Source organism: Nostoc sp. (assembly GCF_036917135.1).
GTDB lineage: Bacteria > Cyanobacteriota > Cyanobacteriia > Cyanobacteriales > Nostocaceae > Nostoc.
The window spans coordinates 1-41,227 of the sequence record NZ_JBALEA010000007.1 but is presented as its reverse complement, the minus strand read 5'-3'; the positions used below and the strand labels follow the sequence as shown (position 1 = coordinate 41,227).

Below are 41,227 nucleotides of genomic sequence, written 5' to 3'. Positions count from 1 at the left end.
TGCTAAATGCGGACTTATCATCGTTGCTTATTAGACTTGTATACATTTACGTATTATTTCGCAGTCTTGTTCAGAAATCAAATAGGAGTCCTATAGTCCCCAATACTTGACTAATTAAATACTTTATCTGAGTACACCCGTAGGGGCACGGCAATGCCGTGCCCTTACACCTCGTGATGTAACCTTGTACTGCATCTGAATGGGAACCGCTATATATAGTAACCAACAAACAGCATGACGTAATTTTTAGTTTGAAGCGTAACATGGGCTTGTTTTTTCTCTGTTCTCAACAAGCCCAGTTTTTTGCTGTGAGCAATTGATTTAGGACTCCTATTATAATGCTGGTAATGAGTAGGGCATAAATAAAAATGTCATCAAAAACTTTCGATATTGCTGACTTATCGGATAATTTAGCTGATTTATTGTCAGATATCCAAAATCATGTTGAAGTGACGCTAACTCGGCAGGGTGTCCCTTGGGCAAGGGTTTTGCCTTTGTCTCAACCCCAAGAACAGCCTGTAGTTCCCAAAGCGGGTTTAAATCGTGGCTCTATGGTAATGAGTGATGATTTTGATGAGCCTTTACCAGATTCTTTTTGGGGTTTATGAAGGTTTTATTAGATACTCATATTTTTATTTGGTGGGACAGTGAGCCTGAGAAGTTATCACCAAATATTTTAAGTTTGCTAGAACGAACGGACACAAAACTATATGTCAGTGTTGTTAGTTTGTGGGAAATACAAATTAAGAGTCAGCTAGGGAAGCTCACCCTTAGTCAATCGTTAGAAGACATCTACGACAGCCAAAGTAAAAATGGGATCTCTTTTTTGTCAGTAATCCCTGCCCATGTTCTAAATTTAAATACTTTACCTCTACATCATAAAGATCCCTTTGACCGAATGCTAATTTCTCAAGCTTTAGTAGAAGGTTTAACGCTAATTTCTATAGACCAGATATTTAAACTTTATGATGTGCCATTATTTTCTAGTGATTTCGGAATCAGACAATAAATATATTGTCTTGAGAAGTAAAGTTATCCGTTGTGCGTCCAAACGAGAAGCGCTATATAATCTGTTAGGTTGTTAGGTGCGATGTATGAGATTAAAATAATGTGTAGGTTGGGTTGAGGAACGAAACCCAACATTTTGCGAGGTTTGTTGGGTTTTGTCTGTATAGCCGCGACTTTTAGTCGCCAGGGCTTTTAAAACATCCTCTGAGAGCTAAAGACCAGACTGAAGTATCAACAATGAATTTCATCCACTGCGGCGCTGTTGCTTGTAATCATAATCATCTTCGTATTCAATCGTGCCAAATAGCTCCAGAATTTTCAGTTGCTTTCGACGTTGCACATACTCTCGCAATGCCTCTTCAACAACGGCATCCTTAGTTGGATGACCACCAAGTTGGAGAGCCTCTTTAATTAAGTTTTCGTCAATTTCTAGATTAGTAGCCATGTACAGATTCTTCTAATTACGAATTACCTCTTTCACTCCACAAGAGATTTAAGAGCATTTATTAATTGCTGTTTCGTAAAAGGCTTAGTTAAATAAACATTTGCACCTTGTCGCATTCCCCAAATCCGGTCAATCGGCTGATTTTTAGAACTACAAATAATAATTGGTACTTTTTGAGTCGCTGGATTTCTTTTCAATTGGCGACAAAATTCAAAGCCGCTAATTTCTGGCATTACCACATCAGTAATAATTGCATCTGGCTGGTGATTTATTGCCTTACTCATGCCATCTTTGGCATCATAAGCTTTAATTACCGTGTGTCCACTGTCTTTTAAAAAACAATTGATTAACTCCAACTGAGAAGGAGCATCTTCGACAACTAAAACTGTAGCCATATTGATTCATCCTCACAAGCTCAAAGTCGTTATATTTTACAGTTAATTTAAGCCAAATGCATGAAAACTATTTTCAGTAATTCGGCGCGGGTAAACGGCTTCGTCAGATATCCAGACGCGCCGACTAATTTCGCTTTTACTTTGTCTACAATTGCTTTACTCCCAGTGACAAAGATGATGGGAGTCTTCTGAAATATGGAATTATTTCGTATAATCCGACACAACTCATAACCATCAATTCCTAGCATATTTAAATCCAACAAAATTAAGTCGGGTTTGTGCCTTATAATTGACAAAACAGCTTTTAGTGGATCGTTGATAGTCACGACAGAAAAATTTTCATTTTCTAAGAAATAGCTAATTTCTTTAAGAATTGTGGGACTATCATCTACAGAAACAATTTTGTGGACTTTTTGTACCGTTACAGTAGCAGCCGTTACGCTTTGGGAAGCAGAGTTTATGTTATTTAATATTGTTGGTTCTTGAAAGTTCTCTTTTGGAAGAGTATAAATCTGTGGTAATCGCTGAACAGGTGCTATATTCTCTTCAGAAATGTTCGGGCTTGAGTTGACGGTGGTATTTAATTCTTTTTTGGTGTCAATTAACTCTGGAATTAATTTTGAGAAAAGCGATTGCTCTTCAAAAATCTTTGGTAATTTATCATAAGGTGGATCAGGCTCATGCAAGATAATCCCCCCCTTAAGAATGTAAGGGTATAAATTGCTAGCCAGTTGGATTTCATCTTGATTCAAAATTGCAGCCAGATGACACAGACTGAAACCTCTCATCCAGTTCGTTAAATCTGGCTGGAGGTTTGGTAAGTATTGGTTATCAAATTTACTGTCAATCAACAGATATGGACGTTGATATGGAGAAGAAATTTGGGGAACAAAATCCTGCCAATTTCGTAATCTTACTTGGCAATGTTCTAAAATTTTTTCTACATTTAGATTGCAAAATTTTGGCATTTCATCAAGTGGTTCTGTTAATTCATAACTACCTTCTTTGATCAGCAAAAATGATTCAATCACCTCTTTAACTAATTCTTTAACCAGCACTGCTGCTTGTGTAGAATGTAGATGTTGTTGACTAACAAGCCAGGATATAGCCTGATACTCAGGAGGGTAGCTTCTCGAATTGCTGTCATCTTCGATTAGCCGACTCTGTGAGTCAGGTTCAAACATCAGCCTTACTTGAACCCGAACCTCACTGGTAAGCAGTGGAATTTGGTAGCTGAGGCGACGCAAATGCCGTTCTAGTCGATCAAAAGGTTCCACTGAATGGGTAGCATAGGTTATTTTGCCATGTTCTAGGTACATCGACCAAGAAACTGAGTTGCTCAATGCTTGTAAACAAGTACTGTCAGAGCAATTGGATAACTGTCTTAACAAACTTAGAGGACGTAGTTTGGTGAATGCACCTGAGTTATTCATATTTTTTAAGTTTTTTACGGAATCAACAACCGAACATTAGTAGATTTAAAATATCAGCTATGAAGGTATTTTCTTCTTTGTAATTTTTCTCTGGGCAAAAATTATTTCTTTTAAGATATGTGTATATATATATTAAAAGTTGTAAGTTTTATAACTCATTCGTTATACTTTAGCGCGTTCTACTTAATTTATCTCAAAAAATTAAGTAGGTGGGTATGAATAAAGGTAAATATTTATCATAGCTAGACTATCAGTAGATGTTGTTTACTTGTGGATTTTACTCGCTACTGCCAACTCTTGACTGAAGACCTTAATCATGACGTATATTTATGTCCACTCACTTCCAAAGGCAAGTTTGATTAAAAGTTCGCACCGCTACAGTGGTATACTTCCAGAGCTAATGATCTTAATTATGGTTAATTACTTTTATATAAAGGAACGATTCTTCTACATAAAATCTTTAAGAACTTATCTAGGAAAGGTTACGTATTTATTGTACTGTAGTTTTAAGGGATATAAATTTTTGGTAGATACATTACAACAGGTAATACTGGGTTTTGATAAACTCTTTTTTGCTAAACTAAACTGTACTCAAGTTCTTCTTAAATATATAGAGAACTTCATGAAAATAATTTGTTTAATAAAGATTAGAGCATCTACCACTAGATACTATATTCTGTAATCGGCGAGATTACGGGAATTATATACTGTGAGCAAAGGGAAATAAGGTTTTGGACTTTAACATAACACAAAAAGTTATGCACGATACATTAAGACTTGATGAAGTAGTAGAATTTGCTGAGAACCCAGAACCACGTTGTCCTTGTGTACTTTTACTAGACACATCTGGCTCGATGCAAGGTGATCCGATTGAGGCTTTAAATCAAGGTTTACTAAGCTTGAAGGATGAATTAGTCAAAAATCCATTAGCGGCAAGACGGGTGGAAGTGGCGATCGTGACTTTTGATAGTAATATCAATGTAGTACAAGATTTTGTGACTGCCGATCAATTCAATCCGCCGATTTTGACAGCACAGGGCTTGACTACGATGGGCGCAGGAATTCATAAAGCTCTGGACATAATTCAAGATCGGAAATCTCAGTATCGGGCGAATGGGATTGCTTACTATCGTCCTTGGGTATTTATGATTACCGATGGAGAACCGCAAGGCGAATTAGAAAATATTGTCGAGCAAGCAGCCCAGCGCCTACAGGGAGATGAAGCGAATAAACGCGTTGCATTTTTTACAGTCGGTGTAGAAAATGCGAATATGACGCGTTTAAATCAAATAACTGTGCGTACTCCCTTGAAGCTCAAAGGATTAAACTTCATTGAGATGTTTGTCTGGTTGTCAACTAGTATGTCAGCTGTTTCTCATTCGCAGATGGACGAACAGGTAGCATTACCGCCCATTGGTTGGGGGACTGTTTAATTAAAAATCGCAGCTTGATGTTTACACAGCTAGCTGCTGTAAAAAATCTATGAACATATCAAAACAGATTGCTCAATGGCGGATTGTGGCTGCGTCTGTATGTGGTACAAGTCACTTAAAAAATAAGCAGTTATGTCAGGATGCTCATCACTGGCAGATATTGTCAGATAATGTTTTAGTGGCTGCCGCAGCAGATGGCGCGGGTTCTGCAAGTCTTGGTAAAGTGGGAGCGATGATTGCTGTGGAGACAGCAATAGAAAACATTTCAACCATTGGCATAACTCGAAAAACTTTGAGTGATGATGCATTAGTGCGATCGCTCTTAAATGATGCCATACTAGCCGCCAAAAAAGCTGTGGAGGCTGAGGCGGCTACTTGTGACAAACAGCCTCAAGATTTAGCAACGACCTTAATTGTGATGGTGGCCACACCAGAAGTTGTGGCTGTTGTACAGATAGGTGATGGTTTGGCAGTGGCAAAAGATAGCACGGGCAACCTCCTTGCACTGACTATGCCTGATAGCGGCGAATACATCAACGAAACCACTTTTTTAACTTCGCCTACTGCCTTAGATACAGCGCAGATGAGATTATGGCGTACAGACATAGTAAATGTTGGTATTATTACCGACGGACTACAAATGCTCGCCTTGAATATGGTTGTTGGCGAACCTCACAAACCCTTCTTTTTTCCACTGTTTGAATTTGTCGCCAATACCGAAGATAAAACCGAAGCAAAGGAGCAGTTGGTAAAATTTTTACGCTCAGAGCGGATTACGCAACGCACTGATGATGACTTAACACTCATTATAGCCGCATTCAACAACTCGTAAGCAATAAATCTACAGGTTTCACATCTCAAATAACTCCCGTTAGCGGTAATTTCATTATGCAGGTACTACGTTGTTTCCCTAGAAAAGAAATCCTTAGCCTCAATGTCAGTTTGGGGCGTGGCGGTGAAGCTTGCGTTTATGCAGTGCCATCCGATAGCAACTTGGTGGCGAAGATTTACCACAAGCCAACCACTGCCCATGCTGATAAACTCCAGGCGATGCTAGCCAACCCGCCAGAAAACCCTACGGCTAGTTTGGGGCATATCTCTATTGCTTGGCCAGAGGATTTATTACGGGCGGCAGATGGTAAAAATAGCGTCCTGGGCTTTTTGATGCCACGTATTCAGGGGATGCGTCCAATCATCGACTTTTACAACCCCAGAACCCGTCGCCAACACTGCCCCCTATTCAACTATCAGTACCTGCTCCGCACGGCTCGTAACCTGGCGGCGGCTTTTGCCGCTTTGCATACTAGTGGATATTGTATTGGTGATGTGAACGAGTCAAATATCCTCGTCAGTGATACCGCACTGGTGACTTTAATAGACACAGACTCTTTCCAAGTACCCAGCCCAAACAACAATATCGTTTATCGCTGCCTAGTAGGTAAACCAGAGTTTACTCCCCCAGAACTACAGAATAAAACTTTTGCCCAGCACGATCGCGAAATCTCTCACGATTTATTTGGGTTAGCGGTGCTAATATTTCAACTCTTAATGGAAGGCACCCACCCATTTTCGGGGATTTTTCAAGGCTCTATTGAGCCACCACCTTACGAAGCACGCATTGTATCCGGTCATTTCACTTACAGCCAAAAGCGTTACGTACCTTACTTACCGACACCCATTGCACCCCCTTGGGAAATTCTCCATCCCAGCTTACAGGAACTATTTATCCGTTGTTTTGAAGAGGGTCACAACAACCCACGGCTGCGCCCCAATGCCCAAACTTGGCTCTCAGCAATAGCTGAAGCCGAAGATTCTCTGATTACCTGTACCACAAATCCCCAGCATCGCTACAACAACCATATACGTAGCTGTCCGTGGTGTGAACGTACCGTGCGATTAGGTGGACGCGACCCCTTTCCATCACATCGGGCTATTGAAGCTAGAGAACATCTACAACCACGAATCAAATCGAGAAAGCACTACACCCAGACACCGCGTTTTCCACAGCGAGCCATGTCGCAGCAGCTAGCTAATTATTGGCAGCCACTAATGACTCCCAGTGGTTCATATTATAAACCTTCCAAGAAGTCAAAATTGTACCCGATTCTTTTTTGCTTGTTGGGTTTTGGTTTATTGGGATATGCAGACGTAATGATTAAATTTACTCAGCCGTTAGTTTCCCAAAACGCTTACACCCAACAAACATTCAAGTCTCCTCGGACAAATGACAAAATCAGCTTCGCTGATTCCTATCAGCAAGGCTATACTGCTTACAAAGATCGAGACTATGACAAAGCAATCGTCAACTTCACCCAAGCAATTGAACAAGAACCCACACAAGCCAGAGCGATTGTAAATCGTGGCAATGCCCGCTATAACCTAAAAGACTACGAAGGAGCAGTTACAGATTATAGCCAAGCTCTGAAAATCCAGCCCAATCAAATCAAAGCTCTTGTGAATCGGGGTAATGCCCGCTATATGCTTGCTGAATATAGCAACGATCCTGATCACGAATATAACCTAGCGATCGCTGACTATAATCGTGCTATCGGTCTGGATAAGAATGAAGTTGAAGCTTATATCAGACGGGGGATTGTCCGCACCCAAATGGCTAAATATAGTGGTGAATCTCAACAAGCTTACAAAAGTGCGATCGCAGATTTTAGTCACGCCATAAAACTTAATATATCCCAAGCAGAAGCTTACTTTCAGAGGGGTATTGTCTATTATCAAATTGCTCAATATAGCAGCAATTATGAGCAGGAATATAATCTAGCGATCGCTGACTTTAACCAAGCATTAACCCTAAGTCCCAGACTAGCAAAAGCATATCTTAAACGAGGCATGGTTCGCTATGAACTGGCGCAATATGGCGGTAGTGAATCTAACAAAAACCAGACGAAATCTGTCGAAGATATACAGTCATCTATCAAAATCTTTCTTGAGCAAGGTGACATGGATAATTATCAGCAAGCACTCAGTAACTTATGCGTAGTCGTAGAAAACAAATGTGACCCTTTATTCCAAGGCCCAATTAATGGAGAAAAAACTAACTAAAAAAATAATACTTACGCAAAACTATACGCGCTCTGGGGCAATTCATCAATTTCCCATAACTGAAAATAAGTATTGTTTGCGTAATATCATGTCCGCTTGATTACTTATTAAACCCGAAGAACCCCACCCCGCCAAAGCTACGCTTTGTCTCCCCTCCGAAGAGCGGGGAAGGGTGCAATGAGTGTGGGAATCATAACTATTTATACGGACATGATATAAGTCATGAACAAGTAAATTTTGTTATTACCATAAGATTGGTTTTGATTGAAAAAATCAAGCCTGACTAGGATTAGCGGTCGCTAACCCTAGTTATTTTATTGTTGATATTTTTATTTAATTAGGTAATTTATTTTGCTGTTTATAGATATTCATAGAGCTTTTATATAGAAAAGATTTTAATTTATATTTCCTTTATAATTTTGCCGGAAATTACAGTTAGATTATTGACTGAGAAAAGAAAAACAGAAATCAATTTTTCTCTACCTAAGTGCATCCTCTTTATATCGATAAAGCTAAACAGTTTTGGATTTTAGATTTCCTTTCTTCTCTACGAGACGCTAGGCGTTCCGAAGGAAAGGCGCTAGCCTCTCCCTTTGCGAGAAGACTGCGCTGCTTCACCAAAATCTAAAATTGGCACGCTCAAATAATCATATCCCTACAAATCTCCGAGGTAATTGCATGAAAGCGGTGATTTTGGCTGGAGGTCTTGGTACACGCCTCAGTGAAGAAACTAGTATCAGACCAAAGCCGATGGTTGAAATTGGTGGTAAGCCAATTCTTTGGCACATAATGAAAACTTACTCTGCCCACGGCATTAATGACTTCATCATTTGTTGTGGTTACAAAGGTTACATAATTAAAGAGTATTTTGCTAACTACTTCTTACACATGTCAGATGTAACCTTTGATATGCGATTCAACCAGATGAACGTGCATTCTGGATATGCTGAACCCTGGCGTGTCACCTTAGTAAATACGGGTGATAATACAATGACAGGCGGACGCTTAAAGCGAATCAGCGAACATCTTGGTAATGAGACTTTTTGCTTTACTTATGGTGATGGTGTCAGTAATATTAATATTACAGAGCTAGTTAAGTTTCATAAACAACAAAATAGCTTAGGAACACTCACAGCCGTTCAGCCAGCCGGACGTTTTGGTGCCATTTCTTTAGGATATGAGCAAACTAAAATCACCAGCTTTCGGGAAAAACCCGAAGGTGATGGAGCTTGGATTAATGGCGGTTATTTTGTCTTAGAACCACAAGTAATCAACTTAATTGCTGATGACTCTACGGTGTGGGAGCAAGAGCCATTAGAAAAGCTAGCTGATATGGAACAACTATCTGCTTTCAAACATGATGGATTTTGGCAACCAATGGATACTTTACGCGATAAAAACTATCTCGAAGGGCTGTGGAAAAATAATCAAGCTCCTTGGCAGGTGTGGTAAGGGGACTGGGGACTGGGAAGATTTGAATGAAGATTCACATCCAAACCAAATCTTACTGATATTTTCTTACCCAGTACCCAATCCCAAATAACTTTATAGATTTACTGTAAATTGAAGTGCGATAATACTAATGTATGATTTTGCGATTATAGGTGGGGGAATAGTTGGACTCTCTACAGCATTGGCTTTAGGAAAACGCTATCCTAATGCGCGGATTTTAGTACTCGAAAAAGAGAGTCAATGGGCATTTCACCAAACGGGCAATAATAGCGGGGTGATTCATTCTGGTATTTATTACAAGCCAGGGAGTTTCAAAGCTAAATTTTGTCGTGATGGTTCTCGCTCAATGGTAGAATTTTGCCAAGAGCATGGAATTGACCATGAAGTTTGTGGTAAAGTAATTGTTGCAACTGAAGAGCAAGAGCTACCACGCTTAGAAAATCTCTACAAACGCGGCTTAGACAATGGCATAGAAGTCAAGAGAATCAGCCCCGAAGAAGTCAAGGAAATTGAGCCTCACGTAAAATGTGTAGGTGGGCTTCGGGTATTCTCAACTGGTATTGTTAATTACAAACAAGTTTGTTTAAAATATGCCCAGCTAATTCAACAGCAGGGTGGGGATTTACACCTCAATACCAAAGTTCTGAAAATCTCCCCAAGTGGTAAAAATCAGGTACTGCAAACAAACAAGGGTAACTTTGAAACCCGCTTTGTAATTAATTGTACTGGATTGCATAGCGATCGCACCGCCAAACTAGGTCAAGTTGAACCCCAAGCCAAAATTGTCCCATTCCGGGGAGAATACTACGAACTGACCCCAGAAAAACGCTATCTGGTCAAAACCCTAATCTACCCAGTACCCAATCCAGATTTCCCCTTCCTGGGTGTCCACTTTACCCGGATGATTGATGGTAGCGTCCATGCAGGGCCAAACGCCGTTTTATCACTCAAACGCGAAGGTTACAAAAAAACTGACTTTGACCTACGGGATTTTCTCGAAGTCGTCACCTATCCTGGTTTCTGGAAATTAGCAGCCAAACACGCCCCTGAAGGTATCCAAGAAATCATTCGTTCCTTTAGTAAAGCAGCCTTCACCAGAAGTTTGCAAAAACTAATTCCCGAAATTCAAGCAGAAGACTTAGTTCCCACCCATGCAGGAGTTCGCGCTCAAGCCTTAATGAACGATGGCAAGCTTGTAGACGACTTTTTGATTGTTTCCGGTCAAAACTCCATTCATGTTTGCAATGCTCCTTCTCCGGCTGCCACATCTTCTCTAGAAATCGGCAAAGCGCTTGTGGCGCAAATTCCCCAACTTTCGCACCTAGATACTGTAGTAACTGCATAGATATCATAGTTATTACTTCCGGGCTGCTGAATAAAAGGATGAATCTTGTATAGTGGGCATCTTTTCCAGCCTGGAAATACAAGGGACGGGTAAGATACCCATCTCACAAGAAAAAAGTGTAGTGCATCAATTAAGAACCGCTATAGAGTGCTGCTACCTAATGGGTAATATCATGTCCGCCAAATTACCCATAATAAAAGAACCCCACCCCCAACCCCTCCCCGCAGGCGGGGAGGGGAGACAAAGCACAGCTTTGGCGGGGTGGGGTTCTCCGGGTTTAATAAGTAATCAAGCGGACATAATATAAGTCGGCAAACTATGTCAGGACTGTTAGCCGAGTTATATATAGCGCTTCTGGGTTGAGTCCAATGACCTAACCCCCAACTCCTTCCCTACTAGCGTTGGGAAGCAAGATTCAAAGCCTCTCTCCTCTTAGGAGAGAGGTTTGGAGAGAGGTTATTTGCTTGCATACAAACGAAAAATATAGCGGTTCTCTCTTGGATGCAACACCCAGTAGGGCGCACAGATGTTCGCCCCTAATTTAACTCATCAATACAAAGGCATTAACCACAATGAAAATATTAGTAACTGGAACAGAAGGCTATCTTGGTTCATTATTACCGCCTCTGTTAATCGAACGGGGACATGAAGTTATTGGTCTAGATACTGGTTTCTATAAAGTTGGTTGGCTGTACAACCCTAGTGGAGTAACACCCAAAACCCTCAACAAAGATATTCGCAACATCACCCCTGATGATTTGGAAGGTATCGAAGCAATAGTTCACATGGCGGAACTCTCCAACGACCCCGCCGGACAATTGGCACCAAATATTACCTACGAAATTAATCATGTAGGTTCAGTTCGTCTAGCTAGTCTAGCTAAGGCTATGGGTGTACGTCGCTTCGTATATATGTCTTCGTGCAGCGTCTATGGTGTTGCTACCGCAGGCGATGTCACAGAACAATCCCCAATTAACCCCCAAACAGCCTATGCAGAGTGCAAAACTCTCGTAGAAAGAGATGTCAGACCACTGGCTGACGATGACTTCTCTCCCACCTTTATGCGGAATGCTACAGCCTTTGGTGCTTCTCCTCGAATGCGCTTTGATATTGTTTTAAACAACTTAGCAGGGTTGGCATGGACTAGCAAACAAATCAAAATGACCAGTGATGGTACACCTTGGCGGCCATTAGTCCACGCATTGGATATTTGCAAAGCCATAGTCTGCACTTTAGAAGCACCGCGAGACATTGTACATAACCAAATCTTTAATGTGGGAGATACAGCAAACAACTATCGCGTTAGAGAAATCGCGGAAATTATTGCTGACATTTTCCCAGATTGTAAATTGTCCTTTGGTGACAATGGCGGAGATAACCGCAGCTATCGGGTCTCCTTCGAGAAAATCAACACAATTCTACCCGGATTTAAGTGTGATTGGAATGCCCGACTTGGCGCCCAGCAGCTATTTGATTTATTCAGTCAAATACACATGGCTGAAGATACCTTCTTATTTAGAGGATTTACCCGCTTAAAGCAGCTAGAGTATCTGATTCGTACCGAGCAAATTGACAAAGATTTCTTCTGGAATAAAAAATAGCTAGAGTTGGCTATTAGTGTGTAAATAGATAATTTAATTATCGGATTTGTTGGTAGTTTTAACTTTAGTAATAAGGTGCAACCTGCTAATATATTAAATCAAAAATTACACACTAATAACCTCAAAAGTTCCGAAGAAAATAATATTTGATTCTGACTTATTTCATCCATCAAATTATTTGCAATCAGTGAGTTGAAATTTATGGCGATCGCAAAATGTCGTTTCAGTGGTCAACCTCTGCATCAAACCTTTATTGATCTAGGAATGTCACCTTTAGCTAATGCTTATCTTCGGGCGGAACAGCTAAACAATGCCGAAAAATTTTATCCTCTCCACGCTTATGTTTCTGAAGACACTCTCCTAGTTCAATTAGAACAGTTTGAAACTCCAGATCACATTTTTAGTGACTATGCTTACTTTTCTTCCTACTCGGTAAGTTGGCTAAAACACGCTAAAGCTTACACCGATATGATGGTAGAAAAGTTTAACTTTAATCATCATAATCAAGTTATTGAAATTGCCAGTAATGACGGCTACTTACTGCAATATTTTTTAGAAAAAGGAATCCCAGTTTTAGGAATAGAACCAGCTGCAAATATCGCCAAGGTAGCCGAAGACAGAGGTATTCCTAGTATCAACAAGTTTTTTGGAGTTCAAACTGCTAAAGAACTCGTGATACAAGGAAAACTGGCTGACCTTTTGATAGGTAATAATGTTTTAGCTCATGTACCGGATCTAAATGATTTCATCGCTGGGATGAAACTCATCCTCAAACCCAATGGCATTTTGACGATGGAGTTTCCTCACATTTTACAACTCATTCAAGAAAATCAGTTTGATACGATTTATCATGAGCATTTTTCTTACTTTTCATTCCTGACTATCGAAAAAATTTTTGCAGCGCATAAATTGCAACTTTTTGACGTAGAGGAATTATCAACTCATGGCGGCTCACTCAGAATTTATGCCAAACACGATCATGCTGATCATCCTAGCACCAGCGAACGAGTTAGCTATTTAAAAGCAAAAGAAATTGCTGCTGGACTGCATCAGATAGAGACTTATATTACATTTGGAGAAAAAGCCAAAGAAACAAAGCACAAGCTATTAAATTTTCTCTTGACGGCTAAAGCAGAAGGTAAATCAATTGCTGGTTATGGCGCACCAGCCAAAGGCAATACATTGCTCAATTACTGTGGAATTGGGAAAGATTTTATCGATTACACAGTAGATTGTAATCCCTACAAGCAGGGCTTATTCTTACCTGGAACTCATATTCCCATTTTTGAACCAGATAAAATCCGCGAAACCAAACCAGATTATATCCTAATTTTACCTTGGAATCTCAAGGAAGAAATTATGGAACAAATGGCATTTATTGGTCAATGGGGTGGACAGTTTGTAGTGCCAATTCCTGAAGTAAAAATTTATCCTTGTTCTGTTCCTGATCGGCTTCTAATAGCGTCGTAAGTACTAAATAGGAGCAAAAAACGCCTCTAATTACTAATAACTATTTGAATGATAGACAATATTTAAAGAGTAATTAAATGGCGGATTAACTTCAGCTAAAGTGTACGATTTGTTGGCAATAACTACTCATATACCAATTTAATTACTCTTTCTTGCCATGCATAAATTACTGACCATTGCTATACCGACTTATAATCGTGCTGAGTTACTTGATAAACAGTTAGCATGGCTAGCTCAAGCTATAAAAGGTTTTGAAGATGATTGTGAAATTTTAGTTTCTGATAATTGTTCTACAGACAATACTCAGGAGGTGATCCAAAAATGGCAAATAACACTTAGCAATATTATATTCAAGTCAAATAGAAATTCTCAGAATTTAGGCGTTGTCAAGAATATCATGTATTGCCTAAATTCTACAACGACAAAATATGTTTGGACAATTGGTGATGATGATCCAATTCAAGATAGAGCCATTGCTTATGTGATTAGCAAACTCAAGAATCATGAAGATTTATCATTAATGTTCCTCAATTTTTCCGGTCGAAACCAAATTACTGGTGAACCAGTTCATCCACCAACAATAGTTGGTAATCGCTGGTTTGATATTGATAGTGAAGATGGTGATGGTGATGGTAAAGCTATATTTGAGCATTGTTTCTCCAAAAGTGTCGGTGCAGTCATTTTTCTCACTGCTACAATCTACCGCACTGATTTAGTAAAACGCGCTCTAAAAAGTTGGCGAGATGCTGAGAACAACTGGATATCTTTAGCATATTTAGCCGGATATTGTGCTGCTAATGGGAGTGTAATCGTCACTAAAGAGACTTATTTGGAATGTGTTGTTGGTGTGAGTTATTGGCAGAAAGAGCCAAAATCTGCACTATTAATGCAATACAAACACATACCCGAAGTGATTTTGAAATTGGAGCAGAGTGGATATTCTAAGCAGTTTTGTAGGCGGATGCTTTTGCAGAACGGTAAAGAAGTCAACTTAAAAGTTTTCTTAGGTGCTTTAAGAAGATGGCCAATGTCCGCCATCAAGACAGTAGTTCCATTTTTGGCTTTAGTCAGTTTGTGTGCTTTTGATGTGATGCTTTCTAAAGAACTCAGGTTAGCAGAATCAAGGGAAATCTCTACTCACGAAATACAGAGCTATAAGCCCTAACTTACTAAATTACTGATAAATATACATTACAAATAGAGGGGATGTACGAAATGTTTGATGCAATTAAACGCAAAATATATACACTGTCTTCTGACTTTGAATATTACCTAGCTCTTTGGAAGCATAGCAGAAATCTGCCAGCATTGGAAGGACGCGATCGCAAGATCCTCAATGCTCTCAAAAAAAATGGTGTTTACGTCACAACACTGGCAGATTTAGGGTTAAACTCTAGCTCCGAACTACTCAAAGCTGCACACCATCAATTGTCTCAGATGGAAAATCCCAACAACGACCATCTAGATGAGAAATTGCCACAAATTTCCACAGTTACAGGTTTACCAGAATTTTATGCCTGGGGAATGGAAAAAAGACTTCTTAATATCATCGAAAATTATATTGGTCTTCCCATTGCTTTCCACGGTGTACATTTACGCAAAGATTTCAATAATAAACATCAGTTTGGGACGCTGCTATGGCATAGCGATGCCGAAGATCGCCGCATTATCAAAATCTTCATTTACTTGAATGATGTAGAAGAAAAAACTGGGCCTTTTGAATACATTCCCCGATCTTTAACTCCTTTATTTAGTTGGAATTATATTCAGCTTTTCTACAAACTTTGGAAGTCCGGCTATATGGGTATCGATGATGAACAAGTAAAATCAGTCATCCCCAAATCAGCTTGGAAATCCTGCCCAGGCCCAGCAGGTACAGTCATTATTGTAGATACAAAAAATGCTCTGCATCACGGTACAGTCCGCACAAAAGACCGGTCAGCGCTATTCTTTTGTTACACCGCTAACCCTCCCGAAAGACCAGACCTCTGCACCCAATATTGGGATGATACTTATCCCAGAGTAGAGTTACGTTCTGCATCAGATGCAATTAAAGCTTCGACTTAAAAACGCGCCGAAAGAATATCTAATTTAATTAACCGCAGAGGCGCAGAGAACACAGAGGAAGAGAAAGAAAGGAGTTACACCCGATGAAATTTCTAGATTCATGACACAAAATATCTCTCAAACTCTCGTCTCTCTGCGCCTCTGCGGTTCGTTTAATTTATTTACTCAACATTCATCTTAAAGCAATCAAATGATTTTCACTGAAACCGCACTCAAAGACGCATTCATTATTGATTTAGAAGAAAAGCCCGACCACCGTGGTTTTTTTGCTCGGTCTTTCTGCGCTCAAGAATTTGAAGCACACGGATTAAAGCCAACAGTTGCTCAATGTAACCTGTCTTTTAACTACAAAAAAGGCACTATCCGGGGAATGCACTATCAAGTTCTCCCAGCCGCAGAAACAAAATTAATTCGCTGTACTAAAGGCGCTATCTATGACGTAATTATTGATATGCGTCCTGAATCTCCTAGCTTTCTATCACATATTGGTGTAGAACTAACCCCAGAAAATCGCCGTGCTTTGTATGTTCCAGAAATGTTTGCTCACGGTTATCAAGCACTCACAGATGAGACTGAAGTTGTGTATCAAGTAGGTGAATTTTACACGCCAGGGTATGAGAGAGGTTTACGCTATGACGACCCATTCTTTAACATTGAGTGGCCTCTAGATATGACTGAAATATCTGAAAAAGATTTAAATTGGCCTTTGTTGAGAATGATGACTGTTGGCGGTACAGCTTCCAGATAAATATAGGTTCTTTATCTGCGCGATGCCAGTTAGGACAACGCGGAGGCAGCGCGGTCTTCTCTCAAAGGGAGAGGCTAGCGCCTTTCCTTCGGAAGGCTACGCGAACAGAGAAGGGGGTTTCCCCATGAGTGAATGCCGTAGGAACCCGCGCAACATACTGGCTCCTCTACGTGACGCAAAAATAATTAATTTAGGTAGAAGTAAATGTCAAATAATATTCTATCTCGTGTCGGCAATATTATCTCTTTCGTCTCTCAAAAAGTCCAAGCTCGCATCAATTATGCTAAGACCTTACAGGTTGTTTCCCTAAAGCCTAAACAGCCTTCCAAAGGAAATGTACTTCTTTCTTATCGAATTGAACCATTCCTTATAAAACCAGGTCAGCCTATCCCCAATGATCAGAGTTGGAACTGGGAATGTCTACTAATCGCCCAAACTTTTTTAGACCTGGGCTATAACGTTGATGTCATCCAATTTCATAATGATAAATTCGTTCCTCAAAAAGACTACGCATTTTTCATTGATATTCGTCATCGTCTAGAAGCGCTTGCACCAAAACTAAATAAAGATTGCATCAAGATTTTCCACGTTGACATTGCTAATATGATTTTTCGCAATGCAGCTGAATGCAATAGACTTCTAGAACTTCAGCAACGCCGAGGAATTACCTTACGTCCACAGCGATTTGAAACGCCTAACTTAGGAATTGAATATGCCGATTACGCTACGGTATTGGGCAACAATTTCACAGTTGATACATTCAAATATGCGAACAAACCAATGTATCGCATTCCCATTTCTTCGTCATTCGTTTATCCCTCTCCTGACGAAAAAGACTTTGAAGCGGTAAGAAAGAATTTTCTCTGGTTTGGTGGTAGTGCTTTAGTTCTCAAAGGATTAGACTTAGTTTTAGATGCCTTTGCCCAAATGCCGGAATACCATTTAACAGTTTGTGGACCGATAAGTAACGACAAAGAATTTGAGCAAGCTTTCTATAAAGAACTATACGAAACACCAAACATCCACACCTATGGTTGGATTGATGTTAGCAGCCCTGAGTTTTTAAAGGTTACAAATAATTGTTTGGGACTTGTTTATCCTTCCGTTTCTGAGGGACAGGCGGGAGCAGTAATAACTAGCTTACAAGCTGGACTCATCCCGATTTTAAGTTACGAATCTGGTGTAGATGTTCACGATTTTGGTGTGATTTTCGATAATCTTTCCCTTGAAGAAATTAAGGCGAAAGTTATAAGTATTTCCAATTTGCCTGTTGAAGACCTAAAACTGATGTCTCTTAAGGCATGGGAATATGCAAGAGCAAATCATACCAAAGAAAAGTTTGCTCAAGCCTACAGAAATGCTGTGGAGCAAATTATCGAAAATCACAGCCAGAAAAAACAGACTGCTGCTATAGCATCTAGCAAACAGCTAGTTAGTAATTAGCCTTGGCGATTAGAAATCGCGGCTACACAAACTCTCGTCCACCTCCGTGGACTAATACAAAATTAAGGGTTCTTAACCCACGTTCGCGTAGCATTCCGCAAGAAAAGGTTGGTAAAGTCTCATGTAGACGATCCAGCAATTCCCCATGAAAATGTACTTAAAATTTAGCTGTAACAAATTATTAAGTACAAAAATATCGAGAATTTGTATCCAAATAAACAGTTCCAAAAAGGAGTTTAGTTCATGATTATTATCGATCGCGCCTTACAAGCCCGTGCAGCAGCAGGAAATCCTATTAAGGTGGGAATGATTGGTGCTGGTTTCATGGGTCGAGGAATTGCCAACCAAATTGTCAATTCAGTGCCAGGAATGGAGTTAGTTGCTATCTCCAATCGTCAGATTGATGCAGCTAAACAAGCTTATTCGGAAGCAGGAATTGAAGATATTCAAGTTGTTGCAACTGTCAGCGAATTAGAAGATGCGATCGCTAACGGTAAATATGCAGTCACAGAAGACGCTAAGTTACTGTGTCGAGCTGAAGGCATCGATGCTTTAATCGAAGTCACAGGTGCAGTGGAATTTGGCGCTCACATCGTTATGGAAGCGATCGCCCATTGCAAGCATGTGATCATGATGAATGCTGAACTCGACGGCACCATTGGACCCATCCTGAAAGTGTATGCCGACAAAGCAGGCGTCATTCTCAGCGCTTGTGATGGCGATCAGCCAGGGGTACAAATGAACCTTTACCGCTTTGTCAAAAGCATTGGTTTAACTCCCTTATTATGCGGTAACATTAAAGGACTTCAAGATCCCTATCGCAATCCCACCACCCAGGAAGGATTTGCTAAACGTTGGGGTCAAAAGCCCCACATGGTGGCTAGCTTCGCCGACGGAACCAAAATTTCCTTCGAGCAAGCGATCGTTGCCAATGCCACAGGCATGAAAGTCGCCAAACGGGGAATGCTAGGATATGACTTCAACGGTTCTGTCGATGAAATGACCCAGTTATATGATGTTGAACAACTCAAAAAACTAGGCGGCATTGTCGATTATGTAGTTGGAGCCAAACCCGGCCCAGGCGTATATGTATTTGCTACACACGACGACCCCAAGCAACGCCACTATCTCAACTTATACAAATTAGGCGAAGGCCCTCTTTACAGCTTCTATACTCCTTATCACCTCTGTCATTTTGAAGTTCCCTTGTCCGTAGCGCGTGCTGTCCTATTCGGTGACGCCGTTATGTCTCCACTAGCAGGCCCGCTAGTAGATGTTGTCACCACCGCCAAAATCGACCTGAAAGCAGGAGAAACCTTAGACGGCATAGGCTACTACATGACCTACGGACAATGTGAAAATTCCGATATCGTCCAACAGCAAAATCTTCTACCAATGGGTTTAGCAGAAGGGTGTCGCCTCAAACGAGATATTTCTAAAGATCAAGTCCTCACTTATGAGGATGTAGAACTACCTGAAGGCAGACTTTGCGACCAACTCCGAACTGAGCAAAACACCTATTTCGCTCCAGAAAAAATCTTAGTAGCAGTTGGATAATATCGGTTCCAAAGTAGAGCCAAGGCGAATAGAATAATGCCTCCGGCACGCCAGGGGCGAACGCGGCTACACAAGCAAAGTCCGCCTGTGCGGACTAAGGCAAAATTTAGGGTTTGAAACCCACGGAGGTGGGTTTTGCCTGTGTAGACGCGGTTTCTAACCGCCGATTTAACTACATATTTGTCGCAAGAATTTCGTTAAGAGGATAGGAAGCTATACTGCGGGACACTAAAGTTGTTGATAGTAACTTGCTGGGGAGCGTTGAAACAAACCTGATCGAAACTTTAGGTCAAATTCATGAAAATTGCTCTAGTCCATGATTATTTAACCCAGCGAGGTGGGGCAGAGCGTGTGTTTGAACTGCTTTGTAGACGCTATCCCGAAGCAGATATTTTCACATCTTTGTACGATCCCCAAAAAACTATTGACTTAGGCGATCGCATAGTCAACACAACCTTTTTACAAAAGATTCCTGGTGCAGCAAAATATTTCAGGTCGATGGCTCCTCTATATTTTCCTGCCTTTCGAGCCTTAGATTTACAAGACTACGATTTAATTATTAGCAGTAGCACCAGCTTTGCTAAAGCAGTGCGAAAAAACCCTAATGCTCACCACATTTGTTTTTGCCATAATGTCACCCGTTTCTTATGGGATACAGCAACTTATTTAAGAGAGTACGGAGACTACAGATATTTTGCTCCTTTAATTGAACAAGTATTCCAAGTAATGAGAAAGGTAGACCTGAAATATGCACAGGAACCTGACCTTTACATTGCTAATTCGAGTGTTGTTGCCCGCCGAATTGAAACTATTTATGGCAAAAAGGCAATGATGGTTAACTATCCAATTGATACTAGTAAATTTCTTTTTTCAGATATAAAAGATGAATATTATCTTGCCTCCGCTCGGATGATCAGTTATAAGCGACTTGATATAATAGTCGAAGCTTTTAACTGGCTAGGGTGGCGGTTATTAATATCAGGTGACGGGCCTGAACTTGCACGCTTAAAATCCAAAGCATTACAAAATATTGAGTTCTTGGGACACGTAAGTGATAGAACCCGCAAAGACTTGTTTTCCAAAGCCAAGTCTATTATTGTCGCAGCCTTAGAAGACTACGGTTTAGTTCCAGTAGAGGCTAATGCTAGTGGTACACCAGTCATCGCTTATGGAGCAGGTGGAGTATTAGATACTCAAATACCAGGTGAAACAGGAGTCTTTTTCAAAAGGCAAACACCGGAATCATTACAAGTTGCATTACTAGAAGCCAATGGCATTTCTTGGGATTACGATCGCATCCGTAATCATGCAGTAGCAAACTTTTCAGAGAATGCCTTCTTTGGTAAGGTTGAGCAAATCATTAATCAGGCTTGTGGCGTGAATCAATTATTCATTTGATTTGTTAATCTCTTCTCAACATAAGATTACCTATTTATTTTCTCTCTCCTTCTTGGTAGTTAGTAAAAAAATAGGTATTCTTCGGATAATCTCTTAGCGTAAATCTCGTTGGCATAGCCTTTCGTAGAAAAGACAAGGATAATAAAAGTGGTTCAAGCTAGTCTAAATCCTCATATAACTCCAACTGCTGAAAGTGAACTAGGGTATGGACAATTGTTTGCCGTATTCATACGGAGATTCCCTTGGTTTTTAGCAGTATTAATTACTTCTATAGCTCTTGCAGGCGTAGTAACTTTTAAGACGAAACCTACTTATAAAAGTTCAATGCAACTGCTAGTAGAACCTAACTATCAAGGTAAGACAGAAGGTGCTGGGGTAGACAACCAGTTTACAGACTCTAATGTAGTTATAGATACTGCAACCCAGCTTAACTTGATGCAAAGTTCGGGACTCATCCAAAAAGCAGTTGAAAAACTTCAGTCTGACTATCCAGATATAAGTACATCTGAAATTAAAGCTTCTTTGGTCTTAACTCAATTAAGAAGCAAAGAAGATAATGTCGCTACTAAAATCTTTCAAGTTGAATACACTGCCGGAGATCCAGAAAAGACCCAAAAAGTTCTCGGTGCAATTCGACAAGTTTATGTGGAATATAACAAAGAACAGCAGAATTCGCGTTTACAAAAAGGTCTGCAAATTATCAGGGAACAGTTAAGTAAAGCCAGTGAAGAAGTAAACGCGGCTGAGACAAATTTACAAAGGTTTCGTAGAAATCAGAACTTAATTGATCCAGAGTCACAGGCGAAAGCGATTGAGACAGGTTTGAATACTATTGCCCAAGAACGACAGACAACTCGTTCTCAATATGAGGAAGCTTTGGCACGCCAAAAGTCTTTGGAAGAACAACTTAACCGTTCTCCCCAAAATGCTCTAGTTGCTTCTCGTCTGAGTCAATCTACTCGCTATCAAGGCTTACTAAACGAAATCCAAAAAAGCGAACTAGCACTAGCACAGGAACGCTTACGCTTTACAGATGAAACTCCCGGTGTGCAAAAACTCAAAGAACAGCTTCAGAGCCAGAAGGAGTTATTGCAACAAGAGGTAGGAAGAACTTTAGGCGGACAATCTCCTGGGGGATTCACTTCTGGAGATTCTCTTCTCGAACGAGGACAGCTTGGGCAAATTGATCTTAGTCTTGCTGGTCAGCTAGTAGAAACGCAGACAAATATAGTTGCTTTAACTGCTCGCGATCAAACTTTGGCTCAGAAAGAAAACGAACTGCGTCTTGAAATTAAACGCTTCCCGCCTCTGTTAGCTTATTACAATCGGATGCTACCGCAGTTGCAATTTAGTCGTGAAAGATTAGAGCAGCTTTTAAGAGCAGAGCAACAATTGCGGCAAGAACTTTCCAAGGGTGGATTTAATTGGGAAGTGGTAGAAGATCCCCAAAAAGGCGCACAATTAGGCCCCAATCTTCAACAGAACTTGCTGTTAGGTGGAGTGGTTGGGTTTATGTTAGGAGGTATTGCTGCCTTTATTCGGGAATCGGCTGATGATGCAGTTCATACCACTGCGGAATTAGAGAAGCAAATGGCTATACCGTTGTTGGGAACAACCCCCAAATTACCGCCAGCCAAACCCAAAGAATCAATGATCAAATTGCCTTTTGGCAAGCCAGAAGTTCTTGCTCCCTGGACAATTCAGGTATTACAATCTCCACCGCGTTGGGAATCGCTGGATCTGATTTACAAAAACATTGAACTTTTAAATACTGTTACAAGCTTGAAATCTTTGATGATTACTTCGGCTTTAGCCGATGAGGGTAAATCAGCTTTGGCTTTGGGTTTGGCAATGAGTGCAGCCCGTTTACACAAAAAGGTGTTGCTAATTGATGCCAACTTACGCGATCCTAGTCTGCACGAACAACTGAATCTTCCTAATGAACAGGGGCTTTCAACTCTACTGGCGAGTGATGCAACTCTACCCAACCAAATTAGTCTTCAATACTCAGGTTCCGCCTACATTGACATTTTGACTGCTGGCCCCAAACCTGCTGACCCAGCGAATCTGTTGAGTTCGCCTCGGATGATGCAATTAATGGCAGCATTTGAGGAAAACTATGATTTGATACTGATAGATGCTCCCCCAGTTCTCGGCTTGGTGGATGCCATGCTTACTGCATCATCTTGTCGTAGCGTGGTCATGGTGGCAAGCATTGGTATTGTCACGCGAAGTCAATTGACTCAAGCGACAGCGATGTTAAGTAAGTTAAATCTGATTGGGGTTGTAGCTAATGGGGTATCAAACTCTAGTAGCAATTACGTACCTTATATCAAACAACAGCAATTAGCTTTGCGTCAAGGTGTGGAAAAATAACTAATACGGCAAGATGAAAGATCCCCCACTTCTTAGAGAAGTCGGGGATCTTTTTGGTTTCTAGCCCCTAGGTGGAAATGCTGTTTATTGCGGCTCTGCCGCGAGTCAGGGAGGCGGCAGCCCCAATGAGGCGCATTCCCAGTCGGAGACTGGGAACGAGGTAACGAGGTAATGAACAGAATTTAATTTTGTTGCGATCAGGATAAATTCAGTATATTTATGCTATCTTCATGGGTTATCAGAGAAATCACTGGCTCTTTAAAGAGTAAATAAAGAATTTATTTGAGCGATCGCTATTTCTACATAGTCTTATATTCTAGAGATTACAGCAGCTTCAAAAAGGCTAAAAGACAAGAGTAGACTGGTTTTGTTAAATCTACCGAATTATGAACACTCAGCGTAATTAAACGTAGATATAGATTCATGGGTAATTTCCCTCTACATTTCTCTACTGTCAGTAGTTCCCGGAAAATCATGATTTACCCATGAATGTTAATAGTAAAGTTGCTCGTAATTAAGTGTAGGGTTTATGACCCCCCAACTCCACAGGTAGCTTTGTTTCAAACTGGGGTTTAGACTACATCTGACGAATTACGAATATTTCCAACTTTTTGGACTTACAACAAGATTTGGATTTGGGTCTTTGGCATTGATAGCCTTTGATAACTCTTCAGCAATTCACTCCTGTATAATCCCAAAGACGTATGACAACTTCAATAATTCCAACTCTAGAGAATTTATCTGATGTAACCCAGCAACACCAAGGTAATCGCTCTGGGTACTGCACACTGTATTGGCGACGGGGTAAGCTGTTGGTGAAGCCGCGTGGACGAGTTAAACAACCATATCTGCCTTCATTAGATAGTAAGCGATCGCTAGTAGAATGCTTGCAACATTCTCCTGTAAGTTTGGTAAGCATAGATGCAAAACTGGGTGAAACTTTGGTCAGGTTTTGGGCAGATGCGTGTGAAGAAGCTCAAAAACCAATATTCCTAAGCATATCTGCTGGCAATAAACTATCTAACCAACCCTGGAGACAATTACAAAGACTAATTGATTGGATTGCTGCTTGCGTGTTACTGCTATTAGTAAGTCCGCTCATGTTGGGATTGATTGTATTAATGCAGGTTTACTCGCCAGGATCACTTTTTTGTCGTGAGTGGCGGGTTGGAGAACGGGGTAAACTCTTTCAGGCGATGAGGTTTTGCACAACTACAAAGCACAACATCACACCGCTAGGGCGTTGGATGTGTAAATACGGTCTTGACAACTTGCCCCAGTTATTAAATATCCTCCGGGGTGATATGAGTTTAACCGGATCTTGTTGTTGGACTTTGGAAGATGCAATACAGCTAAATAAACTACCAGAAATTACAGCTTCGTGGGAAGTAGAGGCACAGTCTCACCTGTTACATCTGGATAGCCAAATACTGTAATTTATCTGTGCGGTAACTGATAAGTTCATCTACCGCACTTGGGGTAAAGCAAAAAGCGGTCTATCTACCTTGCCAAACTATTATTATAAAATCCATGCATTTCAAACTTCCTCAACCACTCGGTAATTTTCTCAAAGCTACCAGCTTTTGGCAGGAAAACTATTTGATATTACAAGAATTTAAGCACTTTCGCAAAATTGCAATTTTAGCTCTAATCTTTTCGGTTCTAGCAGCAACTTTTGAAGGTGTGAGTATTGGTTTCTTACTTTCATTTTTGCAAAGCTTAACCACTCCCAATGCTCAACCTGTCCATACAGGAATAGAATGGTTTGATATTTGGATTTTGGGAGCTAAGACATCGGCAATTAATCGTCTATACCGCATATCTTTGCTGATTTTATTGAGTACTTGGTTACGTGTTGCCTTCAATTATTTTTCACAAGTCTATATTGAACTATCTCAACTTAATCTTGGCGATCGTTTACGCAAGCAAATTTTTGAGCAATTACAATCTTTATCACTAAGTTACTTTTCTAAAACTCGTTCTGGTGAGCTAATTAACACAATTACTACAGAAATCGAAAGGATCAGACAGGGTTTTAGTGGCGCAGCCTTTTTATTTACTAGAGGACTAACAACTGTTGTCTACTTAATATCAATGTTTTTGATATCATGGCAACTAACAGTAATTTCAGCATTATTATTTACACTTTTAGGTGTAGGATTATCCAATCTAAATGCCAGGGTGAGAGAATCAAGTTTTGGTCTGACAACTGCTAATGCTAATTTTACCTCAACAGCCGTAGAATTTATTAATGGCATTCGCACTGTTCACTCCTGCGGTACTCAAGAATTTGAGCGCCAGCGTTACTACAAAGCTAGCGACAAGATAGTAAGTAGTACAACTAAAGTTGTCTTCACTTGGACACTTGTCAAACCAATTGCTGAAGGAGTAGCTACAACAGTGTTGGTGGGAATGATTATTTTAGCATTCACTACCCTGGTTACTAATGGAACCCTACAAGTTGCTTCTTTACTAACATTTTTCTTTGTGCTATTTCGCTTTATTCCATTCGTTCAAGATATTAACGGAACTAGAGCTTTCTTGAGTACTTTACATGGTTCAGCAGACAATATTAAAAACCTCTTAAAAAGTGACGACAAAAATTATTTCCAGAATGGGAAGCTTAAGTTTAAGGGTTTAGAAAGGTCAATAAACTTAGTATCTGTAGATTTCGGCTACGACGATAAAAATCTAGTGCTACATAATATTACCTTAACCATTGAAAAGGGAAAAATGACAGCATTAGTAGGGGCATCGGGTGCTGGTAAAACAACTGTTGCTGATTTAATTCCCCGATTTTATAATGCTACAGATGGAAATCTTTACATTGATGAAATTGATGTGCGGCAGTTTGAAATTAACTCTCTACGTCGCAAAATAGCTGTCGTCAGTCAAGATACTTTTATCTTTAATACTAATGTTTGGCAGAATATTGCTTACGGCACTCCACAAGCAACTAATGATGAAATTGAAGAAGCTGCTAAACAAGCAAATGCATTAGAGTTTATTTTGGAAATGCCCGAAGGTTTTGATACCCAATTAGGAGATCGGGGTGTTAGATTATCTGGAGGACAAAGACAGCGAATTGCTATTGCACGAGCTTTACTACGGAACCCAGAAATTTTGATTTTGGATGAAGCAACTAGCGCCTTAGATTCTGTATCTGAGCGGTTAATTCAAGATTCATTAGAAAAGCTATCTGTTGGGAAAACAGTAATTGCGATCGCTCACCGTCTTTCTACCATTTCTAAAGCAGATAAAGTTGTAGTTTTAGAACATGGACGCATAGTAGAACAAGGCAAGTATCAAGAACTATTGGAAATCAAAGGCAAGCTTTGGGAATATCACAATATGCAATACCATAGTTCGTAATACTTCGGCTACGCTCAGTACAAGTTCGTAATTCGTAATTATTAAATTACGAATTCATTCCCCCACTCAATTATTTATAGTTTTAACAAGGGAAAATAAATGGTAAATCTAGGCTACCACACTGCTAAAATTCAGGGTAAATTTAATCGCTCTCTATATAAAGCAGCCCTTTCTCAGATTGTCAGCATCCCCATCAAACAAACTCGACAAGTTCCCATAAGTGTCTATGCCTTATCATGTGAACGCGATTTGCCAGAACAAGTAGCAAGTATTCGCTCCTTCATCCGTCATATTGGCATTCCAGATTCATTCACTATAGTTTCTGATGGCAGTTACACTGATTCTAGTTGTAATTTACTCCGCCGCATCCATCCTTGCGTTCAGGTAATACTTTTACAAAACTTCCTGAGAACAGATTTACCTCAATGTGTTCTTGATTATGCCCAACTGCATCCAATGGGCAAAAAATTGTCGGCATTAATGTCAATTCCTGTTAATGGAACTACGATTTACACTGATTCAGATATTTTATTTTTTCCCGGTGGGGTTGACTTAATTGATTTGAGTAACTCCGACAATAAACACTCTCTTTATCTACCTGATTGTTCTAGCTCACTAGACGAGCGAATTATTTATGATGATTCCGAGAAGTCAAATCCAGTAAATGGTGGATTTATATTATTTAGGCATGAATTTGACTGGAGTTTTGCTATTGAACGTTTAGCAAATCTTCCAGAAAATCCCACTTATTTTACAGAACAAACAATTGTGCATTTGACAATGCACCATAATCATGGTGAGCCTCTATGCTCCAAAAAATATGTTCTTAATGTAGAAGACCAGTTTATCTATTCAGATAAATTTGCAAGTAAAAAAAATGCTCTTAGGCATTATGTTAGTGATGTCAGACACAAGTTTTGGTTTAATGTTGGCATATAGAATATGAGGTTTAGCCTCTATTGATATGAGCAATATTATTAATAATTACGTGACAATAATTGGTGAATAATGCCTAACTTAATCAATGATGCCAAGCAAAATGAGAAACAATTACAGAGGGAGTTTTTTGATAAAGACCTGATTTACCAATGCTCAAATTTTGACGTAGGTGACGGCGGAGGTGTTGAAACTTATTTAGCTTCGTTGTTTGAACATCGACCCTCTGATGTTAGCGATCGCGTGCTAAAATCTCTCAAGAATGTCGATCAAAGCCAGTTCAAATTGCTGCACATTCACAGCCCAGATTTGCTCTTGGAGCTTACAGGCGAGTGTCCTACCGTCTTCAGCGTTCATAATCACTCATTGTACTGCCCTAGTGGTACAAAATATTTAGCAGGACAGAAGACAATCTGCGATCGCAATTTTTCTTACTTAGGTTGTACTTGGGGTAAGTTAGTAGATAAATGTGGTAGCCGTAAACCTTTAAGAACTCTTAGAGAACTTCAAAACACTCATCAGTTATTAGATGTATTAAAAAAGATCAAAATTACTTTCATTGCTAATAGCGAATATGTCCGGGAAGAGTTGATTAAAAACGGTGTACCTGCTGAACAAACTGTAACTCTACACTGTGGTATCTCTATACCGCAAACAGCAACTACACCTCTTAGTTTAGAAGTCCATCAAAATCATCGAATTTTGTTTGTTGGTCGAATTGTTCCTGATAAAGGTCTGGAATGGTTACTCAAAAGCTTAATACATACAGACCCGCAAATTCAACTTGATATCGCAGGTGAAGGCTGGGAACGACCACGCTTAGAAAAGTTAGCAACCACACTCGGATTGAATAACCGCATAACTTGGCATGGTTGGTGTAATTCTGACAAAGTAAATAAACTTTATCAACAGTGTTTTGCAGTCATCTTTCCCAGTGTTTGGCCTGAACCTGCCGGTCTTGTGACTATGGAAGCTTATGCTCGTTATCGACCTGTAATTGGTAGTGCAGTCGGCGGAATTCCCGAACATTTACGAGATGGAGAAACGGGTATTCTTGTTCCAGGTAATAATATCAAAAAGCTGGTTGATGCCATTGATGATTTGTATAAAGATCACCAAAAAAGCCGAGATATGGGTGAACAAGGTCATGCTTTATTAATGAAACAATTTACAATGAATGCTCATGTAAATAATCTGCAAACAATTTATGCAAAAACAATAGCTGAATTTCCTTCTCGAACAAAAAACTTATATAGCTATAGCATCTCTCAAGCTAAGTAACCATATTTTGTTAAAAATATCAAGTAGTGCATCTTTCAATTATAAAAAATCAAGAGAGAAAAATATGTCATTGCATCAAGAATATCAGCAACCTTTAGTCAGCGTTATTATCCCCACCTATAATCGACCAGAGTATCTTAAGCAAGCGATCGCTAGTGCGATAAAACAAACTTATCAAAATATTGAAATTATTGTTTCTGATAATTGCAGCTCAGAAAATATCCAAGCCATTGTCGCATCTTTTGGTGATTCACGTATCAGATTTTGGCGACATCAGCAAAATGTCGGTATGTTAGCTAATCAGCAACATGGCTTCAAGATGGCGCGAGGTAAATATGTTGCCAGTCTCCATGATGATGATATGTGGAATGAAGACTTTTTAGCAAAGCTTGTACCACCACTAGAAGCAAATTCTGAGTTAATTATCGCTTTTTGTGACCAATATATCATAGATGTTAATGGCATAATTAATGATATTGGAACTGAAGAAAATACACGCGCTTACAAGCGAGATAAATTAACACCAGGAATTCATCAACCTTTCTATAAAATTGGGTTAATAGATAAAAGTATACCGACTGCTGCATCTTGTGTTATTCGCAATAACTTTGTCGATTGGGATAGTATTCCCCCAGAAGTTAGCGGGATGTGGGATTTATATTTAACCTACCTTTGCTGTATATCTGGTCGTGGTGCTTACTACTATCCAGAAAGACTGACGCGATATCGTGCCCACGAGCAAACTGATACTATGCTCAGTGGTAGTCGGAATATGCAGGCAAAAATCCGCAAAGCTAAAAGCGAAATGTTTTGCTATCAAGTCTTTATGGAAGATGTTCGTCTACAAGAATTTAAAACTTATTTTCAACAGAAATGGTTAGAAGCTAATACGACTTTAGGAATTGGTTTGCTACGAAGTGAACAGATAGCCGCAGCACGTCCTTATTTTTGGCAGGCATTGAAAAAACAAAAGTTTAATGTGCGAACTATGGCGGCACTAAGTCTTAGTTTTACTCCGCAATTTTTAGCGAATAAGTTAATAGGATTATCTAAATAATAAGGCAATCAGATAAGTTATGTTTTAACGATCTAGAGAGAGAATAAAAAAAGATTCTCTTAGGGACTTAAAAGTAAAAAACATCCTAAATTTTCTTGTGGGATGGGTGTCCGCACCCGTTCGATATTCAGGGCGGGCAGGATGCCCACCCCACAAGATGGATAATTTATTGATTGGAAGTTCCTTATGCGTGAGCCAAAGAAATATGCAATAGGTCTATTGTTAAGGAAGATAGTGGATGAAACTTTGTATTGTTACTCATAAAATCAAAAAAGGTGATGGTCAGGGTCGGGTAAACTATGAGGTTGCTAATGAAGCAATTCGCCGTGGTCATGAACTGACATTATTAGCTAGTGAAGTTGCACCAGAACTAGAAGATAATAGCCAGGTTAATTGGATTGAAATTCCAGTTAAAGGCTATCCAACTGAATTTGTGCGTAATTTTATCTTTGCTCAAAAAAGTGCAGATTGGTTGGGTAAACATCGCTCTCAAATTGATTTAGTTAAAGTCAATGGAGCAATTAATCTGGCTGCGGCTGATGTAAATGCTGTACATTTTGTCCACAGTTCGTGGTTGCGATCGCCTGTTCATATTTCCCGCAACCGCCGCGATTTATATGGTTTCTACCAATGGCTGTTTACGGCTTTTAATGCCCGTTGGGAAAAACAAGCTTTCCAAAAAGCGCAGGTTGTGGTGGCTGTATCGGAAAAGGTGGCTCAGGAATTAGTCAACATTGGTGTACCACGTTCTCGCATTCGCGTAATCGTCAATGGCGTTGACTTAGAAGAGTTTACCCCTGGTGAAAGCGATGCCTGCGGCGGGCTACGCCTACGCCAAAAATTAGGTTTACCAGAGAACGTTACCCTAGCACTGTTCGCCGGAGATATCCGCACACCCAGGAAGAATTTAGATACAGTACTACACGCCTTAGTGAAAGTTCCCCATTTACATTTGGCGGTGGTGGGTCATATCGAAGGTAGCCCATTTCCTCAACTAGCAGCATCATTGGGGTTAAGCGATCGCGTGCATTTTGTCGGATTTCGACGTGATATTCCCGAAATTATGCGGTCAGTAGATTTATTTATTTTTCCTTCCCGATACGAAGCTTGTAGCCTCGTATTGTTAGAAGCACTTTCTTCAGGACTGCCGGTAATTACTACCACAGCTACCGGAGGTGCAGAGTTGGTGACACCAGAATGTGGCATCGTCTTATCCGACTCAGATGATATCGACGCTTTGGCTATGGCGCTGATGTCCTTGGTGAGCGATTCCCAGCTAATGCAACAGATGGGGCAAGCAGCCCGCTCTGTAGCAGAACAATATAGCTGGACTACTATGGCAAAAACTTATGTGGATCTATTCGAGGAGTTAAGCAAGAATGCGGAACACTGTTCTCATACCAACTTATCGCCGTCCACAAGACCTATCACGCTGCCTTTTGGCGCTACAGGAGCAAACTAAACCCGTTGATCAGGTAATAGTGGTTGTGCGCGATACGGATGAAGAAACTTGGCAATTCCTGGCGCAATTAAACACGGAAAACTTGCCACTACATAGTGTGAAAGTGACGCAACCGGGGGTAGTAGCAGCCCTCAACGCCGGACTAGCAGCAGTGGAGGGTGATATTGTTTCCATTACTGATGATGATGCTGCACCTCACCCGGATTGGTTAGAGCGCATCGCGGCTTACTTTACCTCAGATAATCGTCTCGGCGGTCTGGGAGGGCGTGATTGGGTACACCACGGCAGCAAATTAGAAGACGAATCCCGCTCAGTAGTGGGACAGTTGCAGTGGTTTGGGCGAGTGATTGGCAACCATCACCTGGGAGTGGGAGAACCCCGTGAAGTCGATATTCTCAAGGGCGTAAACATGAGTTTTCGTACCCAAGCAGTCGGACAATTGCGCTTTGATGAACGGATGCGCGGAACTGGAGCGCAGGTACACTTTGAAATGGCATTCACTCTGACATTAAAACGGGCTGGTTGGAAGATAATTTACGATCCGAATGTTGCCGTAGATCACTATCCCGCACAACGTTTTGATGAAGATCAGCGAAATAATTTTAATGAAATTGCCTTTATTAATTTAGTCCATAATGAAACTCTAGTTTTATTAGAGCATTTGCCATTTATTCGCCGGATGATATTTTTATTCTGGGCAGTATTCGTGGGTACTTGCGATAGTTTGGGCTTAGTACAATGGCTAAGATTTTTACCTAGCCAAGGGCAGTTGGCAGGTAAGAAGTTGCTGGCATCTTGGCGTGGACGTTGGCAGGGATATAAACAATTCGTAATTCGTAATTCGTAATTCAATTTCTTCTTAGCTCTGGTAGTCTGTCAAGTTTAAATTGATGGGTAAGCAAGTTCGTAGTAAGGACTTTAGTGCTTATTTTCTAAGCACTAAAGTGCTTACTACAAACCTTAAAAATTAGCTTAGACATTGTACTAGTTAGCATTGGTAAATCAAAAATCTCAAATTGAATGAATTCTAAGCAGATACTTTTCAATAGTTTTTTACAAGAAAGCTATTCTCCTGAAGAGCGATCGCAACAGGGTTGGATGGCGATCGCAGGCTTTATACTACTAACTGTAGTTTGCTATTTTGCTGGTGCTACTGCCGCATTACGCCTAATTTACCCAGTCACAGCTTTAGCAGTAGGCATATTTTTATACTTGCGCCATCCCATTCTCTACATCAGCTTTACCTGGTGGATCTGGTTTCTCACACCCTTAGCTACCCGCTTGGTTGATTATCGAGTGGGCTGGGATGCTACCCGTCAAATGCTCATAGCACCCTACTTGGTGGTGTTTGTCACCATCGCAACTTTTTTAAGACATTTTCCTAGCGCTTCTCGTAAAGGCGGCTTGCCCTTTGTTATGGCTTTTATCGGAGTGTTCTATGGCTTTTTAATCGGTCTGATTTACAACCCACCTATCCCTGTAGCACGCGGATTGATGGATTGGCTCAGTCCGATTATTTTCGCTTTTCACTTATTTATCAACTGGCGAGATTATCCCAGCTATCGCCAAAACTTTCAACGTACATTCCTCTGGTGTGTGTTAATTTTAGGAGCTTATGGCGTATATCAATTTGTGGTAGCTCCTGAGTGGGATAGGTACTGGCTGATACAATCAAAACTATTCATGAGTTCTGGAAACCCTGTACCTTTCGGGATGCGCGTCTGGAGTACATTACACTCAGTTGGCCCCTTTGGTTCTGTGATGCAAGCAGGATTACTGTTGTTATTTACCAGTTCGGGAAGTTTAATTTTTCCGGCTTCAGCTGTTGGTTACTTGTCCTTCTTATTGACACAAGCGCGTACTAATTGGGGAGGCTGGTTATTTGGAATAATTATGATTATGGGTTCAGTCAAAGCGCGTATTCAAATGCGCTTAATTACCATAATCGTAATTATGGCAATTTGTGTTGTACCATTAGCAACTATCCAGCCAATTTCTGGGGTTTTATCAGCCCGGTTGGAAACTTTTACTAATCTTCAAGACGATACGAGTTTTAAAGATAGATCGGGAAGTTACGACAAAAACCTTGGTTTAGCTCTTTCTAATGGTCTAGGTAACGGCTTAGGAAATATCTGGAAAGTCAACGAAAAAACTGGTCAAATTGAAGTAGTGGTGATTGATAGTGGCATTTTAGATATGTTTTTCACCCTGGGTTGGTTTGGAGCCATTTTTTATATGGGTGGATTAATCTTATTAATTATTAGTGTTAGCAGCTATAGCGAAGGTCGTTTCGATAGTTTTCTCAGCGCTGCCCGCGCTATTGGAATCAGTTCTGCTACACAGCTAGTTATTGGTAGTGGGATGTTGAGTGTCGCTGGGATGATTCTTTGGGGATTTTTGGCTATGGCAATGGCAGGACATAAATACTATAGCAATCCCAAAATCCCGACTTCTTAGAGAAGTCGAAAATCTGATAAATCTTACAACTTAAATAGGACTGATATAAATTATGAAAGTAATTATTGTAATGCCACTAGCCGAGCAACGAGGTGGCGGTGAAATGATGCTTTGGGATTTGGTACAACAAGGACGTAATGCTGGTGTTGAGTGGCTGGTGATATTTTTAGAAGACGGCCCGATGGTTGAACAAGTCAAGTCTTTGGGTATTGATGCGCGAGTTGTGGAAAGTGGACGTTTACGCCAAATCCACCGTTTTATTGGCGCTGTTTTTCGGATAGCTGCGATCGCCCGCCGCGAACGTGCAGATATAATTGTCAATTGGATGTGGATTACACATATATCTGGAGGTTTGGCGGCAATGCTGGCGGGGTTGCCTGCTGTGTGGTATCAACTAGAAGTACCTAGTGATAAAACTTGGTTGGTACGAATCGCTACTTTAATTCCAGCGCGGGCAATTATCACCCTCTCGCAAGATGGCAAGCAAGCACAGGCAGAGATTTGGCCTCATAGACCAACACCTTTGGTTTATCCTGGTGTCGCATTAGACCGATTTGAGCCTAATGCTTTGCCAACTCCAGAAGAAACACGGCGGAAATTGGGTTTACCTTTACACGGGCCGTTGATTGGAATTGTGGGACGATTGCAACGATGGAAGGGAATGCACGTACTAGTGCAAGCAATGCCCAAAATTTTACAGAAGTATCCTGACGCTCATTGTGTAGTAGTTGGCGGTAAGCACGATTTTGAACCGGATTATGAAGACTTTTTAAAAGTCGAAATTGCCACCTTGGGCTTGAAAGAGCAGGTAATTATGGCTGGGCTACAGCGTAATATACCGGAGTGGGTGCAAGCGATGGATGTATTTGTGCATGCATCGGATAAAGAACCCTTTGGGATTGTGATTATTGAGGCGATGGCGCTAGGTAAACCTGTGATTGCTGGTAATGCCGGCGGTCCCACAGAGATTATTACCGATGGGATGAATGGACTATTAACACCTTACGGCGATGCGGATAAATTAGCGATCGCAATTCTCCGCTATCTTGACGAGCAAGAATTTGCCCAGAGTGCGGGAGTCGCTGCTAGACAACGCGCCCTCGATTTTTCAACCCAGAATTATGCCGAAAACTTTATTAATGCGATTCGTTCGACAATACCAAGTGTTTCTTAAGTTAATGTAGCATTTTCCTAATGTAGAGACATTGCATTATAGCGGTTCCCATTCAGATGCAGTACAACGTTACATCACGAGGTGTAGGGGCACGGCAATGCCGTGCCCCTACGGGTGTACCTCACGTAAACGATAACTGCTATACAACGTCTCTACCACCAAATGATGTTAATTTCTGGAGATGTCTAGTAGATTGTAGATTCACTATAAAAACCTCAATTTTTCTTAGAGTAAATACCACCTCCATAAACTGCAAATCCACCGTATACAAAAGCTGGCATAATTAGGACAACCCACCATTTTCCTAATAGCCACCATTGATTTACAGGTGTACTCGGATCAATATTGTTAGTGATAAAGAACCCCAAAGCAGTTGCTAAACCCGCGATCGCATGAATGTAGATAGGGCATCTGAAGCCAGCTTTCCACCACGCCAGCATAGCAGATATCAAGATAAAAGCAATGAAAATAACTTTGATCGTACTCACGTTCAATCCTCAACAAATTAAACTCCCTAAATCGTATTAAGCAATCTCAATTCCGAGTACTTCACACTCAGGAGTCGATACCTTACTAGTATTCCCATATTAATTTCAGATATAATTCACAATTAAATAATAAAACTGTCTCGCAGATGAAAGTCAGCCTCCGCGCCTTTATGAGTTAACGCCCAGTAAGTCACCTCACCGTCTCTATATTTAATAACAGTAGTAATGCCAACTTCAATGGCTTGCTCTGCCGAGATGATTTTACCCAAATCGACATCTAACGCAAGTATCAAACCATCAGCTTGATTTTGAACACTAAACGGTAGCTTTTCAAAAGCTGTTTCCTCTTGCATTCCTTGACGATACCCATCAAAACGATAGACATTCCAATGTCCGGCAGGGGAAAGGTTGAATTCCCAATACCGTTGAGAATTATTGATGCCAAGGAAGAACTCAAAGCAAGTTTCTTCCCACAATTCGTACTTGCGTGATGGAGTATTTGATGGTGGGGCGATTGCAATTTCTTTTAAATTGCCTCTAAGGGTGTAGCAAATAGTAAGTTGATTAGCATTTCGAGCGATATTGCCTGCAATTTTTAAATTAGGAAAGGACTCGGTAGAAGGGAAGGGTTGCAGGGAAAATGTCTGATCGTTCATTTCATATCTTGGATAATTTTGCAAATCTGCGTTTTTTGAGATTCAATACTTTCGGTAAGCTTAAACTGAACGATCGCTCTGGCAAGATTATGTTCTGGGTGCTTAACTTTAAAGTAGACATTCCCTGCTAAATAATCAGCAAAAAATCTCAGTCCTAGTTCAAAAGTAATTAGACGAATTGCATCATATATGTATGCATAATCATTCTCAGTCAGAAACGCTTTTGCCACAGCAAGATAACCCTGTAAGATTCCCTCACACAGATCAGTATCGAAATAAATACTTTCCCAATTCTCGGTTTCTTCACCAGCAGGATTACAACCCGATCGCAAACAATCACCAATATCGTAATGTACCAAACCGGGTTTAACGGTGTCCAGGTCGATAACGCTGACGGCTTGCTGGGTAACAGTGTCAAACATGACATTGTTAATTTTTGGATCGCCGTGCATCAGACGCAAGGGAAGAATACCTTCAGATTTGGCATTTTCTAGGATATGTGCAAAGGCTTGGCGATCGCTAACAAACTGTAAGCAATAATTAACTTCCGCAGATTGAAACACCCTAGTTTTCGCCAAAACTTCCTGATAATGCTGGAGATAAAGCGGTGTAATATGGAACCCTTCAAGGGTGTCAGCAAGTTTTTCTGGTGGCAAATCGCTGATTAAATTGTGGAACATCCCCAAGGCATAACCGATTTCTTTGGCGTGTGAGCGATCGCCCATACTATCAAAAGACTGGGAGCCTTCAATAAAGCTGATTGCCCGCCAAAAGGAGCCATCTGCATCCCTACAGTGATCTTGAGCGTTTTTGGTCAAAAGTACCCGTGGCACTTCCCAGCGACGATTCAGGGGTATATCCTGCAAGCGTTTGTGAACGTGATCTGTATAGGTACGCATATTCTGCATAATCAGTTCTGGCTGACGAAACACCTGCGTATTGATGCGTTGCAGGACAAAATGTTGCTCTTCTGAGGAATCTATCGTTATCAAAAAGGTATCATTGATATTACCACTTCCAAATGCTTTCACGCCTGTAACCTTCCCCAGTTGGGCGAATTGGTTAGCGATCGCCACCAGATTCTCTGCACCCTGTATATTGAATTCTTCTGTCATCTCAAGGATTTCCGGCAATACATAATTAATATAGATGTTTAGTTAAAATTCGCAATGTTCAGATCCCCGACTTCTTTGAGAAGTCGGGGATCTAACTTTTCACAAATTATTTAGGATTGATATGTATGCTAGCACAGGGCACGATACCGAATAGCCCATTGGAGATATTGCTCACGCCGCCCCCGTGCTAATTTAATAGTTAGGAAATCTCATCGCTATCAACCCACTCGTCATAAGATGAGTCATAACCAATGTAGTGAACAAAGTATTGCTGACCTTGGATTTGCTCAATCGTTGCGGAATACCAAGCCTCTTGGTCATCATCCCAACATTTTACCTTTTGACCAACTGCATATCCATTATCATCAGAGGCACGAAGATCGCGAGTCCGAATATCATCTTCGCCCACCCACTCGTCATAAGATGAACCGTAACCAAGGTAATGAATAAAGAATTGGTCATCTTGGACTTTCTCAATTGTTCCCTGATACCAATCCTGCTCATCATTATCCCAGACTTCTACTGTTTTGCTGACTTCATATTGATTGTTATCCGACTTGACAGCAGATGAGACATCTTGAATAGGCTTTTGCTCCTCTTGTTTAATTTCTTCTTTTACTAGAGTGTATGCTTGCAAAATCAAACTCCGAGCGACAGTTTGAATTCCCGTATGCTCGTAGTAATTGGTAGTTTGATCTAGGAATGCTGCAACAAAATCTAAATTATCATCAGCAATCTGAATAAAGTTACCCAAATTACGAGAAATTGATTGCGGGGTTATGCCTGTCTTGGATACTAAATTATTCATCCAGCCTTCCACAGAGTTAAAACCCTGATTGATAAAACCAAGTTTATCAGAAGGATTATTGCCTGGGAGAAAGTTATTAACGGCTAAGAAAACCGGATTTTGAGTTATTATGCTAGTATCAGCGCCACTAATAACTTCATGAATTTTGCTGAGAAAGTTAGGGCCTAATGGGAGAATTCCATCTATACAAACTAGAGCTACCATCCTGATTAGGGATGCATTTTGATAGTTGTTAGTGAGAGAATTAGCAAACTCTTGGGGGTTAGGTTGAGGAATGCCATTTAGTTTACAAAAGGCAATGATTTCCACAGCGATTTTTAGTACCAAGTCAATGGATTGAGTGACATCAGCTTTGGGAGTAATTTTGCCTAAAAAAGACAGAAAGCCAATTTTCTCGCTAACTTTATTCGCTAAAGCCGCCGCTCCCATAGCTGTGTCTGCCTTATCAATTGTTTGATAAAGTTTAATTGCGAACTGGTAGCCTTGTTGAGGATCTTCGTATAAAGTAGCGGCGCGATCGCGGATTTTTTGGATTACCTTAGCATCGGTTTCTCCAGTAATGGCGCGAATACTATTGTCAAACCCCACCAAATTGCTCCATTCACCTGGCGCTACATAATCAAGAGCCTTTAAAACTTTGACAGTGATATTATCAGTTGGTAATTCGTCAACCAACTGAATAATTGATTTATCCATCAGCCGATCCTCAAAACATCGTTACAACAAGGTTCAGAGCAGCCCACAATCAGCCTTTCTCTGGTGAGTGCTGGGCAATTATTGAACCGTATTTATAGAGTTCCCTCACCTAACCAAAAAATAACGATGTTAGCCGCTCCCTTGGACTTGGCTCCCTTGGACTTGGCTCCCTTCGACTCCGCTCAGGGAGCGTTCTTGTGATGGTTGAGGGAAGTAATGCACTGAGCGGCTGGTGAGCGGAGTTAAACTATACCGAAGTGTCGAAGTTAGTCAATCTACTGTAATGAGTTTCATTTTGACATTCGGCTAACTTATGCAACAAATTTGTATCTCCTGAAATCAAAGCTTGCTTCTTTTTTCGACTCCAACCTTGCACCTGCTTCTCACGTTCAAAAGCATCCACTACGGACTGATAATACTCGCAAAAAACTAGCTTCACAGGCAACCGTTTTGCTGTGTGGTTTGCGCCCTCGCCTTGTTGATGTTGCCACAACCGCCGCTCAATATCCGTTGTACTACCCGTGTAGTAACTACCATCAGCACATTTAAGAATATAGATATAAGCCATAAGGGACTTGTGCGATCGCTTTCTATTAGAAAAAGTGTTCCCTGAGCAAAGAATTCCCTAAGTAAAATGTTCCCTAAGCAAAGCGTTCCCTAAGCAAAACGTTCCCTAAGCAAAACGTTCCCTAAGCAAAGCGTTCCCTAAGCAAAACGTTCCCTAAGCAAAACGTTCCCTGAGCAAAACGTTCCCTAAGCAAAACGTTCCCTAAGCAAAACGTTCCCTGAGCGAAGTCGAAGGGAACATTCTCTTACTAGTTAAAAACTGCTGGCTGAACAAAGTGAAAACCTGAGCCAAGCGTTCTCTAAGCAAAATGTTCCCTAAGCAAAGCGTTCCCTAAGCAAAACGTTCCCTTCGACTCCCTTCGACTCCGCTCAGGGCAAGTCGCTCAGGGAACACTCTTTTTGAATTTTCATCATCTTTATAAAACTTGAATGATCACTGAGCGGCTGGAGAGCAGCTTGTCCTGAGCGTAGTCAAAGGGCGGAGCCGAGATAGCACAGTCTCTCCGACAAGAGAAGGGAGTCGAAGGGAAGTTGGTTTAATTGCAGTACTTACTTCGGCAAAACCGCACTTTGACGCACAATCCGCTTCCGATCGCTTTTCCGAGTCCCTCCAGCCATTTGATACTCATGGCTATTGTTACCAAACTTATAAGCAATCCCACTTAAGATTTTTTCCGAATAGTCTGCTAAATCTTGTTCATTTTCAATGATTTGGGTTCGTAAGACATCAATAGTAGAGAGAGTGGTGTTGTATGCTTCTAAAGATTTTCTCAAGCTGGCAATTTTTTCAGTATAATCTTTGACTGTTAATCCTTCTCCAACATCAAGAGTTGGACTAATAGATTTAATGCTTGCTAAACGTACTTCAGCTTTGCCAAGAGTACGTGAGTTGCGTTTTAGTCTCGCCATATTTAATACTCATTTTCCAATTTACTGATAACTCTATAGTGGACAATTTTGGAAAAGATTGTCATACGTAAAATTGTTGATTTTTGAGAAAAAACTTCAGTTAAAGCAGAAGTTGCTCCAAGCTACGCGAAACACTGAAACGTGAAGACGGAAGTTGCTGCAAAGATGGCAGAAGTTACTACAGGCTACGCAAAACACGGAAACGTGAAGACAGAAGTTACTGCAAAGATGGCAGAAGTTACTACAGGCTACGCAAAACACGGAAACGTGAAGACGGAAGCTACTGCAACGATCGCGGAAGTTGCTACAGAGAAGATAAACAGCGATCGCCTATTTGAATCAGTGCGATCGCCCCAGAAGTTTCCCGAAAGTGCGATCGCACAGAGAGCTGCCTTCGACTTCGCTCAGGCAGCTTCGAGTTCCCTGAGCGGAGTCGAAGGGAACATTCTAGTCGAAGGAAAGATTCTAATTACTCTTAGTACCAATGCCATCGCACAGAGAGCTGCCTTCGACTTCGCTCAGGCAGCTTCGAGTTCCCTGAGCGGAGTCGAAGGGAACATTCTAATTGCTCTTATTACCAATGCCATCGCAGAGAGAGCGATCGCTATCGCTCACATTGGGATTTGATTGTAAATAAACACGTAGCCGATTGCAACTGTAGCTCATTAGATCGTTGAGACTACCAGAAATTATTAAATTATTAAGGTGATCTGGGTACATATTCCAGAGTTTCACGGTATAGTCAGCACTAGCAGAAGCAATGGTCTTGCCATCTGGGCTGAATGCTACGCTATTGACCTCATTGCTATGCCCGTAGAGGGTGATGATTTCTTTACCTGTGGCCGCATTCCAGAGTTTCACGGTATAGTCAGCACTAGCAGAAGCAATGGTCTTGCCATCGGGGCTGAATGCTACGCTATAGACCCAATTGCTATGCCCCTTGAGGGTAGTAATTTCCTTCCCTGTAGCCGCATTCCAGAGTTTCACGGTATTGTCAGCACTAGCAGAAGCGATGGTCTTG

At 40.8% G+C, this 41,227-nt stretch carries 36 protein-coding genes; 26 read left to right on the top strand and 10 right to left on the bottom strand.

Annotated features, from left to right (window positions below; translation table 11 throughout):
• Positions 1–368 precede the first annotated feature (368 nt).
• Together V7K50_RS01495 and V7K50_RS01490 are read left to right on the top strand one after the other, a co-directional pair.
• Positions 369–608: a type II toxin-antitoxin system Phd/YefM family antitoxin gene (locus tag V7K50_RS01495; protein ID WP_334890572.1), complete on the top strand. Its 240-nt coding sequence runs from the start codon at positions 369–371 to the stop codon at positions 606–608.
• Positions 605–1,009 carry a type II toxin-antitoxin system VapC family toxin gene (locus V7K50_RS01490; protein ID WP_334956576.1) on the top strand — a complete coding sequence of 135 codons (405 nt, stop codon included), beginning with the start codon at positions 605–607 and terminating at the stop codon, positions 1,007–1,009. The genes V7K50_RS01495 and V7K50_RS01490 overlap by 4 nt, the downstream gene beginning before the upstream one ends.
• A 243-nt stretch (positions 1,010–1,252) precedes the next feature.
• On the opposite strand, the gene V7K50_RS01485 is transcribed toward V7K50_RS01490, so the two are convergent.
• The 3 genes from V7K50_RS01485 to V7K50_RS01475 are packed head-to-tail and all read right to left on the bottom strand — an operon-like array spanning position 1,253 to position 3,281.
• On the bottom strand, positions 1,253–1,453 hold the full coding sequence (locus V7K50_RS01485) for a type II toxin-antitoxin system VapB family antitoxin (protein ID WP_334956574.1): 201 nt from the start codon (positions 1,451–1,453) through the stop codon (positions 1,253–1,255).
• Positions 1,454–1,485: 32 nt separating this feature from the next.
• On the bottom strand, positions 1,486–1,848 hold the full coding sequence (locus tag V7K50_RS01480) for a response regulator transcription factor (RefSeq protein WP_334956572.1): 363 nt from the start codon (positions 1,846–1,848) through the stop codon (positions 1,486–1,488).
• A 47-nt stretch (positions 1,849–1,895) separates the two neighbouring features.
• Positions 1,896–3,281 carry a response regulator gene (locus V7K50_RS01475; protein ID WP_334956570.1) on the bottom strand — a complete coding sequence of 462 codons (1,386 nt, stop codon included), beginning with the start codon at positions 3,279–3,281 and terminating at the stop codon, positions 1,896–1,898.
• A gap of 758 nt (positions 3,282–4,039) precedes the next feature.
• On the opposite strand from V7K50_RS01475, the gene V7K50_RS01470 reads away from it, so the two are divergent.
• The 23 genes from V7K50_RS01470 to V7K50_RS01360 all read left to right on the top strand — a co-directional run bounded on the left by V7K50_RS01470 (position 4,040) and on the right by V7K50_RS01360 (position 34,967).
• Positions 4,040–4,714 (top strand): vWA domain-containing protein, encoded by a 675-nt coding sequence (locus V7K50_RS01470; protein ID WP_334956569.1) that lies wholly within the window; start codon positions 4,040–4,042, stop codon positions 4,712–4,714.
• Positions 4,715–4,763: 49 nt separating this feature from the next.
• Entirely contained in the window at positions 4,764–5,546 is a 783-nt protein-coding gene (locus tag V7K50_RS01465; protein WP_334956567.1) for a PP2C family serine/threonine-protein phosphatase, read from the top strand.
• Between the two features lie 56 nt (positions 5,547–5,602).
• Complete coding sequence (locus V7K50_RS01460) at positions 5,603–7,771, top strand: tetratricopeptide repeat protein (RefSeq protein WP_334956565.1); 2,169 nt, start codon at positions 5,603–5,605, stop codon at positions 7,769–7,771.
• 678 nt (positions 7,772–8,449) lie between these two features.
• Positions 8,450–9,223, top strand: a complete 774-nt coding sequence (rfbF, locus tag V7K50_RS01455; RefSeq protein WP_334956563.1) for a glucose-1-phosphate cytidylyltransferase — start codon at positions 8,450–8,452, stop codon at positions 9,221–9,223.
• 130 nt (positions 9,224–9,353) lie between these two features.
• Positions 9,354–10,568 (top strand): L-2-hydroxyglutarate oxidase, encoded by a 1,215-nt coding sequence (gene lhgO, locus V7K50_RS01450; RefSeq protein ID WP_334956561.1) that lies wholly within the window; start codon positions 9,354–9,356, stop codon positions 10,566–10,568.
• 572 nt (positions 10,569–11,140) lie between these two features.
• Positions 11,141–12,169 (top strand): NAD-dependent epimerase/dehydratase family protein, encoded by a 1,029-nt coding sequence (locus V7K50_RS01445; protein WP_334956559.1) that lies wholly within the window; start codon positions 11,141–11,143, stop codon positions 12,167–12,169.
• Between the two features lie 201 nt (positions 12,170–12,370).
• Entirely contained in the window at positions 12,371–13,639 is a 1,269-nt protein-coding gene (locus tag V7K50_RS01440; RefSeq protein ID WP_334956557.1) for a class I SAM-dependent methyltransferase, read from the top strand.
• Positions 13,640–13,796: 157 nt separating this feature from the next.
• Positions 13,797–14,804, top strand: coding sequence for a glycosyltransferase family 2 protein (locus tag V7K50_RS01435; protein ID WP_334956555.1), 1,008 nt, complete (start codon positions 13,797–13,799; stop codon positions 14,802–14,804).
• Positions 14,805–14,854: 50 nt separating this feature from the next.
• Complete coding sequence (locus V7K50_RS01430) at positions 14,855–15,706, top strand: phytanoyl-CoA dioxygenase (protein WP_334956552.1); 852 nt, start codon at positions 14,855–14,857, stop codon at positions 15,704–15,706.
• 190 nt (positions 15,707–15,896) lie between these two features.
• Positions 15,897–16,454 (top strand): dTDP-4-dehydrorhamnose 3,5-epimerase, encoded by a 558-nt coding sequence (rfbC, locus tag V7K50_RS01425; protein ID WP_334956550.1) that lies wholly within the window; start codon positions 15,897–15,899, stop codon positions 16,452–16,454.
• 204 nt (positions 16,455–16,658) lie between these two features.
• On the top strand, positions 16,659–17,897 hold the full coding sequence (locus tag V7K50_RS01420) for a glycosyltransferase (protein WP_334956548.1): 1,239 nt from the start codon (positions 16,659–16,661) through the stop codon (positions 17,895–17,897).
• Positions 17,898–18,140: 243 nt separating this feature from the next.
• Entirely contained in the window at positions 18,141–19,454 is a 1,314-nt protein-coding gene (locus tag V7K50_RS01415) for an NAD(P)H-dependent oxidoreductase (RefSeq protein WP_334956546.1), read from the top strand.
• A gap of 297 nt (positions 19,455–19,751) precedes the next feature.
• Positions 19,752–20,852 carry a glycosyltransferase gene (locus V7K50_RS01410; protein WP_334956544.1) on the top strand — a complete coding sequence of 367 codons (1,101 nt, stop codon included), beginning with the start codon at positions 19,752–19,754 and terminating at the stop codon, positions 20,850–20,852.
• A 147-nt stretch (positions 20,853–20,999) separates the two neighbouring features.
• Entirely contained in the window at positions 21,000–23,228 is a 2,229-nt protein-coding gene (locus V7K50_RS01405) for a GumC family protein (RefSeq protein WP_334956542.1), read from the top strand.
• A 704-nt stretch (positions 23,229–23,932) separates the two neighbouring features.
• A complete protein-coding gene (gene hepC, locus V7K50_RS01400; RefSeq protein ID WP_334956540.1) occupies positions 23,933–24,664 on the top strand; it encodes a heterocyst development glycosyltransferase HepC in 732 nt (243 codons plus the stop codon).
• 94 nt (positions 24,665–24,758) lie between these two features.
• The gene (hepA, locus tag V7K50_RS01395) at positions 24,759–26,600 is read left to right on the top strand and encodes a heterocyst formation ABC transporter subunit HepA (protein ID WP_334956539.1); all 1,842 of its coding nucleotides are present in this window, start codon (positions 24,759–24,761) and stop codon (positions 26,598–26,600) included.
• A gap of 99 nt (positions 26,601–26,699) precedes the next feature.
• Complete coding sequence (locus V7K50_RS01390; protein WP_334956536.1) at positions 26,700–27,539, top strand: hypothetical protein; 840 nt, start codon at positions 26,700–26,702, stop codon at positions 27,537–27,539.
• A 69-nt stretch (positions 27,540–27,608) separates the two neighbouring features.
• The gene (locus V7K50_RS01385; RefSeq protein WP_334956534.1) at positions 27,609–28,817 is read left to right on the top strand and encodes a glycosyltransferase family 4 protein; all 1,209 of its coding nucleotides are present in this window, start codon (positions 27,609–27,611) and stop codon (positions 28,815–28,817) included.
• A 64-nt stretch (positions 28,818–28,881) separates the two neighbouring features.
• Complete coding sequence (locus V7K50_RS01380) at positions 28,882–29,874, top strand: glycosyltransferase family 2 protein (protein WP_334956532.1); 993 nt, start codon at positions 28,882–28,884, stop codon at positions 29,872–29,874.
• Between the two features lie 238 nt (positions 29,875–30,112).
• On the top strand, positions 30,113–31,336 hold the full coding sequence (locus V7K50_RS01375; protein ID WP_334956530.1) for a glycosyltransferase family 4 protein: 1,224 nt from the start codon (positions 30,113–30,115) through the stop codon (positions 31,334–31,336).
• The gene (locus V7K50_RS01370; protein ID WP_334956528.1) at positions 31,254–32,183 is read left to right on the top strand and encodes a glycosyltransferase family 2 protein; all 930 of its coding nucleotides are present in this window, start codon (positions 31,254–31,256) and stop codon (positions 32,181–32,183) included. Before V7K50_RS01375 ends, V7K50_RS01370 begins: the two co-directional genes overlap by 83 nt.
• A 173-nt stretch (positions 32,184–32,356) precedes the next feature.
• Positions 32,357–33,793 carry an O-antigen ligase domain-containing protein gene (locus V7K50_RS01365; RefSeq protein ID WP_334956526.1) on the top strand — a complete coding sequence of 479 codons (1,437 nt, stop codon included), beginning with the start codon at positions 32,357–32,359 and terminating at the stop codon, positions 33,791–33,793.
• Between the two features lie 52 nt (positions 33,794–33,845).
• Positions 33,846–34,967, top strand: a complete 1,122-nt coding sequence (locus V7K50_RS01360; RefSeq protein WP_334956524.1) for a glycosyltransferase family 4 protein — start codon at positions 33,846–33,848, stop codon at positions 34,965–34,967.
• A gap of 215 nt (positions 34,968–35,182) precedes the next feature.
• Here the strand turns inward: V7K50_RS01360 and V7K50_RS01355 are convergent, their stop codons facing one another.
• The 6 genes from V7K50_RS01355 to V7K50_RS01330 all read right to left on the bottom strand — a co-directional run bounded on the left by V7K50_RS01355 (position 35,183) and on the right by V7K50_RS01330 (position 40,206).
• Positions 35,183–35,455 (bottom strand): hypothetical protein, encoded by a 273-nt coding sequence (locus tag V7K50_RS01355; protein ID WP_334956522.1) that lies wholly within the window; start codon positions 35,453–35,455, stop codon positions 35,183–35,185.
• Between the two features lie 122 nt (positions 35,456–35,577).
• The gene (locus tag V7K50_RS01350; RefSeq protein ID WP_334956520.1) at positions 35,578–36,111 is read right to left on the bottom strand and encodes a DOMON-like domain-containing protein; all 534 of its coding nucleotides are present in this window, start codon (positions 36,109–36,111) and stop codon (positions 35,578–35,580) included.
• Positions 36,108–37,226, bottom strand: a complete 1,119-nt coding sequence (locus V7K50_RS01345; protein WP_334956518.1) for a phosphotransferase enzyme family protein — start codon at positions 37,224–37,226, stop codon at positions 36,108–36,110. The genes V7K50_RS01350 and V7K50_RS01345 overlap by 4 nt, the downstream gene beginning before the upstream one ends.
• Positions 37,227–37,425: 199 nt before the next feature.
• Positions 37,426–38,730, bottom strand: coding sequence for a Tudor-knot domain-containing protein (locus V7K50_RS01340; RefSeq protein ID WP_334956516.1), 1,305 nt, complete (start codon positions 38,728–38,730; stop codon positions 37,426–37,428).
• Between the two features lie 247 nt (positions 38,731–38,977).
• Positions 38,978–39,298, bottom strand: a complete 321-nt coding sequence (locus V7K50_RS01335) for a GIY-YIG nuclease family protein (RefSeq protein WP_334956514.1) — start codon at positions 39,296–39,298, stop codon at positions 38,978–38,980.
• Between the two features lie 548 nt (positions 39,299–39,846).
• Entirely contained in the window at positions 39,847–40,206 is a 360-nt protein-coding gene (locus V7K50_RS01330) for a hypothetical protein (protein WP_334956512.1), read from the bottom strand.
• 141 nt (positions 40,207–40,347) lie between these two features.
• Between V7K50_RS01330 and V7K50_RS01325 the strand changes: the two genes are divergently transcribed.
• Positions 40,348–40,833: a hypothetical protein gene (locus tag V7K50_RS01325; RefSeq protein ID WP_334956510.1), complete on the top strand. Its 486-nt coding sequence runs from the start codon at positions 40,348–40,350 to the stop codon at positions 40,831–40,833.
• Here the strand turns inward: V7K50_RS01325 and V7K50_RS01320 are convergent.
• Positions 40,768–41,227: WD40 repeat domain-containing protein (locus V7K50_RS01320; RefSeq protein ID WP_442944532.1), on the bottom strand; the 460-nt coding region annotated here is incomplete at its 5' end. The genes V7K50_RS01325 and V7K50_RS01320 overlap by 66 nt on opposite strands.

Coding starts and splice junctions, on each gene's coding strand:
- V7K50_RS01495 (WP_334890572.1), top strand. CDS start 369: ATGTCATCAAAAACTTTCGATATTGCTGACTTATCGGATAATTTAGCT.
- V7K50_RS01490 (WP_334956576.1), top strand. CDS start 605: ATGAAGGTTTTATTAGATACTCATATTTTTATTTGGTGGGACAGTGAG.
- V7K50_RS01485 (WP_334956574.1), bottom strand. CDS start 1,453: ATGGCTACTAATCTAGAAATTGACGAAAACTTAATTAAAGAGGCTCTC.
- V7K50_RS01480 (WP_334956572.1), bottom strand. CDS start 1,848: ATGGCTACAGTTTTAGTTGTCGAAGATGCTCCTTCTCAGTTGGAGTTA.
- V7K50_RS01475 (WP_334956570.1), bottom strand. CDS start 3,281: ATGAATAACTCAGGTGCATTCACCAAACTACGTCCTCTAAGTTTGTTA.
- V7K50_RS01470 (WP_334956569.1), top strand. CDS start 4,040: ATGCACGATACATTAAGACTTGATGAAGTAGTAGAATTTGCTGAGAAC.
- V7K50_RS01465 (WP_334956567.1), top strand. CDS start 4,764: ATGAACATATCAAAACAGATTGCTCAATGGCGGATTGTGGCTGCGTCT.
- V7K50_RS01460 (WP_334956565.1), top strand. CDS start 5,603: ATGCAGGTACTACGTTGTTTCCCTAGAAAAGAAATCCTTAGCCTCAAT.
- rfbF (WP_334956563.1), top strand. CDS start 8,450: ATGAAAGCGGTGATTTTGGCTGGAGGTCTTGGTACACGCCTCAGTGAA.
- lhgO (WP_334956561.1), top strand. CDS start 9,354: ATGTATGATTTTGCGATTATAGGTGGGGGAATAGTTGGACTCTCTACA.
- V7K50_RS01445 (WP_334956559.1), top strand. CDS start 11,141: ATGAAAATATTAGTAACTGGAACAGAAGGCTATCTTGGTTCATTATTA.
- V7K50_RS01440 (WP_334956557.1), top strand. CDS start 12,371: ATGGCGATCGCAAAATGTCGTTTCAGTGGTCAACCTCTGCATCAAACC.
- V7K50_RS01435 (WP_334956555.1), top strand. CDS start 13,797: ATGCATAAATTACTGACCATTGCTATACCGACTTATAATCGTGCTGAG.
- V7K50_RS01430 (WP_334956552.1), top strand. CDS start 14,855: ATGTTTGATGCAATTAAACGCAAAATATATACACTGTCTTCTGACTTT.
- rfbC (WP_334956550.1), top strand. CDS start 15,897: ATGATTTTCACTGAAACCGCACTCAAAGACGCATTCATTATTGATTTA.
- V7K50_RS01420 (WP_334956548.1), top strand. CDS start 16,659: ATGTCAAATAATATTCTATCTCGTGTCGGCAATATTATCTCTTTCGTC.
- V7K50_RS01415 (WP_334956546.1), top strand. CDS start 18,141: ATGATTATTATCGATCGCGCCTTACAAGCCCGTGCAGCAGCAGGAAAT.
- V7K50_RS01410 (WP_334956544.1), top strand. CDS start 19,752: ATGAAAATTGCTCTAGTCCATGATTATTTAACCCAGCGAGGTGGGGCA.
- hepC (WP_334956540.1), top strand. CDS start 23,933: ATGACAACTTCAATAATTCCAACTCTAGAGAATTTATCTGATGTAACC.
- hepA (WP_334956539.1), top strand. CDS start 24,759: ATGCATTTCAAACTTCCTCAACCACTCGGTAATTTTCTCAAAGCTACC.
- V7K50_RS01390 (WP_334956536.1), top strand. CDS start 26,700: ATGGTAAATCTAGGCTACCACACTGCTAAAATTCAGGGTAAATTTAAT.
- V7K50_RS01385 (WP_334956534.1), top strand. CDS start 27,609: ATGCCTAACTTAATCAATGATGCCAAGCAAAATGAGAAACAATTACAG.
- V7K50_RS01380 (WP_334956532.1), top strand. CDS start 28,882: ATGTCATTGCATCAAGAATATCAGCAACCTTTAGTCAGCGTTATTATC.
- V7K50_RS01375 (WP_334956530.1), top strand. CDS start 30,113: ATGAAACTTTGTATTGTTACTCATAAAATCAAAAAAGGTGATGGTCAG.
- V7K50_RS01370 (WP_334956528.1), top strand. CDS start 31,254: ATGCGGAACACTGTTCTCATACCAACTTATCGCCGTCCACAAGACCTA.
- V7K50_RS01365 (WP_334956526.1), top strand. CDS start 32,357: ATGAATTCTAAGCAGATACTTTTCAATAGTTTTTTACAAGAAAGCTAT.
- V7K50_RS01360 (WP_334956524.1), top strand. CDS start 33,846: ATGAAAGTAATTATTGTAATGCCACTAGCCGAGCAACGAGGTGGCGGT.
- V7K50_RS01350 (WP_334956520.1), bottom strand. CDS start 36,111: ATGAACGATCAGACATTTTCCCTGCAACCCTTCCCTTCTACCGAGTCC.
- V7K50_RS01345 (WP_334956518.1), bottom strand. CDS start 37,226: ATGACAGAAGAATTCAATATACAGGGTGCAGAGAATCTGGTGGCGATC.
- V7K50_RS01340 (WP_334956516.1), bottom strand. CDS start 38,730: ATGGATAAATCAATTATTCAGTTGGTTGACGAATTACCAACTGATAAT.
- V7K50_RS01335 (WP_334956514.1), bottom strand. CDS start 39,298: ATGGCTTATATCTATATTCTTAAATGTGCTGATGGTAGTTACTACACG.
- V7K50_RS01330 (WP_334956512.1), bottom strand. CDS start 40,206: ATGGCGAGACTAAAACGCAACTCACGTACTCTTGGCAAAGCTGAAGTA.